The sequence below is a fragment of the Neorhizobium sp. SHOUNA12A genome (genome assembly GCF_023006505.1).
Lineage (GTDB): Bacteria > Pseudomonadota > Alphaproteobacteria > Rhizobiales > Rhizobiaceae > Neorhizobium.
In genome coordinates this window covers 1-53,056 of the sequence record NZ_JALBGV010000041.1, presented here as the reverse complement: position 1 = coordinate 53,056, position 53,056 = coordinate 1, and the positions used below count along the sequence as shown (strand labels likewise).

The 53,056-nt window shown below is 61.9% G+C and carries 57 protein-coding genes; 24 read left to right on the top strand and 33 right to left on the bottom strand.

Annotated features, from left to right (window positions below):
• Positions 1-160: 160 nt before the first annotated feature.
• Positions 161-1,384 (bottom strand): argininosuccinate synthase, encoded by a 1,224-nt coding sequence (locus MOV63_RS18720; RefSeq protein ID WP_247035604.1) that lies wholly within the window; start codon positions 1,382-1,384, stop codon positions 161-163.
• Between MOV63_RS18720 and MOV63_RS18715 the strand changes: the two genes are divergently transcribed.
• Positions 1,383-1,601 carry a hypothetical protein gene (locus tag MOV63_RS18715; protein WP_247035612.1) on the top strand — a complete coding sequence of 73 codons (219 nt, stop codon included), beginning with the start codon at positions 1,383-1,385 and terminating at the stop codon, positions 1,599-1,601. The two genes, MOV63_RS18720 and MOV63_RS18715, sit on opposite strands and share 2 nt — an antisense overlap.
• Here the strand turns inward: MOV63_RS18715 and MOV63_RS18710 are convergent.
• Positions 1,497-1,787, bottom strand: a complete 291-nt coding sequence (locus MOV63_RS18710; RefSeq protein WP_247035603.1) for a type II toxin-antitoxin system RelE/ParE family toxin — start codon at positions 1,785-1,787, stop codon at positions 1,497-1,499. The genes MOV63_RS18715 and MOV63_RS18710 overlap by 105 nt on opposite strands.
• Positions 1,784-2,032: a type II toxin-antitoxin system ParD family antitoxin gene (locus MOV63_RS18705; RefSeq protein WP_247035602.1), complete on the bottom strand. Its 249-nt coding sequence runs from the start codon at positions 2,030-2,032 to the stop codon at positions 1,784-1,786. The genes MOV63_RS18710 and MOV63_RS18705 overlap by 4 nt, the downstream gene beginning before the upstream one ends.
• Positions 2,033-2,149: 117 nt before the next feature.
• Between MOV63_RS18705 and MOV63_RS18700 the strand changes: the two genes are divergently transcribed.
• Both MOV63_RS18700 and MOV63_RS18695 read left to right on the top strand, forming a co-directional pair.
• The gene (locus MOV63_RS18700) at positions 2,150-3,007 is read left to right on the top strand and encodes an SDR family NAD(P)-dependent oxidoreductase (RefSeq protein ID WP_247035600.1); all 858 of its coding nucleotides are present in this window, start codon (positions 2,150-2,152) and stop codon (positions 3,005-3,007) included.
• A gap of 74 nt (positions 3,008-3,081) precedes the next feature.
• Positions 3,082-3,723 (top strand): LysE family translocator, encoded by a 642-nt coding sequence (locus MOV63_RS18695; RefSeq protein ID WP_247035605.1) that lies wholly within the window; start codon positions 3,082-3,084, stop codon positions 3,721-3,723.
• A 21-nt stretch (positions 3,724-3,744) separates the two neighbouring features.
• Here MOV63_RS18695 and rlmN read toward each other — a convergent pair whose 3' ends face one another.
• Both rlmN and MOV63_RS18685 read right to left on the bottom strand, forming a co-directional pair.
• On the bottom strand, positions 3,745-4,983 hold the full coding sequence (rlmN, locus tag MOV63_RS18690) for a 23S rRNA (adenine(2503)-C(2))-methyltransferase RlmN (RefSeq protein WP_258719237.1): 1,239 nt from the start codon (positions 4,981-4,983) through the stop codon (positions 3,745-3,747).
• A gap of 221 nt (positions 4,984-5,204) precedes the next feature.
• Positions 5,205-5,771: an invasion associated locus B family protein gene (locus MOV63_RS18685; RefSeq protein ID WP_038549779.1), complete on the bottom strand. Its 567-nt coding sequence runs from the start codon at positions 5,769-5,771 to the stop codon at positions 5,205-5,207.
• Positions 5,772-6,100: 329 nt separating this feature from the next.
• On the opposite strand from MOV63_RS18685, the gene MOV63_RS18680 reads away from it, so the two are divergent.
• Positions 6,101-6,664 (top strand): sigma-70 family RNA polymerase sigma factor, encoded by a 564-nt coding sequence (locus MOV63_RS18680; RefSeq protein ID WP_247035597.1) that lies wholly within the window; start codon positions 6,101-6,103, stop codon positions 6,662-6,664.
• Positions 6,665-6,676: 12 nt separating this feature from the next.
• Here the strand turns inward: MOV63_RS18680 and MOV63_RS18675 are convergent, their stop codons facing one another.
• The 4 genes from MOV63_RS18675 to MOV63_RS18660 all read right to left on the bottom strand — a co-directional run bounded on the left by MOV63_RS18675 (position 6,677) and on the right by MOV63_RS18660 (position 8,780).
• A complete protein-coding gene (locus MOV63_RS18675) occupies positions 6,677-7,075 on the bottom strand; it encodes a YkvA family protein (protein WP_038546611.1) in 399 nt (132 codons plus the stop codon).
• 56 nt (positions 7,076-7,131) lie between these two features.
• Positions 7,132-7,434: a 4a-hydroxytetrahydrobiopterin dehydratase gene (locus tag MOV63_RS18670; RefSeq protein WP_038546613.1), complete on the bottom strand. Its 303-nt coding sequence runs from the start codon at positions 7,432-7,434 to the stop codon at positions 7,132-7,134.
• A gap of 38 nt (positions 7,435-7,472) precedes the next feature.
• A complete protein-coding gene (gene thpR / locus MOV63_RS18665; RefSeq protein WP_038546616.1) occupies positions 7,473-8,063 on the bottom strand; it encodes an RNA 2',3'-cyclic phosphodiesterase in 591 nt (196 codons plus the stop codon).
• A 66-nt stretch (positions 8,064-8,129) separates the two neighbouring features.
• Positions 8,130-8,780 carry an arylesterase gene (locus MOV63_RS18660; protein WP_247035596.1) on the bottom strand — a complete coding sequence of 217 codons (651 nt, stop codon included), beginning with the start codon at positions 8,778-8,780 and terminating at the stop codon, positions 8,130-8,132.
• Positions 8,781-8,856: 76 nt separating this feature from the next.
• Between MOV63_RS18660 and MOV63_RS18655 the strand changes: the two genes are divergently transcribed.
• The 4 genes from MOV63_RS18655 (at position 8,857) to MOV63_RS18640 (ending at position 13,746) form a co-directional block, all read left to right on the top strand.
• Positions 8,857-9,570: an ABC transporter ATP-binding protein gene (locus MOV63_RS18655; RefSeq protein ID WP_247035595.1), complete on the top strand. Its 714-nt coding sequence runs from the start codon at positions 8,857-8,859 to the stop codon at positions 9,568-9,570.
• The gene (locus MOV63_RS18650; RefSeq protein ID WP_247035594.1) at positions 9,567-12,110 is read left to right on the top strand and encodes an ABC transporter permease; all 2,544 of its coding nucleotides are present in this window, start codon (positions 9,567-9,569) and stop codon (positions 12,108-12,110) included. Before MOV63_RS18655 ends, MOV63_RS18650 begins: the two co-directional genes overlap by 4 nt.
• A gap of 234 nt (positions 12,111-12,344) precedes the next feature.
• Positions 12,345-13,082, top strand: coding sequence for a Bax inhibitor-1/YccA family protein (locus MOV63_RS18645; RefSeq protein WP_247035593.1), 738 nt, complete (start codon positions 12,345-12,347; stop codon positions 13,080-13,082).
• 106 nt (positions 13,083-13,188) lie between these two features.
• Positions 13,189-13,746, top strand: coding sequence for a GNAT family N-acetyltransferase (locus MOV63_RS18640; protein ID WP_247035592.1), 558 nt, complete (start codon positions 13,189-13,191; stop codon positions 13,744-13,746).
• A gap of 9 nt (positions 13,747-13,755) precedes the next feature.
• Here the strand turns inward: MOV63_RS18640 and MOV63_RS18635 are convergent, their stop codons facing one another.
• The 4 genes from MOV63_RS18635 to acnA form a co-directional block, all read right to left on the bottom strand.
• Positions 13,756-14,145 (bottom strand): DUF2794 domain-containing protein, encoded by a 390-nt coding sequence (locus tag MOV63_RS18635; RefSeq protein ID WP_038549783.1) that lies wholly within the window; start codon positions 14,143-14,145, stop codon positions 13,756-13,758.
• A 290-nt stretch (positions 14,146-14,435) separates the two neighbouring features.
• Positions 14,436-15,185: a thioredoxin family protein gene (locus tag MOV63_RS18630; protein WP_247035591.1), complete on the bottom strand. Its 750-nt coding sequence runs from the start codon at positions 15,183-15,185 to the stop codon at positions 14,436-14,438.
• Between the two features lie 194 nt (positions 15,186-15,379).
• Positions 15,380-16,117, bottom strand: coding sequence for a sulfite exporter TauE/SafE family protein (locus MOV63_RS18625; RefSeq protein ID WP_038546634.1), 738 nt, complete (start codon positions 16,115-16,117; stop codon positions 15,380-15,382).
• 219 nt (positions 16,118-16,336) lie between these two features.
• Positions 16,337-19,030 (bottom strand): aconitate hydratase AcnA, encoded by a 2,694-nt coding sequence (gene acnA, locus MOV63_RS18620; protein WP_038546637.1) that lies wholly within the window; start codon positions 19,028-19,030, stop codon positions 16,337-16,339.
• Between the two features lie 270 nt (positions 19,031-19,300).
• Here acnA and ccmA point away from each other — a divergent pair, with 270 nt between their 5' ends.
• The 5 genes from ccmA (at position 19,301) to MOV63_RS18595 (ending at position 22,651) form a co-directional block, all read left to right on the top strand.
• Positions 19,301-19,945 (top strand): heme ABC exporter ATP-binding protein CcmA, encoded by a 645-nt coding sequence (ccmA, locus tag MOV63_RS18615; protein ID WP_247035590.1) that lies wholly within the window; start codon positions 19,301-19,303, stop codon positions 19,943-19,945.
• Positions 19,946-20,357: 412 nt separating this feature from the next.
• The gene (ccmB, locus tag MOV63_RS18610; protein ID WP_037081467.1) at positions 20,358-21,017 is read left to right on the top strand and encodes a heme exporter protein CcmB; all 660 of its coding nucleotides are present in this window, start codon (positions 20,358-20,360) and stop codon (positions 21,015-21,017) included.
• A gap of 89 nt (positions 21,018-21,106) precedes the next feature.
• Positions 21,107-21,877: a heme ABC transporter permease gene (locus tag MOV63_RS18605; RefSeq protein ID WP_247035589.1), complete on the top strand. Its 771-nt coding sequence runs from the start codon at positions 21,107-21,109 to the stop codon at positions 21,875-21,877.
• Positions 21,878-21,881: 4 nt separating this feature from the next.
• Positions 21,882-22,052, top strand: a complete 171-nt coding sequence (ccmD, locus tag MOV63_RS18600; protein WP_247035587.1) for a heme exporter protein CcmD — start codon at positions 21,882-21,884, stop codon at positions 22,050-22,052.
• Positions 22,049-22,651: a DsbE family thiol:disulfide interchange protein gene (locus MOV63_RS18595; RefSeq protein WP_247035585.1), complete on the top strand. Its 603-nt coding sequence runs from the start codon at positions 22,049-22,051 to the stop codon at positions 22,649-22,651. The genes ccmD and MOV63_RS18595 overlap by 4 nt, the downstream gene beginning before the upstream one ends.
• 598 nt (positions 22,652-23,249) lie before the next feature.
• On the opposite strand, the gene MOV63_RS18590 is transcribed toward MOV63_RS18595, so the two are convergent.
• The 12 genes from MOV63_RS18590 to MOV63_RS18535 form a co-directional block, all read right to left on the bottom strand.
• Positions 23,250-23,837, bottom strand: coding sequence for a DUF2585 domain-containing protein (locus MOV63_RS18590; protein ID WP_247035583.1), 588 nt, complete (start codon positions 23,835-23,837; stop codon positions 23,250-23,252).
• The gene (locus tag MOV63_RS18585) at positions 23,834-24,517 is read right to left on the bottom strand and encodes a septation protein A (RefSeq protein ID WP_247035582.1); all 684 of its coding nucleotides are present in this window, start codon (positions 24,515-24,517) and stop codon (positions 23,834-23,836) included. The genes MOV63_RS18590 and MOV63_RS18585 overlap by 4 nt, the downstream gene beginning before the upstream one ends.
• Before the next feature lie 64 nt (positions 24,518-24,581).
• Positions 24,582-26,183, bottom strand: a complete 1,602-nt coding sequence (gene ftsY, locus MOV63_RS18580; RefSeq protein WP_247035580.1) for a signal recognition particle-docking protein FtsY — start codon at positions 26,181-26,183, stop codon at positions 24,582-24,584.
• A gap of 15 nt (positions 26,184-26,198) precedes the next feature.
• Positions 26,199-27,485, bottom strand: coding sequence for a tRNA (N(6)-L-threonylcarbamoyladenosine(37)-C(2))-methylthiotransferase MtaB (mtaB, locus tag MOV63_RS18575; protein WP_247035571.1), 1,287 nt, complete (start codon positions 27,483-27,485; stop codon positions 26,199-26,201).
• Positions 27,482-28,414 (bottom strand): diaminopimelate epimerase, encoded by a 933-nt coding sequence (gene dapF / locus MOV63_RS18570; protein WP_247035563.1) that lies wholly within the window; start codon positions 28,412-28,414, stop codon positions 27,482-27,484. Before dapF ends, mtaB begins: the two co-directional genes overlap by 4 nt.
• Positions 28,415-28,527: 113 nt before the next feature.
• Positions 28,528-29,118 carry a biliverdin-producing heme oxygenase gene (locus tag MOV63_RS18565; RefSeq protein WP_038546663.1) on the bottom strand — a complete coding sequence of 197 codons (591 nt, stop codon included), beginning with the start codon at positions 29,116-29,118 and terminating at the stop codon, positions 28,528-28,530.
• Positions 29,119-29,146: 28 nt separating this feature from the next.
• A complete protein-coding gene (locus tag MOV63_RS18560) occupies positions 29,147-31,693 on the bottom strand; it encodes a TonB-dependent receptor (protein ID WP_247035560.1) in 2,547 nt (848 codons plus the stop codon).
• Between the two features lie 138 nt (positions 31,694-31,831).
• A complete protein-coding gene (locus MOV63_RS18555) occupies positions 31,832-32,761 on the bottom strand; it encodes a FecR family protein (RefSeq protein ID WP_247035559.1) in 930 nt (309 codons plus the stop codon).
• Entirely contained in the window at positions 32,754-33,359 is a 606-nt protein-coding gene (locus MOV63_RS18550) for an RNA polymerase sigma factor (protein WP_247035557.1), read from the bottom strand. The genes MOV63_RS18555 and MOV63_RS18550 overlap by 8 nt, the downstream gene beginning before the upstream one ends.
• A 165-nt stretch (positions 33,360-33,524) precedes the next feature.
• Complete coding sequence (locus MOV63_RS18545) at positions 33,525-34,619, bottom strand: MBL fold metallo-hydrolase (RefSeq protein ID WP_247035555.1); 1,095 nt, start codon at positions 34,617-34,619, stop codon at positions 33,525-33,527.
• A 62-nt stretch (positions 34,620-34,681) separates the two neighbouring features.
• Positions 34,682-35,119, bottom strand: coding sequence for a type II toxin-antitoxin system VapC family toxin (locus MOV63_RS18540; protein WP_247035553.1), 438 nt, complete (start codon positions 35,117-35,119; stop codon positions 34,682-34,684).
• Positions 35,119-35,361 carry a type II toxin-antitoxin system VapB family antitoxin gene (locus MOV63_RS18535; RefSeq protein WP_247035551.1) on the bottom strand — a complete coding sequence of 81 codons (243 nt, stop codon included), beginning with the start codon at positions 35,359-35,361 and terminating at the stop codon, positions 35,119-35,121. Before MOV63_RS18535 ends, MOV63_RS18540 begins: the two co-directional genes overlap by 1 nt.
• Before the next feature lie 300 nt (positions 35,362-35,661).
• On the opposite strand from MOV63_RS18535, the gene ffh reads away from it, so the two are divergent.
• The 5 genes from ffh (at position 35,662) to trmD (ending at position 39,390) form a co-directional block, all read left to right on the top strand.
• The gene (gene ffh, locus MOV63_RS18530; RefSeq protein WP_247035549.1) at positions 35,662-37,242 is read left to right on the top strand and encodes a signal recognition particle protein; all 1,581 of its coding nucleotides are present in this window, start codon (positions 35,662-35,664) and stop codon (positions 37,240-37,242) included.
• Positions 37,243-37,256: 14 nt separating this feature from the next.
• Complete coding sequence (locus MOV63_RS18525; protein ID WP_038546681.1) at positions 37,257-37,571, top strand: chorismate mutase; 315 nt, start codon at positions 37,257-37,259, stop codon at positions 37,569-37,571.
• A 76-nt stretch (positions 37,572-37,647) separates the two neighbouring features.
• Positions 37,648-38,013, top strand: coding sequence for a 30S ribosomal protein S16 (gene rpsP / locus MOV63_RS18520; protein ID WP_038546684.1), 366 nt, complete (start codon positions 37,648-37,650; stop codon positions 38,011-38,013).
• A gap of 118 nt (positions 38,014-38,131) precedes the next feature.
• Complete coding sequence (rimM, locus tag MOV63_RS18515; protein WP_038546686.1) at positions 38,132-38,698, top strand: ribosome maturation factor RimM; 567 nt, start codon at positions 38,132-38,134, stop codon at positions 38,696-38,698.
• A gap of 5 nt (positions 38,699-38,703) precedes the next feature.
• Positions 38,704-39,390, top strand: a complete 687-nt coding sequence (trmD, locus tag MOV63_RS18510) for a tRNA (guanosine(37)-N1)-methyltransferase TrmD (RefSeq protein ID WP_247035542.1) — start codon at positions 38,704-38,706, stop codon at positions 39,388-39,390.
• A gap of 144 nt (positions 39,391-39,534) precedes the next feature.
• Here the strand turns inward: trmD and MOV63_RS18505 are convergent, their stop codons facing one another.
• On the bottom strand, positions 39,535-40,281 hold the full coding sequence (locus tag MOV63_RS18505) for a sulfite exporter TauE/SafE family protein (RefSeq protein WP_247035540.1): 747 nt from the start codon (positions 40,279-40,281) through the stop codon (positions 39,535-39,537).
• A gap of 264 nt (positions 40,282-40,545) precedes the next feature.
• Here MOV63_RS18505 and rplS point away from each other — a divergent pair, with 264 nt between their 5' ends.
• Complete coding sequence (rplS, locus tag MOV63_RS18500; RefSeq protein ID WP_038594211.1) at positions 40,546-41,100, top strand: 50S ribosomal protein L19; 555 nt, start codon at positions 40,546-40,548, stop codon at positions 41,098-41,100.
• A gap of 65 nt (positions 41,101-41,165) precedes the next feature.
• On the opposite strand, the gene MOV63_RS18495 is transcribed toward rplS, so the two are convergent.
• On the bottom strand, positions 41,166-41,678 hold the full coding sequence (locus MOV63_RS18495) for a nuclear transport factor 2 family protein (protein WP_247035537.1): 513 nt from the start codon (positions 41,676-41,678) through the stop codon (positions 41,166-41,168).
• A gap of 123 nt (positions 41,679-41,801) precedes the next feature.
• The gene (locus MOV63_RS18490; protein ID WP_247035535.1) at positions 41,802-43,082 is read right to left on the bottom strand and encodes an MFS transporter; all 1,281 of its coding nucleotides are present in this window, start codon (positions 43,080-43,082) and stop codon (positions 41,802-41,804) included.
• A 186-nt stretch (positions 43,083-43,268) separates the two neighbouring features.
• Here MOV63_RS18490 and MOV63_RS18485 point away from each other — a divergent pair, with 186 nt between their 5' ends.
• Together MOV63_RS18485 and MOV63_RS18480 are read left to right on the top strand one after the other, a co-directional pair.
• A complete protein-coding gene (locus MOV63_RS18485; RefSeq protein ID WP_247035533.1) occupies positions 43,269-44,066 on the top strand; it encodes a transporter substrate-binding domain-containing protein in 798 nt (265 codons plus the stop codon).
• Between the two features lie 4 nt (positions 44,067-44,070).
• Positions 44,071-44,889 carry an amino acid ABC transporter permease gene (locus MOV63_RS18480; protein WP_247035530.1) on the top strand — a complete coding sequence of 273 codons (819 nt, stop codon included), beginning with the start codon at positions 44,071-44,073 and terminating at the stop codon, positions 44,887-44,889.
• Between the two features lie 89 nt (positions 44,890-44,978).
• Here the strand turns inward: MOV63_RS18480 and ppk2 are convergent, their stop codons facing one another.
• The gene (ppk2, locus tag MOV63_RS18475) at positions 44,979-45,893 is read right to left on the bottom strand and encodes a polyphosphate kinase 2 (RefSeq protein WP_247035528.1); all 915 of its coding nucleotides are present in this window, start codon (positions 45,891-45,893) and stop codon (positions 44,979-44,981) included.
• Positions 45,894-46,215: 322 nt separating this feature from the next.
• Here ppk2 and leuC point away from each other — a divergent pair, with 322 nt between their 5' ends.
• Positions 46,216-47,625 carry a 3-isopropylmalate dehydratase large subunit gene (gene leuC, locus MOV63_RS18470; RefSeq protein WP_247035527.1) on the top strand — a complete coding sequence of 470 codons (1,410 nt, stop codon included), beginning with the start codon at positions 46,216-46,218 and terminating at the stop codon, positions 47,623-47,625.
• A 63-nt stretch (positions 47,626-47,688) separates the two neighbouring features.
• Here leuC and MOV63_RS18465 read toward each other — a convergent pair whose 3' ends face one another.
• Positions 47,689-48,240: a L,D-transpeptidase gene (locus tag MOV63_RS18465; RefSeq protein ID WP_247035525.1), complete on the bottom strand. Its 552-nt coding sequence runs from the start codon at positions 48,238-48,240 to the stop codon at positions 47,689-47,691.
• A 213-nt stretch (positions 48,241-48,453) separates the two neighbouring features.
• Here MOV63_RS18465 and MOV63_RS18460 point away from each other — a divergent pair, with 213 nt between their 5' ends.
• Both MOV63_RS18460 and MOV63_RS18455 read left to right on the top strand, forming a co-directional pair.
• Complete coding sequence (locus MOV63_RS18460; RefSeq protein WP_046637381.1) at positions 48,454-49,137, top strand: response regulator transcription factor; 684 nt, start codon at positions 48,454-48,456, stop codon at positions 49,135-49,137.
• Positions 49,138-49,146: 9 nt separating this feature from the next.
• A complete protein-coding gene (locus MOV63_RS18455; RefSeq protein ID WP_247035524.1) occupies positions 49,147-49,602 on the top strand; it encodes a cyclic nucleotide-binding domain-containing protein in 456 nt (151 codons plus the stop codon).
• A gap of 174 nt (positions 49,603-49,776) precedes the next feature.
• Here MOV63_RS18455 and MOV63_RS18450 read toward each other — a convergent pair whose 3' ends face one another.
• The 3 genes from MOV63_RS18450 to MOV63_RS18440 all read right to left on the bottom strand — a co-directional run.
• Positions 49,777-50,580, bottom strand: coding sequence for an exodeoxyribonuclease III (locus MOV63_RS18450; protein WP_038546720.1), 804 nt, complete (start codon positions 50,578-50,580; stop codon positions 49,777-49,779).
• Positions 50,581-50,691: 111 nt separating this feature from the next.
• On the bottom strand, positions 50,692-51,348 hold the full coding sequence (locus MOV63_RS18445; RefSeq protein ID WP_247035523.1) for an outer membrane lipoprotein carrier protein LolA: 657 nt from the start codon (positions 51,346-51,348) through the stop codon (positions 50,692-50,694).
• 74 nt (positions 51,349-51,422) lie between these two features.
• A partial coding sequence (locus tag MOV63_RS18440) for a DNA translocase FtsK (RefSeq protein WP_258719236.1) occupies positions 51,423-53,056 on the bottom strand: 1,634 nt, incomplete at its 5' end.

Here is a 53,056-nt window from a genome sequence, read left to right as displayed (position 1 = left end):
GCATGAGCCAGCCCATCCTTCTGCGCCTCCCGCCAAGACCTCCCGGCGGAAAAACAAATCCACAAAAACAAAACCCGCCGAAAATATCGACGGGTTTGTCAGCAGTCTGACCCGCCTCCCTTTCGGGCAGGCGGGTTTTCATTGATCGGATTATCGGGAATTACTTGCCCAGATTACGCTTGGCGAGGGTGCGCAGGCGCAGCGCATTGAGCTTGATGAAGCCGGCAGCATCCTTCTGGTCGTAGGCGCCCTGGTCGTCCTCGAAGGTGACCAGCTTATCGGAATAGAGCGACTTTTCGCTCTCGCGGCCGATGACCATGACATTGCCCTTGTAGAGCTTAAGCGTTACTTCGCCTTCGACATGCTCCTGGCTCTTGTCGATCAGCGCCTGCAGCATTTCGCGCTCCGGCGAGAACCAGAAGCCGTAATAGATGAGCTCCGCGTAACGCGGCATGATGTCATCCTTGAGATGCGCGGCACCACGGTCGAGCGTGATACTCTCGATCGCACGGTGAGCGGCCAGCAGGATCGTGCCGCCGGGGGTCTCGTAGACGCCGCGCGACTTCATGCCAACATAGCGGTTCTCGACAAGGTCGAGACGGCCGATGCCGTTGTCGCGGCCGTAATTATTGAGCGCGGCAAGCAGGGTCGCCGGCGACATGGCGACGCCGTTGATGGAAACAGCATCACCCTTCTTAAAGCCGACCTTGATGACGGTCGCCTTGTCCGGAGCAGCTTCCGGCGAAATGGTGCGCATATGCACGTATTCGGGAGCCTCGATGGCCGGGTCTTCCAGAACCTTGCCCTCGGAAGAAGAGTGCAGCAGGTTGGCATCGACCGAGAACGGCGCCTCGCCCATCTTGTCCTTGGCGACCGGAATCTGGTTTTCCTCGGCGAATTTCAGAAGATCGGTACGGCTCTTGAAAGCCCAGTCACGCCACGGCGCGATGACCTTGATGTCCGGGTTCAGCGCATAGGCCGAGAGCTCGAAACGGACCTGGTCGTTGCCCTTGCCTGTGGCGCCATGGGCAATCGCATCGGCACCGGTCTTTTTGGCGATCTCGATCAGGTGCTTGGAGATCAGCGGGCGGGCGATCGAGGTGCCAAGCAGGTAGACGCCTTCATAGACGGCATTGGCGCGGAACATCGGGAAGACGAAATCGCGCACGAACTCTTCGCGCACGTCCTCGATATAGATCTCCTTGATGCCGAGCATCTCGGCCTTCTTGCGGGCCGGCTCCAGTTCCTCGCCCTGACCGAGATCGGCGGTGAAGGTCACCACCTCGGCGTTCAGTTCGGTCTGCAGCCATTTCAGGATGATCGAGGTGTCGAGGCCGCCGGAATAAGCGAGAACGACCTTCTTTACGTCTTTCGGGATTGCCATGTCGATTTACGTCCGTCTGCGGGTGGAAGCGGTTCTTGAAACTGCCAAGTCGGGATTTGCGGCACTTTTAGCGAGTTTCCTGAGGCACGCAAGAAAAACCCGGCAAAGCCGATCAGAGATGACGGTCGAGGTTCATTCGCTGATGCAGGACGCGGACGATGGAAATTTTCTTGGACGCTTCTCGATAAATGATGAAATGGGACTGGTACGCGAGTGATTGATACCCGCGCTTGATTTCGTCGATCTTCCGACCGCTTCTCTCGCCTGACGAAAGTGCTCTGCAAAAGTCCCGTATTCCAAACGTATATTCTTCAGCCTGGGTGACTCCCCAGGTTGCTTCCGTATGGTCGTAGATGCGATCAATGTCCGCGACAGCCTTGGGCGTGAAGATCAGAGTTTTCATCGCTCGGCACGTGCGGCTCGCTTTTTCTCGATAAATTCATCGAAGTCGAAAGGCTGCGGCTCGCCCGAGGCCTCGCCGTCTTCGATCGCCGCGCGAATGGCCTCGATACCGCCCTCGCTGTCACGCAGAAGCCGTAAGGCGGCCTCCACCACTTCGCTTGGCGAACTGTAGTTGCCGCCGCTCACCTGCCGGTCGATGAACTCAGTCAGTTCCTCATCCACTGTGATCGATGTCATCTTGCCCATGAAGCGGCTCCGGTGTGACGCCCTTACTTGTGACGCCCTTGTCATGTTGACAGGTTTTGATGAGGGTACCATATCCCGCCCGACCTTTGAACAGCAGCGCCCTAGAGGAGATCTGCCATGACCATCACTCATCCCGCTCTGAAAAAGGACAATGTCGCCGTGATTACCGGGGCCGCATCCGGTATCGGCCTTGCGGCGGCGAAGGAATTTGCCCGGATGGGCCTTTCCGTCGTCCTTGCCGATCTGGAGGGCGACAAGCTTGCGGAAGCAGCCCACGAAGTCGCGGCCCTTGCCGAAGACGGTGAGGCGGATGTCGCCGCCATCGGCACCGACGTTTCGAAGCCGGATGAGATCGAGGCGCTGGAACGCGCCGTCATCCAGCGTTTCGGCCGGGTGCATGTGCTGATGAACAATGCCGGCATCAGCCCGGGGAGCTCGATATTCGGGCCGCAGGTCAACTGGGACAGCATTTTCGCCGTCAATCTCCTCGGCGTCGTCAACGGCACGCGGACGTTCGGCCCGGCCATGATCGCCCATGGCGAGCCGTCGCTGATCATCAATACCGGCTCGAAACAGGGAATCACGACACCGCCCGGCAATCCCGCCTACAATGTCGCCAAAGCCGGCGTGAAGACGTTCACCGAGGCGTTGCAGCACGAGCTTCGCAACACGCCGAACTGCCAGGTGTCGGCGCATCTGCTCATCCCGGGCTTCGTGTTTACCGGCCTGACCAAAGGCGACCGCATCGAGAAACCCGCCGGCGCCTGGACGCCGGAAGAGACGGTCGGGTTCATGCTGGTGAGCCTGGAGCGCGGTGATTTCTATATCCTCTGCCCAGACAACGACGTGGATCGGGCGACAGACGAACGCCGCATGGCCTGGGCGATCGGCGACATCATCGAAAACCGCCCGCCGCTATCGCGCTGGCATCCGGACTTTGCGGATGCATCAAAGGAATTCATCTCCAAGCGCTGAGCGCCTGATTGGCATAGCTGCGAAAGCCGGGTAAATGGAGCACACCTTTACCCGGCTATTCGAGCGTGCGCCCCATGGATTTCCTGCCGAGCCTTGCCACCCTTCTCGCCTTCACGGCTGCTGGTCTGCTTCTGGCGCTGACGCCGGGGCCGGATATGACGCTGTCGATCAGCCGCGCGCTCGGCCAGGGCCGGCGACCCGCGCTGTTCGTGGTGCTCGGCACCAGCCTCGGCGTCGTCTGCCATACGCTGCTGGTCGCGTTCGGTATCTCGGCGCTGATCACCGCGTCGCCGACCGCCTTCTTCATCCTCAAGACCGGCGGCGCCGCCTATCTGCTCTGGCTGGCGATCCAGGCAATCCGCTTCGGCTCAAAACTGTCGGTGGAGAAGGTCGACCAGCCCAAGGCGAGCGCACTTTCCAACATTTCGACGGGCTTCTGGGTGAACCTCTTGAATCCCAAGGTCATCATCTTCTTCATGACCTTCCTGCCGCAATTCGTCACCGCCGGCGATCCGGACGTCACGAGCAAGCTGATTTTCTTAGGGGTCTATTTCATCGTCATCGGCATGCCGGTCAACGTGATCGTCGTCCTTGCCGCCGACCGCCTGGCCAACTGGCTGCAGGCCAACCCGAAGGTCCTGCGCGGCATCGACTGCACCTTTGCCGGCGTCTTCTCGATCTTCGCGGCCAAGATTTTCTTCACCCAGGCACGCTGACAGAAAAGCCGGCCTCGTTATTCAATCGTCCTCGCCGTGCCCGGCGATCATCATCGCCTCGAAGGCGAGGCGGTCGGTCTTGCGCATCCGCTCCGATTCCGATTTCAGCTGGCCGCAGGCGGCGAGGATGTCGCGGCCGCGGGGGGTGCGGATCGGCGAGGCGTAACCCGCCTGGTTGATGAAATCGGCGAATTTCTCGATCTGCGCCCATTCCGAACATTGATAGTTGGTGCCCGGCCAGGGATTGAACGGAATCAGGTTGATCTTGGCCGGAACGCCCTTCAAGAGCTGGATCAGCGCCTTGGCGTCCTCCAGGCTGTCGTTGACGTCCTTCAGCATCACATATTCGAAGGTGATGCGGCGGGCGTTCGAAAGACCGGGATAATTGCGGCAGGCTTCGATCAGTTCCTTCAGCGGATATTTCTTGTTGATCGGCACCAGCATGTCGCGCAGATCGTCGCGCACCGCATGCAGCGAGATCGCCAGCATGACACCGATCTCGTCGCCGGTCCGGAAAATTTCCGGCACGACGCCGGAAGTCGACAGCGTGACGCGGCGCTTCGACAGCGACAGCCCGTCGCCGTCGGTGGCGATCAGCAGCGCCGTCTTGACGCTTTCGAAATTGTAGAGCGGTTCGCCCATGCCCATCATCACGACATTGGTGACCTTGCGGTCGCCGGTCGGCACGAAGGCGCCGGGCGGCGTGTCGGTGCCCGGAAAATCACCCAACCGGTCACGGGCCAGCAGCAACTGCGACAGGATTTCCTCGGCGGTCAGGTTGCGCACAAGCTTCTGGGTGCCGGTGTGACAGAAGGAACAGGTCAGCGTGCAGCCGACCTGGCTCGAGATGCAGAGCGTGCCGCGGCCTTCTTCCGGAATGTAGACGGTCTCGACTTCGACCGGACGGCCGGCGCCGCGCGGCGGAAAGCGCAACAGCCATTTGCGGGTGCCGTCATTGGAAACCTGTTCCTCGACGATCTCAGGACGCGCGATGGTGAAATGCGCCTTCAGCATCTCGCGCATGTCCTTGGCGACATTGGTCATCGCGTCGAAATCGGAGACGCCGCGGATATAGAGCCAGTGCCAGAGCTGGCTGACGCGCATGCGCACCTGCTTTTCCGATACGCCCTTTTCCTTCAGCGCCTGCGCCATGTCCTCGCGCGAAAGCCCGATCAGCGACGGCTTGGTGCCGAACAGATCCGGATTGGCGACGAGCGGCTTCTTGATGGCGAGCGGCGCCAGAGCCTCTGAGACTGACATTCTTCTATCCCGTTCGAACACATGCAGCTTTCCCACGATCGATCAGCGGGAAAGTCAGGGCATGTTGAATGCGTGAAACCTGTATCGGCCCATCGGGCACATGTGCCGGACCTTCGTTGGGGCGGGCTTTATCATCAAATAGCCGCCGCGTCACTATTCTTCAAGAAATGCAAAAGGCCGGTCCTGCGACCGGCCTTCCAACTCTTGCCGCGCACGGGCGCCTACTTGCAGGTTTCGATCTGCTTCAGCGCCGCCGCGATGCCCTGCAGCGAATAGGCATAGGAGGTCTTGGTGCCGCGGCCGGAAACGGCGCTGACGCTCATGTTGTGACCTGTCTTCATCGCCGCGACGAGCGCCGGCTCCTCGGCGGCGTTCTCGACCCAGGCCGCCTTGTCCTTGGTGAACATCGTGAAGTTCTTCTTGTCGATGGTCACCGTTACCTTGGAATTCGGCTGCAGGACGTATCCGACCATCGCCTGCGGCTCATAGGAAATGTTCTGGCCGGGCCGCTGCGAGACGATAAAGAAGATATCGCCGTGATCGACGCTGGCCGGTTCCTTGGTGGTCGGCACCGAAAGCACATAACACACGTTGCTGGCGCCCGACTTGTAGGAATAGGCGCCCCACGCCTTGAATTGCTGGATGCGGGTGGGACCTGCGGCGGCCGGTGCCGGCGCCTGGGCCTGTTGGGGCTTGGCCGGGGCGGTAGCCTTCGACGACTGAGCCGATGCCAGGCCGGCGCTTGCAGCCAAGATTGCCAATGCGGTTGCGATTGTTCTTACAGACATGGTCTCCTGCCGGTTTTGTTCGTTCAACGGCCCGAGCGGGCAAGCCTTGCCAGGCATGATCCTGATTCGGTGCATTTTGACTTGATCCTGGTTACCAAACCGTCAACCAGACTATTAGAATCTGCTGAATCTCCTGCCTTGGCCCATAGGTGCGTGGAGATAGCACTCCCCGCCATGCCTCCAAAGAGCCAACCAGCAGAATTTCCATGCGTTTCGTCAATCAGTGACACAAGGATTGGGGCAAGAGTTTGTCCTTTTCCTAACTCTCACAATGACATTAGAATGGTCGAATATGACGCGAATCTCATCGGAAACTGTGCGCAGCGTAAATGGATGTAGACGAAAGAGACCACTTCGCCGGCTTGGTAAGGGCAGTGGCCGATGAGCGCGATCAGGCAGCTTTTACCGCGCTGTTCGATTATTACGCGCCGCGTCTGAAATCCTGGCTGTTGAAACGGTCGATGCGGCCCGACGATGCGGAGGAACTCGTCCAGGAGGTGATGGCCGTTCTCTGGCACCGCGCCGGCCTCTACGATCCGACGCGATCCTCCCTGTCCACCTGGCTTTTTCGCATCGCCCGCAACCGTCGCATCGATGCGGAACGGCGGGCGAGGCACAAGTATCTGGATGTCTACGAACCCCTGTTCTTCGTGACCGAGGCGCCAGGCGCCGATACGATTTTCGAAGGCGAGGAACGGGATGCGCAGGTGCGTGCAGCCCTTGCCGACATCCCTGGCGAACAGATGGAAATGGTGCGGGCGGCCTTCTTCCTCGGCCAGTCCCATTCGGAAATCGCCTCGTCCACGGGCCTGCCGCTCGGGACGGTGAAGTCACGAATCCGGCTTGCATTCGAGCGCTTGCGAAGAGTTCTCGACGATCCTTCGGGGGAATGACGCCCCGTGAGACTATTTGCCGCGCACGCCCTCGGCGATGTCCGGATTGTCCGCCAGCGCCAGATCGGCAGCCTCGTAATGGCGGTCGGCGATATGGCCCTGGATCATCCGGAAAGCTGCTGCGAGCACGGCGACATCGTCGGTGAAGCCGACAAGGACGAACATGTCCGGCACGAAATCGATCGGCATCACGAAATAGGCGAGCGCTGCAAGCAGCACGCCCCGGACGCGGGTCGGAGTCCGCCGGTCGATCGCGCAGTAATAGGCGGCGATCAGGTCGCGGCTGAACGGAACCTGCCGCACGGCCCGCTTCAGAGTCGGCCAGAACTTAGTCCGCACCTGCCGCTCGCGGCGGCCTTGTGTATCCTCGTCACCCGGCAGCAGAATTTCGCCGATCTTCACGTCGTCCATGGTCGCTCCGTTCGCTCAACGTGTGCCCACCCAATATGGGCTCTCGACCATGAAGTTCAATTGCGGCGCGAGGATGCCTTGTCCATCGCCCGGGCAAGCTTGAAGTCGATGTCGGTCAGCCCTTTTGTCGCGTGGGTGGTCAGCAGCACGTCGACCCGCGAATAGACGTTCGACCATTCCGGGTGATGGTTGAGCTTCTCGGCGGACAGCGCGCATTCGGCCATGAAACCGAAAGCCTCGATGAAGGTCTTGAACTTGAAGCTCCTGAAGATCGCGTCGCCTTCCGGCTTCAGCTCCCAGCCATCGAGCGTCGCGAGTTCACGCACGACGGCAGCCGCATCCAGCTTTTCGTAGTTCATCGTCCAACCTTCCTTCGGACTAAAGGGGCGCCTTCGGGTTAAAGGAGGCTCTTCGCCGGCTCCATGTCGCCGGCATAGGCAGTGCCGTAGCTTGCCTCCTGCAGCGGGAAGATTTCCTCCGTCAGATACGGTCCGCCTCCGACCGACTCTTTCGACGACAGCAGCACGAAACGGGGGACGGTGAAGGGTGCCGTGTGGAAATTGCCGCGGCCGGCAAGATAGTGAACCACGTCGTCCAGGCGGCAGTTCTTGAGCCGTGCGAGCGTCACATGCGGCGTGAACTTGCGGGGATCCGGCGGCAGACCGATACGCTGGCAGATCCGTTCGATCTCCGCCTGCAGCGCGTAGATTTCCGGCGAGGGTGAAACGCCGGCCCAGATGGAATGCGGTTTCTTCGATCCGAAAGAGCCGATCCCGGTCAGCGTCGCCTGGAATTCCGGTCGGTCGATGCGGTCCAGCCGGTCGACGATCTCGTCGGCGGTGCGGCCGTCGACATCGCCGATAAAGCGCAGAGTGATGTGATAATTCTCCACGTCGATCCACCGGGCACCGGGGATCCCGCCGCGCAGGAGAGACAGGCTCATCGCTACATTGCGCGGAACTTCGAGGGCGGTGAAAAGTCTCGGCATAGGGACCTCCTCGAATCTTTTGCAGATGCAAACAGCGAATCATGCAACGGAGTTCCGCGCAAGCTGTTATTTTCCCTTATCCTTAATAGCCCCCAGGAAGCTTTTGACAGGTTCCATGGTCTTTTCGACCATCACCGCGACCCCTTTGGTGTTCGGATGCATGCCGTCCGAGAGCTGCAGGGTGGAAATGGTCGCGACTCCATCCAGGAAGAATGGATAGAGCGGCACCGCGTATTTCTCCGCCAGCCGCTTATAGATCGGGTTGAACTTTTCGGCGTAATTGCCGCCCATGTTCGGCGGCGCCAGGATGCCGACCAGGAAGACCGGGATCTTCCGTTCCTTCAGCCGCGCCAGGATCGCATCGAGGTTCTTTTCCGACTGCTCGGGGGAGATACCGCGCAGCGCATCGTTGGCGCCGAGCTCGAGGATCACGCCGTCAGTGCCGTCGGGCACCGACCAGTCGATGCGCGAAAGCCCTCCCGCTGTCGTATCGCCCGAAACGCCCGCATTGGTGACCACGACATTCTGCCCATCGGCTTTCAGCGCCGCCTCGAGCTGGGCCGTATAGGATTCGGAAGGCGCAAGCTGGTAACCCGCCATCAGGCTGTCGCCGAAACCGACGAGCTGGATCGCCTTGTCCTGCGCGGCGGTCGGCAATGCAGCCAGCGCCAGCGAGGACATGACGATGAAGTGAAGCAGGCTTGCTTTAAAACTCACGATCCGTCTCCTAGATTGAGCGCTACCGCAACGCGGTGTTCGGGTTACGCTTCACGCCTATATAGGACGGTTCGATTTGACTAAAACCATCATCACGCTGAAGAAAGCCGATCTGACGCTCGGCAGCGCGGCGGCCTCGGTGCATGTGCTAAAGCAGATCGACCTCGAAATCCGTGCAGGCGAAGCCGTCGGCATCGTCGGGCCTTCGGGCTCGGGAAAATCGACGCTGCTGATGGTTCTGGCCGGTCTCGAACGGCTCGACAGCGGCGAGATCGTCATCAACGATGCACCCCTTCACGCCCTTTCCGAAGACAGGCTTGCCGATTTCCGCGGTCGCAATATCGGCATCGTTTTCCAGTCCTTCCACCTGATCGCCAACATGACGGCGCTCGAAAACGTCGCCGTGCCGCTCGAACTCGCCAATGTGAAGGACGCCTTCGAGATCGCCAAGCGGGAACTGACCGCCGTCGGCCTCGGCGAGCGACTGAGCCACTATCCCGGCCAGCTTTCCGGCGGTGAACAGCAGCGCGTGGCCATTGCCCGCGCCCTTGCCCCCTCGCCCTCCGTGCTGATCGCCGACGAACCGACCGGCAATCTCGACACCGAGACCGGCCGGCAGATCGCCGACCTCTTATTTTCGAAACAGGCCGAGCGCGGCATGACCATGCTGCTCGTCACCCATGACAACGCGCTTGCCGCCCGCTGCTCCCGCCAGATCCGCGTCCGCTCCGGCGAGATCGTCGGCGACAGCGCCACCGCCCACCTGTCCGTTCAGGCGGTCTCCGCATGAGGTCGGCCTTTCCGCGCCTTTCGATTTCCTTTCGCCTGGCGCTACGCGAAATGCGTGGCGGCCTGGCCGGCTTTTACATCTTCCTCGCCTGTATCGCGCTCGGCACCGGGGCGATCGCAGCCGTCAATTCGGTATCGCGCGCCATCACCGGCGCCATCGCCTCACAGGGACAGGAGATCCTTGCCGGCGACATCCGTTTCGAACTGAACAACCGCGAAACCACCGACCAGGAACGCGCTTTCCTGGCGAGCCTCGGCAAGGTTTCGGTGTCCACCAGCCTGCGCTCCATGGCCCGCAAGCCTGACGGTTCCGAACAGGCGCTGGTCGAGGTCAAGGCAGTCGACGACGCCTATCCGCTCTACGGCAGTTTTGGCGCCGAGCCCTCGGCGCCGCTGCCCGATCTTCTTGGCAAGCGGGGAGACACCTTTGACGCGTTGGCAGCCCCGCTGCTGTTGGAACGCCTTGGCCTCAAGGAGGGCGACCAGCTTCTGCTCGGCAATGCACGGCTGACATTGCGCGGCACGATCACCGCCGAGCCCGACGCGCTTTCCGACGGTTTCGGCTTTGCGCCGCGTCTGATCGTCAGCCGTGAGGCACTCGCGGCCTCCGGCCTGATCACCACCGGCAGCCTCGTCGAACATGCCTATAAGATCCGGCTCAACGATCCGGCGACCCGTTCGACGCTGACCACCCGCGCCAATCGCGAATTCCCGAGTGCCGGTTGGTCCATCCGCACCAGCGACCGCGCGGCTCCTTCGCTCACCGAAAACGTCGACCGCTTCTCGCAATTCCTGACACTGGTCGGCCTGACCGCCTTGATCGTCGGCGGCGTCGGCGTCGCCAATGCCGTGCGCGCCTTCCTCGACGCCAAGCGCACCACCATCGCCACCTTCAAGTGTTTGGGCGCGCCGGCCTCGGTGGTGACGATGATCTATCTCATCCAGATCATGCTGCTTGCAGTGGTCGGCATCCTGATCGGTCTCGTCATCGGCGCCATCTCGCCCTTCGTCGCGCTGCAATTCCTCGAAGGCGTGCTGCCGGTTCCGAAGGAAGTCACCTTCTACCCCTCAGCGCTGGCACTTGCCGCGCTGTTCGGCATCCTGATCACCTTCGCCTTCGCAGTCCTGCCGCTTGGTCATGCCCGCGAAGTGCCTGCGACCGCGCTTTTCCGGGAACAGAGCTTCGACAATACCCGCCTTCCCTCCTGGCCCTATCTTCTGGCCGCGGGCGTGGCGCTCGCCGCCCTGGCGGCACTTGCGATCGTCTCGGCGGAAGAACGCTTCATCGCCTCTGTCTTCCTTGCCGCAGTCGCCGGCGCTTTCGTGCTGCTGCGCCTCGTGGCAGCACTGATTGCAGCACTGGCGAGGAAAAGCCCGCGGGTCAATTCGCCGGCGCTGCGGCTGGCGATCGGCAACATCCACCGGCCGGGCGCACTGACGCCCTCGGTCGTGCTGTCGCTCGGCCTCGGCCTTGCCTTGCTTGTGACGCTCGCCCTGATCGACGGCAACATGCGCCGCCAGCTGACCGGCAGCATTGCGCAGCAGGCGCCGAACTTCTTCTTCGTCGATATCCAGGGATCGGAGCGCGAGGGCTTCGTCAACATCCTCAAACAGCAGGCGCCGGAGGGGGCGATCACCCAGGTGCCGATGCTGCGCGGAAGAATCCTCGCCTTCAACGGCCAGGACGTCACCCAGATGAGCGTGCCGCCGGCCGGCCGCTGGGTACTGCGCGGCGACCGCGGCATCACCTATGAGGAGAAGCTTCCTTCCAACTCGGCGCTCACCGCCGGGCAATGGTGGGGTGCCGACTACACCGGCGAGCCGCTGGTGTCCTTCTCGGCCGAAGAGGCCGGCGAACTTGGCCTGAAGATCGGCGATACCGTCACCGTCAACGTGCTCGGCCGCAATATCACCGCCCGCATCGCCAATTTCCGCAAGGTTCAGTGGGAATCGCTATCGATCAATTTCGTGATGATCTTCTCGCCCAATACCTTCCGCGGCGCGCCGCATGCCTGGCTCGCGACGTTGAGCGATCCCAAGGCCACCGCCCAGCAGGAAGCCTCGATCCTGCGCGCCGTCACCAACGCCTATCCGACCATCACCAGCGTCCGGGTAAAGGATGCGATCGACATCGTCGACCAGCTCGTCGGCCAGCTTGCCACCGCTATCCGGGCCGCTGCCGCCGTTGCGCTGATCGCCTCGGTGCTGGTGCTTGCCGGTGCGCTCGCCGCCGGCAACCGGGCCCGCACCCATGACGCCGTTATCCTGAAGACGCTCGGTGGCACGCGCGGCATGCTGATGCGCGCCTTCAGCTACGAATACATGATCCTCGGTGCTGCGACCGCGCTCTTCGCGCTCGTCGCCGGCGGCCTCTCCGCCTGGTTCGTTGTCAGCCGCATCATGCGGCTTCAATCGGTCTTCCTGCCCGATGTGGCGGTGCTGACGCTCGCCGTTTCGCTGGTTCTGACGGTCGGAATAGGGCTTGCCGGCACCTGGCGCATATTAGGGCAGAAGGCCGCACCTGTGCTGCGCGAGCTCTAATTCGTCCGGAGGTAGTATTTCGTGTTAACTCACGGATCAAATTCCCGTCAGAACGTCCCATAGGTTGCTAAATAGCGCCTGTGGCTTGCGTTTTTCACTTGGCGCACCTCTTGTATGTGAAGCGATCTCGCATCATATTTATGCGCAGGCTTGCTGGAGCTCCGCAGCGGCGCCTGGGTCCGTAAAAAAGGGGGCCCGACACCGTGAATAATTCCGGAGCTTAAAGAGGAAACAATGGCTGACTTTAACAACTACCAGACCCGGGCGGCGCAGGGTCGCGCCCAGTCCGGCGCGATGATCGATGAAGGCCTGCGCGCCTACATGCTCAAGGTCTACAACCTGATGGCGCTTGGTCTCGCGATTACCGGCTTGGCTGCCTACGGCACTTACACTCTGGCGGTTTCCAACCCAGCTTTCGCCCAGCTAATGTATGGCTCGCCGCTGAGGTGGGTCATCATGCTGGCACCGCTCGGGATGGTCTTCTTCCTGAGCTTCCGCATCAATTCAATGAGCGTCGCGGCCGCGCGGACGACCTTCTGGATCTATGCGGCTCTGATGGGATTGTCGCTGTCGTCGATCTTCCTGGTCTTTACCGGCCAGAGCATCGTTCAGACGTTCTTCATCACCGCTGCTTCCTTCGGCGCCCTGTCGCTTTACGGCTACACGACGAAGAGAAGCCTGTCGGGCATGGGCTCGTTCCTGATCATGGGTCTTTTCGGCCTGATCATCGCCTCGATCGTCAACATCTTCCTGCATTCCGCCCCTCTCGCTTGGGCGATCTCGGTCATCGGTGTTCTGATCTTCGCAGGCCTCACCGCCTACGATACGCAGAAGATCAAGGAAATGTACTTTGACGGCGACGACGTCGCGGTTGCTGGCCGCAAGGCCATCATGGGCGCTCTGACCCTTTACCTCGACTTCATCAACCTCTTCACGTTCCTCCTCCAGTTCCTGGGCAACCGGAACAACTAATCTCGAGGAATTCGAACAGGAAAAGGCGGCCTCCGGGTCGCCTTTTTTGTTGCCCGGCTTCGCGTTGCGGCATAGGCTTGGCCATTCCTTTCAACGGCCTGCCTCAATGACATTCCATCTCCGCGACGCCTCCCCCGCCGATCTTCCGACCATCACCGAGATCTATCGCGACAGCGTGCTGAACGGCACCGCGAGTTACGAGATTACTCCGCCGGACCAGAGCGAGATAGCGGCGCGCTTCGAGGCGATCCGTGCCAAGGGGTATCCCTATATCGCAGCTGAACGGGAAGACGGCACGCTCCTCGGCTACGCCTACGCATCGGCCTTCCGGACCCGCCCCGCCTATCGCTGGCTGGTCGAGGATTCGATTTACCTGGCACCGGAAGCGCGCGGCAAGGGCGTCGGCAAGGCGCTGCTCAAGGAATTGCTGGTGCGCTGCGAGGCGCTTGGTTTCCGCCAGATGGTCGCCGTCATCGGCGGTGCGAGCCCAGCGTCCGTGGCGCTGCATCGCGGCCTCGGTTTCGAACTCACCGGCACCCTGAAGGGCACCGGCTTCAAACACGGAAAATGGCAGGATACGGTGCTGATGCAGGCAGCCCTCGGCGAAGGCAACGAAACCGATCCGGATCCCAGCGTCTATCCGGGTTCGCTGTTTACCGAGTAGCGATCAGCGTCAGTCGATCAGTTTCAGCACCTTGTCGAACACCTTGAGCACCTGCGGCAGCTCATGGCCGCGCTTCATGATCAGCCCGTGGGTGTTCGTCACGGAATAGGCGCCCTGCTTGGCGGCAAGCTTCGGGTTCTTCTCGATTCGGAACAGCGGCGTCTCGCCCGAGCGCTTGAAAATGGAGAACACCGCCCGATCCTTGAGGTGATCGATAGCGTAGTCCTTCCACTCCCCCTCGCCGACCATGCGGCCATAAATCCTCAGGATCGCGTCGAGTTCGCGCCGGTGGAAGGTGACCGGTGCAGGATCGAGATTCTGCCTATATTCACTGAGATCGACGACGACGGCTGTGTCCCGGGATCTCTGGCCCCCCGGCAAATCCGGCTGATCTGTCATCAAGACTCCCAAATCGTCAAATGTCAGAGACATGACAGTTTGCCCGAGAGGCTGCAAAAATCAACCCCGGCAATTTCGCGGGGAGCGAACCGCACGATTTTATTGTTGCCCCATTTCGAACAAAAGAGTGCCCGATTTCGAAGCGAAATTGACGATGTTGGTTGGCGCCGTTTTCAGCGCCATATGGCCCGGTCTGGTGCATTGACCCTTACCCCCAGCCCCCCAATGTTATTGGATCGGGCCGCCAACAAGTTCTCATACAGTCAGCCAGCCCGGAACCGCGCCTGCGGTCAATAGTTCTTGCGACCCACCATCAATACCGTCGCGCCAAGAATGGCTGCCGGTTCGCCGCCCGGACCGGAGGTCTGCAGCAGGATCGCGCAACCGTCCTTCTTTGACTTGCCCATCAGCTTGCCCGGCAGGGTCAGCTTCATGCTCTGGCCGTTCCAGGTGCCGACCGACTGGACGTCATAGACGGCGTGCCAATATTCCATGTTCTTGCCGCTGTTTTCACCCTTGGTGACATCCACCTGCTGGCGTTTGGTGAAATAGGCGACGACAACGTCTGCCTGTCCCTTGCCGCCGCCGATCTCGATCTCGATCTCGTCGCCGCGCATCGCAGCGGTGACCGGAACGTCTAGCCCCTTGCCGTTCTGGCCGAGCATCTTCACCTTGTCATTGATGACGGTGAGGTCCGTGCCCTTGACATGATCGCGGCCGTTAATAACGGCCTGCGGAGTATAGACGCCGGTGCGTCCGAACGTCTTGGCATAACCATATTGCCGCTCGGTATTTTCCTTGGAGCTCAGTGTATCGGTCCAGCCGAGATAGTTCCAGTAATCGACGTGGTAGGAGAGCACGACCATGTCGCCCTGCGCCACCAGCTCGCCCAGCGCGGCGTCGGCCGGCGGGCAGGAAGAACACCCTTGAGAGGTGAAAAGCTCGATCACGCCCTTCGGCGCTCTCACCTCTCCCGCCAATGCAGCGCCCGCATAAAACAGGCCCGCAACAAGGAGTACGGAGCGAAAACGAAAGGGCATGGGTGGCGGACCTTTTTATCAGGGCAACTGTTATCCACGATTGCTCGCGGCGATCAAGGCCGAATGCACTGGATGGCGGAAAGTAACCACCGGGCACCTTCAAGAGAAAGTCACGAAGGGGTGAAGACCGGATAATTGATCGGTTCCCGAATGCGTTTCGTTGGGCGCCAAACTTGGCGAAAAATGCGCTGAGGTCAAATCAGTTTAAGCAAGCCCTGAGTAAAATAAACGGCACCCACGCCGGTGACGACCCAGCGCGTCCAGGCGCGGAAATTCTGGTCGGTCATCTTCTGCAGGATGCCATTGCCGACATGCGCGCCGAGGATGGCGATCGGCGCGGCGAGCAGGATCGAAATCCAGTCGGAGGCTGGCAGGCCGGAAGCCGCGTTCCAATAGAAGGCGACCTTCGTGAGATGCGAAAGCGTCTGGATCGACGCCTTGGTGGCGATGATCTTGCGGCGGTCCATCTGGGTGCGGATAAAGAAGATATCGACCGTCGGCCCCGCGACGCCGACGCTGATCGTCAGTGCGCCGGAAAACAGCCCGCAGATGAAAGCATGCAGCGGCTTTGACGCATCGAGCTGCAGTCGCTTGACGGGCAGCCAGACCAGGATCGGCATCAGCCCCACTCCGATCAGCACGACGACCAGGTCCGGCGCGTAATTGACCGAGAACAGCACCGCCGCCGAAACGGCGACGCCGAGGCAGAGGATGCCGAGGATACGGTAGTCGATATAGGCGCGGGAAAACCAGGCGCGCGATCCGTTCGACACCATCTGGATGATGCCGTGGAAGGCGATCGCAGTACCGACGGGATAAAGGAAAAGCAGCACCCAGAGCAGGATCAGCCCGCCCGCCATGCCAAAAATTCCCGAAAGCAACGATGTCAGGAAAACGGTGACGGCCATTCCGGTGAGGATGACGACGGTCAAGGGCGCGGGACCTTGGAACAGCTGGGATCGAGGGCCTCCACCTCCCTCATTTCTGTGCTTGTCACAGGAATCCAGTGACCCGATGTCTATCGGGGTCGGGAGACTCTTTCAGCCCAAGGACTTGGGCTGGCTGGATTCCTGTGACAAGCACGGGAATGAGGACCGATGGGGTTGTGCAGAAGACCACCCGCAGGCCCAGCCTGCGGGTGGCTTTGTCGCTTAGGCTGCGAGGTCGCGCAGAACCGTCTGCAGAATGCCGCCATTGTTCATGTAGATGACTTCGTCGAGCGTATCGATGCGGCAGAGGATGTTGATTTCCTTCACCGTGCCATCGCCGTAGGTGATCTTGGCGGTCTTCCATTCGCGCGGCTTGATGTCGCCTTCGAGACCGAGAATCTCAACGGTCTCGTCGCCCTTGAGGTCGAGGCTGGCCCAGGTCGTGCCCTCTTCGAAGACGAAGGGAACGACGCCCATGCCGACCAGGTTCGAGCGGTGGATACGCTCGAAGGACTGGGCGATGACCGCCTTGACGCCGAGCAGGTTGGTGCCCTTTGCGGCCCAGTCGCGCGACGAACCGTTGCCGTATTCGACGCCGGCGAAGATGACGAGCGGAACGCCCTCGGCCTTGTACTGCATGGCCGCGTCGTAGATCGACATCTCTTCCTTGGACGGATAGTGGAAAGTGTAGCCGCCTTCCTTGCCGTTCGGGCCGAGCATGTAGTTGCGGATGCGGATGTTGGCGAACGTGCCGCGCATCATCACTTCATGGTTGCCGCGGCGTGTGCCGTACTGGTTGAAGTCGGCAACGCCGACGCCATGGCCCGTAAGGTACGCACCGGCCGGTGAAGCAGCCTTGATCGAACCGGCAGGCGAGATGTGGTCGGTGGTGATCTTGTCGCCGAAGAGACCGAGGACGCGGGCGCCCTTGATGTTCTTGAGGCCCGAACCGGTCTTGCCCATGCCGACGAAATAGGGCGGGTTCTGCACATAGGTCGAATCGTCGTCCCAGGCATAGGTCTGACCCGGAGGAACCTTGACCGCCTGCCAGTTCTCGTCGCCCTTGAACACGTCCGCATACTTGGTTTCGTAGAGTTCGCGGGTGACGTATTTCAGGATGAATTCCTGGACTTCCTTCGAGGTCGGCCAGATGTCCTTGAGGAAGACCGGGTTGCCGTTCTGGTCTTCGCCGAGCGGCTCGGAGGTCAGGTCCTTCTGGACCGAACCGGCGAGCGCATAAGCAACGACGAGCGGCGGCGAAGCGAGGTAGTTCGCCTGGACGTCCGGCGAGATGCGGCCTTCGAAGTTGCGGTTGCCCGAGAGCACGCCGGCGGCGATCAGGCCCTTGTCGTTGATCGTCTTCGAGATCGGCGCCGGCAGCGGGCCGGAATTGCCGATGCAGGTGGTGCAGCCGAAACCGACAAGGTTGAAGCCGAGCTTGTCGAGATCGGCCTGCAGGCCGGACTTGGCAAGGTATTCGCCGACGACCTGGGATCCCGGTGCAAGCGAAGTCTTGACCCACGGCTTGGACTTCAGGCCCTTGGCAACCGCGTTGCGGGCGAGAAGGCCGGCAGCGATCAGCACCGACGGGTTGGAGGTGTTGGTGCAGGACGTGATCGCGGCAATCGCCACGTCGCCATGGCCGAGATCGAAATCCGTGCCCTCGACGGGGTAACGATTGTCGAGCTGGCCGGGCTTCTTGTATTCGGTATCGAGCGAGCCGGCGAAACCGGAAGCGATCTTGTCGAGCGAGATGCGGCCTTCCGGACGCTTCGGGCCGGCCATCGACGGCACGACGTCGTTGAGGTCGAGTTCCAGCGTGTCGGTGAAGACGAGGTCGGAACCGTCGCCTTCGCGCCACATGCCCTGGACCTTGGAATAGGCCTCGACCAGTGCGATCCGCTCATGCGTGCGGCCGGACATCGTCAGGTAGTTGATGGTTTCGCCATCGACGGGGAAGAAGCCGCAGGTCGCGCCGTATTCCGGACCCATGTTGCCGATCGTCGCGCGGTCGGCGAGCGGCATGTTATCCATGCCCGGACCGAAGAATTCGACGAACTTGGAAACAACGCCCTTCTTGCGCAGCATCTGCACGACGGTCAGCACGAGGTCGGTCGCGGTGACGCCTTCCTTGAGCTTGCCGGTGAGCTTGAAGCCGATGACTTCAGGCAAAAGCATCGAGACCGGCTGGCCGAGCATCGAGGCTTCCGCTTCGATACCGCCGACGCCCCAGCCGAGAACGCCGAGACCGTTGATCATCGTGGTGTGAGAGTCCGTGCCAACGCAGGTGTCCGGATAGGCGATCGTTTCGCCATCCTCTTCCTTGGTCCATACCGTCTGGCCGAGATATTCGAGATTGACCTGGTGACAGATGCCGGTGCCCGGGGGAACGACGCGGAAATTCTTGAACGCCTGCTGGCCCCACTTCAGGAAGCGGTAACGCTCGCCGTTGCGCTCGTATTCGAGCTCGACGTTCTTGGCGAACGCGGTCGGCGTGCCGAATTCGTCGACGATAACCGAGTGGTCGATGACGAGGTCGACGGGAACCAGCGGGTTGATCTTTTCCGGATCGCCGCCGAGCGACACCATCGCATCGCGCATCGCGGCAAGGTCGACGACGGCGGGAACGCCGGTGAAGTCCTGCATCAGCACGCGGGCCGGACGGTAGGCGATTTCCGCTTCCGTCAGACCCTTGTTGTTCAGCCATTCGGCAACGGTGAGGATCTGTTCCTTGGTGACGGACTGGCCGTCTTCAAAGCGGAGCAGGTTTTCGAGCAGCACCTTCATGGAGAAGGGCAGCTTCGAAACACCGGCCAGGCCGTTCTGTTCGGCCTTGGGAAGGCTGTAGTAAACGTAATCCTTACCGCCTACGGTAAGGACGGAGCGACAATTGAAACTGTCGAGAGACTTAGCCACGGAATAAACCCCGCTGATTAAAGAGCCAACACGCGCGTGCGGACGCCTATGCACTTCATGCACATCAGGATGCGGGTACGACCATTTCCGCTGTCCGCACGAGAAGATTTTTTGGGATCTTCAAGTTCGGCGGAAGATTGAAATCACGCCGGCCGCTGGCGTGGTTGCAGTGCTTATAGATAATTTCTAAGAAGGGTTCCAGACGCTTGGCGCCCATTCCGAATAAATTTTCGGATCGCGATGATTAAAATCTTAATGAAGGTCTCCAGCATGCGGCTTTTGGCCGAAAACTTGAGCGCAAGACGCGGCGAAGACCTGATTTTCACGGATATCTCCTTTGACCTCGGAGCCGGCGAAAGCCTCGTCCTGACCGGCCGCAACGGATCGGGAAAATCGACGCTGCTGCGCGTCGTGGCCGGATTGCTGCATCCGGAAACCGGCCGCGTCGTGTGGACATCCGAAAGTTCCGAATCAGGAATGCGCGCCGCCGAAGCCTGCCATTATCTTGGCCACCGCAACGCGATGAAGGCGGAGTTGACGGTTGCCGAGAACCTTGCCTTCTGGAAGAGCTTCTTTGGCGACGTGGATGGCGGCAAAGGTATCTCTCCGGCCGAGGCCGCCGAAACCGTCGGCCTCGGCGGCATCCTGCACCTGCCCTTCGGTTACCTCTCCGCCGGCCAGCAGCGCCGCATGGCGTTTGCAAAACTGCTCGTCGCTTATCGCCCGGTCTGGATCCTCGATGAACCGACGGCCGCGCTGGATGTGAATGCGGAGGGGGCGTTCACGGGGCTGATCAATGCGCATCTGGCGGCCGGCGGTATCGTGCTGGCGGCGACCCATCAGCCGCTGGGGCTGGAGAATGCAAGGGAACTGCAGATGACGGGGTTTGCGGGTGTGGGAGAGGAGAGATGGTGACCGTCCTGCCCTGCATTACCCCCCTCTGCCCTGCCGGCCCCCACCGCAAGGGAATGGCTATGGTGTATGGGGCCTGGAACGGTGCTGCACTCTTAACCCTCCCCCTTGTGGGGAGGGTGGCCGGCAGGCGGGAGGGGTCTTATGGAGACAGAAAACCCCTCCCCAACCCCTCCCCACAAGGGGGAGGGGCTCCTCGCACCCTTACACCCGCCGTCATCCGCCGCCCTCTCGCCGTCATCCTCGGGCTTGACCCGAGGATCCAGGCCTCCGAACTGTACCGGTCGGACCGGATCGACGCCTTCCGGCACAAAAAGGGGATCCTCGGGTCAAGCCCGAGGATGACGGGAACTGAGTTGGGGGAGATGCCCGGCAGGGCAGAGGGGGGTAAGCCCCAAACGCAAGGCCTCCCACTATGACCGCCCTCCTCCTCCGCGACCTCAAACTCTCGGTCCGTGCCGGCGGTGGAGCGCTGATCGGCGTCCTCTTCTTCATGACCGTCGTCGCCGTCATCCCCTTCGGCGTTGGCCCCGACCTCAACCTCCTCTCCCGCATCGGCCCCGCGATCGTCTGGATCGGGGCGCTGCTGTCGGCCCTGCTCGGCCTCGACCGCCTGTTCCAGACCGAGCGCGAGGATGGCTCGCTGGACCTGCTGCTGATGCAGGAACACCCGCTGGTGCTGACCGTGCTGGTCAAATGCCTCGCCCACTGGCTCGGCAACGGCCTGCCGCTGGTGATCGCATCGCCGCTGCTCGGCCTGTTCATGAACATGGACGAGGTGGCGATCGGCGCCACCATGCTGACGCTCCTGGTCGGCACGCCGGCACTGACCTTCATCGGTGCGGTCGGCGCGGCGGTCGCGGTCGCCCTGCCGCGCGGCGGGCTGCTGGTGTCGATCCTCGTCCTGCCGCTAGCGATCCCCGTGCTGATCTTCGGGGTCAGCGCTTCCTATGCGGCGGTCGAGGATCCCGCCCCGTTTATGCCGCCTTTCTTGATATTGGTGGCGATCACGATGTTTTTTGCCGTCCTCGGTCCGCTCGGCGCGGCACTGGCGTTGCGCAATGCCGGCGATTGACTAGAATCGGATTAAACGGGGTCGGATCGACGACCAGCGAATTGACCAGGATCAAGCTGATTTTTCCGCGCGCATATTAGAAAGTGCCCATGACCGAAAGCCTCGCCATCAGCAAGTTCAGCGACCTGGCCAACCCGACGCGATTTCTGGCGCTGGCGGCCCGCATCCTGCCGTGGATGGCGGCGGCGACTGTGATGCTCTTCGCGATCGGGCTCTATCTGAGCTTCACGACGGAAGGTGATTACCAGCAGGGCGCGACGGTGCGTATCATGTACGTGCATGTACCAGCCGCCTGGCTGTCGATGATGTGCTACACGGTGATGGCCGTTTCCGCGATCGGCACGCTGGTCTGGCGCCACACGCTCGCCGACGTCAGCCACAAGGCGGCAGCCCCGCTCGGCGCCGCCTTCACGCTGATCGCGCTCGCCACCGGCTCGCTCTGGGGCAAGCCGATGTGGGGCACGTGGTGGGTCTGGGATGCCCGGCTGACCTCGGTCTTCGTGCTATTCCTGATGTATCTCGGCCTGATCGCGCTCAACCGCGCCATGGACGATCCGTCGCGGGCGGCCCGCGTCTCCGCCGTGCTGATCCTCGTCGGTTTCGTCAACATCCCGATCATAAAATTCTCGGTCGACTGGTGGAACACGCTGCACCAGCCAGCCAGCGTCATCCGCATGGGCGGCCCGACAATCGACCAGGAATTCCTCTGGCCGCTGCTGATCATGGCGATCGCCTTCACCATGCTGTTCTTCACTCTGCACACAATGGCGATGCGCAACGAAATCTGGCGCCGCCGCGTCGCCGCCCAGCGGCGGATGGCCGCGCGGATGGCCGGCCATGTAACCGGCTCGGAAGCGTGAGACCATGAGCCATACCTTCTACATCGCCATGTCCTATGCCGTTTCGGCCATCGTCATCCTCTGTCTGATCGGCTGGACCTGGCTCGACGGCCGCGCCCGCAGGCAGGAACTGGCCGAGCTCGAAGCCTCCGGCATCCGCCGCCGCTCCGCCCAGGCAAAGGATGACGCGGCATGAGCATCGAGACCGAAAATCAGCCTCCCGCGCGCAAAAGCCTGGCGCGTTATGCGCTGCCGCTGATCCCGCTGGCGATTTTTCTCGGCTTTGCAGCGGTCGCCGGCAAGATGCTCTACGACCAGGACGTCAACGGCCGCGACGTCTCGGCCATCCCCTCCGCCCTGATCGGCAAAAAGGCGCCATCGCTGGCGTTGCCGCCGCTGGAAGGCTCAAACACCGCGGCGCTGACGACCGCGGCGATCGCCGGCAAGCTGACGCTGGTCAACGTCTTCGCCTCCTGGTGCGTGCCCTGCCGGCAGGAACACCCGATCCTGAAGGAACTGGCGAACGACAGCCGGCTCACCATCGTCGGGATCAACTACAAGGACCGCAACGACAACGCGCTGCGTTTCCTCGGCGAACTCGGCAACCCTTACAAGGCGATCGGTGTCGATCCGAACGGCAAGGCGGCGATCGACTGGGGCGTCTACGGCATTCCGGAAAGTTATCTGGTCGCGCCCGACGGCACGATCCTTTACAAGAAGGTCGGCCCCTTCGACGAGCGCAGCCTGACGCAGGACCTCATGCCTGCGATCGAAAAGGCGTCCGCGGGAAGTTAGCGCCCCCTGCGTTGTGGCCGATGGCGAATTTGGAAGAAGCACCTTTGGCCGCGCGGGACCTCTTGTCCGGCGCGGTTTTGGTTTGGGAACGGGGCAGGCGGTATCGGGTATGTGGGAAGTAGATATTCGTGCCTGCCCCGACTGTTTCGGTGGTCTTTCGAGGATTGCCAGGCCTCGCTACCCACCTTTGCAGCCATCACCGGAAACCGGGGTCCGAGAACCCTTGGATGAGGAGGCCGGTTCGCGAACCCGGTTTCCCATCCGATGACGGGGCGATTATCGGATGGGCTCGAGAGGCGGATGGAAGGGGAAGTGAATGTCCGCCAACGCATTGATGCGGTTGAAGTATTTTTCATGGCCGGTGGAAATGATCCCCGGCGAGAGCCCCTCCCGCCCTGCCGGGCACCCTCCCCACAAGGGGGAGGGAGATATGCCGCGTGCTCATCGCCCCATCAGTACGGACCTCTCAGATGAGGGAATAGTTACATTTCAAAAGGGATATCATAACCCGGCAGTGACTTAACGGCTTGGTCTCCCTCCCCCTTGTGGGGAGGGTGGCCGGCAGGCCGGGAGGGGTCTTCATCTTTCCCGTCCCGCGCTACAGCCCACCCTGCCACACCCGCACCGCATCGACCGGCCAGACGAGCATCAGCACGTTGAGCGTCAGGTTGTCGCGGATGATGTAGCCGGTCGCCAGCTCGAAGAAGATGGCGATGGCGACCGTCAGCCAGACCGGCAGGCGCGAGGCGGCGAAGAAGCCGAGCACCATGAACACCGTGTCCATCGCCGAATTGAGGATGCTGTCGCCGGTATAACCGAGCGCCATGGTCGCCGTGCGGTAGCGATCGATGATCAGCGGGGAATTTTCGGCAATCTCCCAGGCAGCCTCGATCAGGATGGCCAGCGAAAGCCGGGCCGCCAGCGGCGCACGGCGCAGGATCAGCCAGCAGAGACCATAGAACAGGAAGCCGTGGATGATATGCGACGGCGTGTACCAGTCGGAGAGGTGCTGAGAATTGCCGCTGGTATTCACCCCGCCTTCCCAAAACTTCACATAACCGCATTCGCAGATCGGGATGCGGCCGATCGCGTAGAGAATGGCGATCTGGAGCAGAAAGAGGATGAGCGCGGCGAGAAACCAGCGCTTGGAGGACGAACTCGATGGGGAGAATTCCGCCGCCGTCACTTTTCGGCCTCGGCGTTGCCGGCCGGCTCCTGGATCGTGTGGCGCATGATCAGCGGCATCTGCGTCATGGTGAAGATCAGCGTGATCGGCATCGTACCCCAGACCTTGAAGGCCACCCAGAAGTTATCCGCCGCCTTGGCGTCGGGCAGGTAATAGGCGTTCGCGCCGCGCCAGACGATTTCGTTGAGGACCGCGAGGAACAGGAAGAACACGCCCCAGCGGATGGTCAGCTTGCGCCAGCCGGCATCATCGAGCTGGAAGGCCGCATTGAACACATAGCCGAGAAGCGATTTGCCGAACAGCAGGCCGCCGAGCAGCACGACGCCGAACAGCGTGTTGATGATGGTCGGCTTCATCTTGAAGAACAGCTCGTCCTGCAGCCAGATGCCGAGCCCGCCGAAAACGAGGACAACGATGCCGGAAATGAAGGGCATCATGGGCAGATGCCCGAGAACGACCTTCGAGACGACGAGCGAAATGACCGTCGCGACCATGAACAGGCCGCTGGCGATGAACAGCGGACCACCGAGCACCGAAAGCCACGGGAAGGTCGCGGCAAGCCATTCCCCGCGCAGATTGGCGAAGAAGAAGACGAGCAGCGGCCCCAGCTCGAGCGAGAGCTTCAGCATCGGATGGTGCCGGTCGGCGGCGGTGGGCGTCGTATCGCTTTCGAATTTCATATATTGGTCAAACCTGCTTCGTCCTGCCTTGGCCCTGCGCGAGTGCCAAGGCAGATTTGTGGCATCAATGGGCAATCCCGGCAATGGCGCGGGCAAAATCCTGCGCCTCGAAGGGTTCGAGATCGTCGACACCCTCGCCAACGCCTATGAAATAGACCGGCAGCTTATGCTTGGCGGCGATCGCCACCAGAATGCCGCCGCGCGCCGTGCCGTCGAGCTTCGTCATGATAAGCCCGCTGACCCCCGCAACGTTCCGGAAAATCTCGACCTGGTTCATGGCGTTCTGGCCGGTCGTGGCATCCAACGTCTGCAGCACGGTGTGCGGAGCGTCGGGATCGAGCTTGCCAAGCACGCGGACGATCTTTTCGAGCTCGGCCATCAGCTCGGTGCGGTTCTGCAGCCGGCCGGCGGTATCGATGATCAGCACATCCGATTTGTTGGCGCGCGCCTGCTCGTAGGCGTCATAGGCAAGCCCTGCGGCATCGGCGCCGAGCCTGGTGCCGATGAAGGTCGAACCGGTGCGGTCCGCCCAGATCTTCAGCTGCTCGATGGCGGCCGCGCGAAACGTGTCGCCGGCGGCGAGCATGACCTTGAGGCCGGAGCCGGAGAGTTTTGCGGCAAGCTTGCCGATCGTCGTGGTCTTGCCAGTGCCGTTGACGCCGACGACGAGGATGACATGCGGCTTGTGATTGAGATCGAGCGCCAGCGGTTTGGCGACGGGGGCCAGAACCCTGGTGATCTCGGCGGCCATGATCCGTGACACGTCCTCGCCGGTCACGTCCTTGCCGTAACGCTCCGACGACAGCGCACCGGTGACCCGCATGGCGGTCTCGACGCCGAGATCGGCCTGGATCAGCAGGTCTTCGAGCTGTTCCAGCGTGTCCTCGTCCAGCTTGCGCTTGGTAAAGAGCGCACTGATCTGGCCGGTGAGCTGCGACGACGTGCGGGAAAGGCCGGCGCGCAGGCGCTGGAACCAGGTGAGTTTCGGCTGGGGGGCGATCGGTTCGGGCGCGGGGGCCGGGCGGGCGGTGGAGAAACCTTTGGGGAGGGTAGGTTCGGGGCGAGGCGCTTCACTTGGAGCGGGAACCTCTTCGTCTGAAGGAACACCCCCCTCTGTCCTGCCGGACATCTCCCCCTCAAGGGGGGAGATCGAATCGCGGGGGGCTTCCTGCTCCAAAGTGAATCCGGAACCCGTGGCAGCCGGACCAGCGTCCATATCGCCGATGTCAGACGCCGGAGCCGACGGCTCATCCGTGATCTCCCCCCTTGAGGGGGAGATGTCCGGCAGGACAGAGGGGGGTGCCTCCGGAGATGCAACGCCCTTTTCTTCTGCCTCTGCTTCCGCCTGCAGCAGCGAAAGCGGCACCATGCCGATATCCGGCACGCCCTCGACCCCGGGAAGCAGCGCCGGCTCATCCTCTTCGGCAGTCTCCGGCTCGGCCGGCTCGACATCCCCAGCCGCCACATCCGCAACTGGCCCACCGGCCGTCTCGATCTCAGCCGGAGCAACCGGATCGACGGACGAGACCGGTAGGTCTTCGTCGCGCGACTTCGGCTCCAGTTCCGCCTGGATGGCGGCGACGTCCGCCGGCTTTTCCGCATCGGGTGCCGGCTCCTCGGCGGGTTTGCCGAAGGTGAAGACGCGTTTGATGAAGCCCAATGCCATGAGAACCTGTTCCGGTTACGCCGCCCGAGACGGGACAAGGGCGGACGCGACCTGCATTTCCAGATGTTTGCCGTTATGGCCGGTAATCATAACGCGCTTGAACTCGCGAGGAACAAGGCGCGGCGCCGCCACCAGCGAAAAGTTTTCCGTATGCGCCATGCCGTTGTTCTCGACGATGATCGCCTGCTCGGTGCCGACCATGCGATCGAGGTGGAGACGATGCAGCACCTCGCCCCGTGCCCGCAGCCTTGCGGCGCGATCCTTGATGACAGCCCGATCGACCTGCGGCATGCGCGCCGCCGGCGTGCCCGGACGCGGGCTGTAGGGAAAGACGTGCAGGAACGAAATGCCGGCCTCTTCCGCCATCGTCGCTGCATTCTCGAACATTTCTTCCGTCTCGGTCGGGAAACCGGCGATCATATCCGCCCCGAAGGCGATCTCCGGGCGCAGGCGTCGCGCCCGTTCGGTAAAGGCGAGCGCTTCGGTGCGCGAGTGGCGGCGCTTCATCCGCTTCAGGATCATGTCGTCGCCATGCTGCAGCGACAGGTGCAGGTGTGGCATGAAGCGCGGCTCGTCGGCGATCAGGTCCCAGAGATGTTTGTCCGCCTCGATACTGTCGATCGAAGACAGCCGCAGGCGCAGGATTTCCGGCACCTGGCGGAGCAGCGTCTTGGCGAGATATCCGAGCGACGGCTGGCCCGGAAGATCGGCGCCATAGCTGGTGGCATCGACGCCGGTCAGCACGATCTCGCGATAACCGGTTTCCGTCAGCCGCCGGGCCTGGTCGACCACCGCGCCCATCGGCACAGAGCGGGAATTGCCGCGGCCATAAGGAATGATGCAGAAGGTGCAGCGATGATCGCAGCCGTTCTGCACCTGGATGAAGGCGCGTACGTGCCCATCGATATGCTTCACCATCTGCGGCGCGGTGGCGCGCACGCTCATGATGTCGTTGACGCGCAGCTTCTCTTCCGCCGAGACGCCGAAATCCGGCAGCGCCCGGTAGGATGAGCTTTTCAGCTTCTCCTCGTTGCCGAGCACGGCATCAACTTCCGCCATGCCCGCAAATGTCTCTTTTTCGGTCTGGGCGGCGCAGCCGGTGACGATGATCCGGGCATGCGGATTTTCACGCCGCGCCCGGCGGATCGCCTGGCGGGCCTGCCGCACGGCTTCGCCGGTCACGGCGCAGGTGTTGACGAGGATGGCATTGTTGAGCCCGGCCTTTTCGGCCTCGGCCCTCATCACTTCCGATTCATAGGTATTGAGCCGACAGCCGAAGGTGATGACCTCGACCCCGCTCAATTGACCCGGGCCTCCGGCTCGCCCCGTTGGATTGCATTGGCCTCTGGCTCGTCGTCACGGCTGAAATTGCCGTTCTGCGGATCGACCTTGCCGGACCATTCCCATTCGGCGGGACCGGTCATGACGACATGGTCGTCCGCGCGCCATTCGATGATGAGCGGCTGGCGGATCGGGCTGGAGGCAACGTCGATCGTCACCGTGCGCCCGGTGCGTCCGGTGCGGGCGGCGGAAACGGCGGCGGCACAGGCGGCCGAACCGCAGGCGAGCGTCAGGCCGGCGCCACGTTCCCAGGTGCGGGTGCGCAGCGACGACTTCGACGTGACCTGCGCCAGCGTGATATTGGCCTTTTCCGGAAACATCGGATGGTTTTCGAGCAGCGGTCCGAACCGTTCGAGGTCGAAGCTCATCGGATCACGGTCGACCCAGAAGATCGCATGCGGATTGCCCATCGACATGGCGGACGGCGAATGCAGGATTGGCGCATCGATCGGGCCGATCTGCAGCTCGATGCGGCTCGTATCGAAAAATTCCTCGGCAAGCGGAATGCGGTCCCACTCGAAGACCGGCTTGCCCATGTCGACCGAAATCGTACCATCCTCATGCTCGACGGCATTGAGGATGCCGGCGACGGTCTGGAAGGTAAAGGTCTTGCGGCCGGTCTCGGCGCTCAGCGCCTGCACCACGCAACGCGTGCCGTTGCCGCAGGCCTGCGCCATCGTACCGTCGGAATTGAGGATGTCGATCCAGGCATCAGTGCCTTGAGCCTTCGGATCGTGGATGGCCATGATCTGGTCGAACTGGGTTGCCGGATCGGCATTGAGCGCGATAGCGGCCTGGGGCGTCACCTTGTCGGTGCGTCCGCGCATGTCGACGACCAGGATCTTGTTGCCAAGCCCGTTCATCCGCGCGAATTCCACCAGTTCCGTCATGACGCCAATCCATTCCGGGCCGAATGCCCGCCTATTGGGCTGTATATGGCGGAAAAGGCAGGGAATTACCAGTGGGTGGCGCGGGGTCAAGCCCGGGGACCCAGGCCACGCCCTCAGACGAAAAACTTGTCCACCAGCGCATGCACCCTCCGAAACGCCGACTTGGCGCCTTCGGCCATTTCCGTTTCCTCCACCTCGGACATCTCGAACCCGTTGAAAGCAGCAACGAAAGTGCGCCAGTGCAGGCCGCGGCCGGCGGGGTGGCCGGCGAGGTGGCGGGCGCCGAATTCTTCCGACAGGCCGAGCCTTGCCGCCTGCTTCAGGAGGAAGGCGGCGCCGAGGTTCGAGCCTTCGGCAACGTACAGCCATCCGAGTGCGGCCGGGATACCAAGTCCGCCCGTGCCGGCAGTGAGGACCGGCGGCTCGCTTCCGGTCACGTCGGCAATATCCTGGCGCAGCGCTTCAAGCCGGACCCGGCTCGGAAGATCGGGGACGACGCGGTTGAGCCGCGGATCGAGATAGAGTGGGTCGACATCCGCATGGAAATGATGCTGCACGGCGAGGAAGAGCGCGTAACGCTCGCGGCTGGCGAAGGGATCGGCCGCCATGATGCGCTTGTCGAGGCGCTCATGGGTGGCATCGGTGAGAGCCTTCAGACGCTGGATCCGGGTCGGTGCGGTGGGTGTTTCGAGTTCGATCTGCATGCGTGCAATGTCCAGATGCTTATATGTTTTAGAATTTGGCTGTCAGGAACGCCCGGATTGTCCGTCCGGGAGCGGGAGTGAACCCGTCGAGCGCATCCACGTAAAATCGATCCGTCAGGTTCTCCGCCTGGAGATCGAACGTCAAGTGGTCGGTGATCTTGTAGGTGGCGAACGCATCGACGGTCGTGTAGGGAATCCACATGCCCGTATACATCCGGGCTTCCTGTGTGACCGGCGACAGGCGCGCACCGCCATGCGTGAAGCGGGTGCCTAAACTCAGCCTGTCGTCGAAGAGCCGCATGCCGAGCGTCAGGCTCGCCATGATCTCGGGCGGCATGTGGTTGGCGGCATAGTCCATCGACACGGTCGAGTCCGAGCAGGTGGAAAGAGTGCGGCAGAACTCGTAGCTCAGGTACTTGGTCAGCGATCCTTCGCTGAAGAACAGGCCGGCCTCGTAGGAGCCGGAGATTTCGATACCGGAGAACCGGGTGCTCCTGAGATTGTCGAAGGTGAAGACCGGCTGGCCCGGCCCCGCATTGGACGGTACGCGAGAAATATAGTCGGTGTAGTTGTTGTTGAAATAGGACAGCTTGAAGCGCAACGCGTCGTCGGCGAGCAACAGGCCATCCTTGCTGTAGTTGATGCCGACTTCCCAGTTCTTCGAGACCTCGGGCTTCAGATAGGGGTTCTGGATGACGTTACCGTCATTGCCCATCGTTTCGCGCATGGTCGGCGGGCGCATGCCTTCGGCATAAAGCGCGTAGAACTGCAGCCCTTCGATCGGCTCCACGATGACGCTGACGGACGGGTTGAACCGGCCACCTTCCTTGTGGCGGATACCGGTCCTGGATTCGATACCCTTGTCGTTCATCCAGTAACCGTCATAGCGCAGCCCGGCATTGAGGGTCAGCCAGTCTGTCGCCTCCCACTGGCCGTCGGTAAACACGCTGGCGATCGACCGGTTGCCCATACTGGGATCCATCTTGACCCCTGGGCTGTTTGACTGACTGCGGCTGTAATAGCGCCGGGAATCGATATCCTCGAGCAGGTAGGACACACCGTAATTGGCCTTGAAGGGCCCGTATTCCGTGTCCAACAGGCTCGTGTTCGAAATGTCGCCGCCCCAGGTATGAGTCATGGCGTAGCGGGGATCGTCACCCGGTTTGATGTTGAATTGCGGAAGATAAATACCGAAACCCGTCGACATGGAGTTCTGGTCGACGATGCTCAGCCAGGCATTGACCTTGAGATCGATCAGGTCGCTGGGATTGTAGCGATAACGGCTGGTGAACGTGTCGGTCGTGACATCGGATAGCGGCGCCTGCCGGAATGTGTTGTCGCCCGAGGTCAGAAGCGAGGTCATGATCTGGCCGAACTGGCTTTCATAGCGGATATAGCCCAGTTCCAGGCTCTGGTCGTCATCGAAGCGAAGCGTACCCTTGGCGAGAAACGAGGTGGATTCGTTGGACGAATTGAAGACCTCCTCACCCTGCTTGGTGAGCGAGAGGAATTGATTGCGGCCTTGGAACTCGTAGTAATTCTTGCCGTGCTTGCCGGCGAAATAGTTACCGCGATAGCGGCGGGCACCGGCGATGACGAAATCGAAATTGTCCTGCACCGTACCGAGCGCAAAGCTGCCCGAGCCATTGGTGAAATCGAAGAATTCAGCCGAATCCGTCTGCTGGTCGTAGGAATTGACCGTAAAATCCTTCGTCGTGTTGTCCTGGGCACCGATCTTGATGCGGCCGCCATATTGCCTGCCTTCCTCGACGATATCCTTGGCTTTCAGCGTGGTGATCTCCACCACGCCGCCATTGACGCCGGCGCCCACCGCGCCGCCCGTCGGTCCCTTGGAAATGCCGACGCCGCCGATCAGGTCCGGATCGATATAGGTGCGGTCATCGACGCCGCCGTAACCGCGCCAGGTGGTCGTCGTCTGCTGCGTACCGTCGATCGCAACCCGAACGCGGTTCTGGCCCTGCAGGCCGCGAATGTTCACGTTGACGGAACCGCTGCTGTGGTTGTTGGCGGAGATGATGCCCGGCGTGTTCTTGAACAGGTCGCCGGCCGACGAGCCGCGGAAGCGTTGGATCTGCTCGGACGAGATATAGCTCGTCGAACCCGGCGTCTCGTAAGGCGCGTCGACAGCGCGAGTATTGTCGCCATCGCGCAGAACAATTGGCTTGAGCGTCGTATCCGCATCGCCGCCGGTCGCTGCAACCGAAGGCGAACCCGCCTCCAGCGTCACCGTATTGCCGCCGCTTGACCGGAAGGAAACGCCGGTGCCGGAGAGTAGCCGCGACAGGGAGGCAGAGGGTGTCAGCGAACCGGTCACGCCACCTGTGGTCTTTCCGGCAGTGATTTCGCTGCGATAGACGAGACGCAGGTCGGTCTGGCGGCCAAGCGCGAGAAGTGCGCTTTCAAGCGGCCCGGCGGGAATGGAAACGGCGACCTGCTGCGACTGGACGCCTTGTGCCGGCTGCTGTGCGACTGCCGGAGCCATGCCGCCCAGCCAGGATGCGCAGCCAAGCGCGATCCGGACATGCCGCGAATAAAGCGGTCCCCTCAAATTCATTTAGACCCCCTGCACTCAACCTTCGTGACCGCTCTCATCGCGGTCCCTGGTGGTTATGAGTGAAAGAGGACTCCAACTCCTGACGTCGGTTTTCGAAAAAAGATGATTTTAATACTCAATTTTCCGATCGGCCTATCTTCAGCGCGAACGGACGAGCGTGACCCAGTCGGAAAGCCGGATGATGCGGATCGGCAGGCTCTCCTGCAGAGCCGTGAAAGTCTGATTGACATCGTTCACGGCAAAGACGCCGCTGACCCGCAGCTGCGAGGCCTGGTCGTCGAGCACCATGATGCGACCCCGCTGGTAACGGCCGATCCGGTCGAGCACCTCGCCGAGCGGTCGGCCGGAGAAGACCAGCTTGCCGCTGCGCCAGCTCGTCAGATCGGCGACATCGCCGGAGCCGGTTGCCAGGCGGCCATCGGCGCCGAGATGGGCGGTGCCACCGGTTTCGAGCACCGCGCGCTCGGAGCCGGCGGTCACCGCCACATGCCCCTCCTCGACCATCACCTCGTCGCGATCGCCGACCCGAACCGCATAGTGGGTGCCGAGCGCGATCGCCTGGGTTTCGTCGCCGCTGACGACGAAAGGCCGTGCCGGGTTCGGGGTGACGTCGAAAAATGCTTCGCCGCGCAGGACCACGATCCGGCGTTCGGTCTGGCCGTATCGCACCTTGATCGCGCTATCGGTGTTGAGCGTCACCACCGACCCGTCATCGAGGTCGATGCGCTGGATGACGCCGACCGGCGTGTAGAAATCCGAACGATACCGGGCGATGAGGCCGGTCTCGTTGGCGATGATGCCAAGACAGCCCATCAGAAGCAGGGCGGCAATTCCACCGCCGACCAACCGGCGCCGGCGTGGCACGACCGTTTTCGGCACCGCCGCGAGATCACCCCAGAGAGCGCTCATCTCTTCAAAGGCCGCCGCGTGAGCCGGATCCTGCATTTTCCAGAATTCGAAGCGGCGACGATCGGCATCGGTCGCGTCGCGGGAGCCGAGCCGCGCGACCCAGCCTGCCGCCTCCTCCGCAATGGCGTCCTCACGCGCCTTGTCTGAAACGTTAGTCATGCTCAATCCCCCCGGCGGGAGGCAATGCCGCAAGGCGGGCCTGACGGCAAGCCATGAGTGCACGGATGATGTGTTTTTCAACCATGTTTCGTGAGATCCCGAGCCTGGTCGCGATCTCTCCGTTGGAAAGCCCTTCGAGCCGGCTGAGCACGAACACGACCCGGCATTTCGGCGGCAGGGAGCAAATCGTCTCGATCAGAAGCCCGAGCTGCTGGCGCGCGGCGACCACGCGCTCCGGGCCTGGCGCCTCGTCGGCAACCTGCGTCTGGTCCAACTCATCGCTGAAAAGCGCGCTGTCGCGCATCAGCCGGGCGGTGATGCCATGGGCAACGGACCGGGCGACCTGGAAAAGATAGGCATGCGGATTGCGCAGATCCTCCTTCGGCGATGCCGTCAGCAGCCGCAGAAAGGTCTCCTGCGTCGCGTCCGCCGCATCCTCCCTGTTGCGCAGGCGCCGAAGAAAGAACCGCCGCAGCTTTCCCTCCTCGGTCTGCTGCAACTGCTCGATAAGGCTGATGTCCAAGTCCGTAACCCCAAGGCCGGAACCTGCCCGACCAACGGCTCCGCGTTTAGCGTCGCCCAAAAAGCGGCGCAACATCAATGATTTGGAATGGATCCAAAGATCATCGGATAAGATGACAAGTATACTCATGTTTTAATGTGAAATCAGCATGTTGGGCAGCCAGGCATTGGCGGCGGCAGAGACTGAAATTTCCGCCGCTTCGGGGCTGCCTGTCGCGTTTTCGCAACAGTTCCGGCGTGCTCAGACGGAAATTGTCGGCACTTCGAAGACTTCGCCCGGCCGCATCGGCCGGAAGCGCTCCCGGGAAACGCCGCGCGCATCGAGAGCGGCGTGAAGCGCCGCCAGCGGCTCTTCGATCCCTTCATCGGTCAGCTTGAACGTGCCCCAATGATGGCCGGCGACGAAAGCCGCATCGCAAAGGAGCATGCCCTCCACCGCCTCTTCCGGGTTCTGATGCTGCGCCTGCATGAACCAGCGCGGCTCGTAGGCGCCGAACGGCAGGTTGGCGAGCCGGAAAGCCCCGTGCTTTTCCCGCGCGGCGCGATAGCTGATGCCCTGATGGAAGCCCGTATCGCCGATATGGTAGATCTTGCCGGCCGGAGTTTCGAAAACGAAGGCGGCCCACAGCGCCATGCGCCGGTCGCCTACGCCGCGCGCCGACCAGTGATGGCAGGGCTCGCAATGCAGGACGATGCCGGGACCGATATCTGCGGCGATCTCCTCGCGGCCGCCCCAATCCATCACCGTGATCTTCGCATCCGCGATACGCGAGCGGATGAGCGCGTCATTGCCGAGCGGCGTGACGAAATGCGGCTTGTCGCGGCCCTGCAGCACCCACAGGGTCTCGAGGTCCATGTGGTCGTAATGGTTATGTGTGACGAGCACGACATCGATCGGCGGCAGGTCGCCGACGCGGATACCAGGCGGATTGACCCGCTTCGGACCGGCGAAACGCACCGGGCTGGCGCGATCGTCCCAGACCGGATCGGTCAGGATGTTGAGGCCGGCGACCTGAATCAGCATCGCCGCATGCCCGACCATGGTGACGGTCAGCCGGTCGCCCGAAACCCGCGTTTCCGGCACGGCCTGCGGAAACGGGCTCGGAAAACTGTCCGGCCAGGCAATGTTGTTGCCGCCGAGCTTCCAGCGCAGCAGGTCAAGCCCACCGCGCGGCTGCTCCCCACCGGGATTGAAGAAATACGTTCCGTCGAAATGATCGGAAGCCGGACCGGAGTAGTACTTGTTGGCAGCCATGGCTCCCCTTGCCGCGAACCCGCCCACAAGAGCAGCGATCGCACCGATTCCGGACCATTTCAGGAATTTTCGTCGGTTCATGGGAGATGTCTATCAGCGTCTGCTTTCACGTGGGAAGAGAGCTTGCATGGCGAAGAACACATTTACGCGACTTCGACATCCGTTTTGGAGAAATCCTTGCCCACGAAAAGGAGTGGCGACTGGAGTGTTTTCGCGGCGGCATAGGAGAAGCAATCGCCGAAGTTCAATTTGGCGGGATGGCCGATAAAGCGGCCATATGTTCTTGCGGCGCTTAAAGCCGCGTGGTGAGTGCCGGGCGCGATCGGCAGCTCGACTGCGCCGATATCGTTGAGAAAACCCTCGATAGCGAACGCCGCACGCTCGATCAGATAGGGCGGCGTCGGCGCATTTTCGCCATAAGCGGCGATCTTCTTCTTTCGCGCCAAAGCGATTGCCGCCTCAAATACGACCAGTGAGGAGTAGTAAATAGGGCTCTTGGCCCTCTCGATGCTTGCGAGCATGGAGGCGGCAGCCTCTTCTTCACCGAGAATGGCAACGATTGCAGAGGCATCGATGAACATCAGCTTTCCCACATTTCGTCCATGAAAGCCTTCTCATCGAAATCCGGGTCGTTTGGACCGAGATCTGCAATCATGCGCTGATATTTTTTTACACGCTCCACAAGGGGCGCGTCTTCCTTTGTCCGCTTCAGCTCATTCTCCAGCGCCACGCGCACAGCCTCGGTCTTGGTCTTCGTACCAAGCCGCCGCATGACCTCGTTTGCCAGTTCATCGACCTTGTCGTCACGGATATAAAGAGACATGTCCATCCACTCCCTTGCAGAGCTGCCGGGATATTCACTATAGTCGAAATGAATATCCCTGCAAGCGCGAGGCACAAGCCGACGCGCCAGCCTTGACTTTCCCGGCCGCTTGCTGTTTAAGCCCGCCCATCTGCTGACAAGTTACGACTTGGAGCCGCCGACCGGGGCCGATAGACTGAGCCCGGAGGTCAACACCCGACAGCGCGTTGCGCCCTCGGGTGCTTTTTGGCTTTGTCTCTTGTTTTTGGCGGATGAGAACCCGACGTTTCGGTGATCCCGAAACGCGAGAAGGAAGAAACGATGTTCGAAAGCCTCCAGGACCGTCTTGGCTCCATCTTGAGTGGACTGACCGGCCGTGGCGCATTGAGCGAAGCGGATGTGTCCGCCGCTCTGCGCGAGGTTCGCCGTGCCCTGCTGGAAGCAGACGTGGCGCTGGAAGTCGTGCGTTCGTTTACCGACAAGGTGCGCGAAAAGGCGGTCGGCGCCGAAGTCCTGAAGTCGATCAAGCCGGGCCAGATGGTCGTCAAGATCGTCCATGACGAGCTGATCGAGATGCTCGGCTCCGAAGGGGTCGGCATCGACCTGCATGCGGTCGCCCCTGTGGTGATCATGATGGTCGGCCTCCAGGGCTCCGGCAAGACGACCACGACGGGCAAGATCGCCAAGCGGCTGACCGAACGCGAGCGCAAGAAGGTGCTGATGGCATCGCTCGACACGCGCCGCCCGGCCGCCCAGGAACAGCTCCGCCAGCTGGGCGTTCAGACCGGCGTCGATACGCTGCCGATCATTGCCGGCCAGTCGCCCGTGGAGATCGCAGCCCGCGCCGTGCAGGCGGCCAAGCTCGGCGGCCATGACGTCGTCATCCTCGACACCGCCGGCCGCACCCATATCGACGAGCCGCTGATGGCGGAGATGGCCGAGATCAAGCGCCGCTCCAACCCGCATGAAATCCTGCTGGTCGCCGATAGTCTCACCGGCCAGGACGCCGTCAACCTCGCCCGCAATTTCGACGAGCGCGTCGGCATTACCGGCCTCGTGCTGACTCGCATGGACGGCGACGGCCGCGGTGGCGCGGCGCTTTCGATGCGCGCCGTCACCGGCAAGCCGATCAAGCTGATCGGCACCGGCGAAAAGATGACGGAGATGGAAGAATTCCATCCCCGCCGCATCGCCGACCGCATTCTCGGCATGGGCGACATCGTTTCGCTGGTCGAGAAGGCCGCGGAGAATATCGACGCCGACAAGGCGCGCGCCATGGCCGAGAAGATGGCCAAGGGCAAGTTCGACCTGAACGATCTCGCCGAACAGCTGAAGCAGATGCAGTCGCTGGGCGGCATGGGCGGCATCATGGGGCTGATGCCCGGCATGAGCGGCATGAAGGACAAGCTTTCGGCCGCCGGCATGAGCGACAAGACGTTCGCCCGCCATATCGCCATCATCCAGTCGATGACCAAAGCCGAGCGCGCCAATCCCGACGTGCTGAAGCACAGCCGCAAGAAGCGCATCGCCGCCGGCTCCGGCACCGATGCCGCCGAAATCAACAAGCTTCTGAAAATGCACCGCCAGATGGCCGACATGATGAAAATGATGGGCGGCAAGGGCAAGGGCGGCATGATGAAGCAGATGATGGGCGGCCTTGCCTCCAAGATGGGTCTTGGTGGCATGGGCGGAGGAATGGGTGGAATGGGCGGCATGCCCGACCTTTCCAAGCTCGATCCGAAACAGCTCGAAGCGCTGCAGAAGCAGGCAGAGGCGGCGGGGCTGAAGCCCGGCTCCATGCCTGGACTTCCGGGCGGCGGCATGCCGGGTCTCGGTGGCGCCAAGCTACCCGGCCTCGGCGGCGGTTTTCCCGGTCTACCGGGCCTGCCCAAGAAGAAGTGAGGGAGGACACGCCAATGGTTGACCCCGAGGTCAAAGCGAAACTTGCAAGCTATCGCCAGTCGATCGACAACATCGACGCGGCGCTCGTGCACATGCTGGCGGAGCGTTTTCGCTGCACCAAGGAAGTGGGCGTCCTCAAAGCCCAATACGATTTGCCGCCGGCCGACCCGGCGCGCGAAGAATTCCAGATCGAGCGTCTTCGCCGCCTGGCGAAAGAAGCGCATCTGGACCCGGATTTCGCCGAGAAGTTCCTGAACTTCGTCATCAAGGAAGTCATCCGGCATCATGAAGCCATCGCCGCCGAACACGTCGGCACGAAAACAGCCTGAACCAGCCCGCCTGATGGCGGCCTCAAGAAGAACCCGGCCCGCCTGACGGCGGCCAGAAAACCTAGGAGTAAATGAAATGGCCCTGAAAATTCGTCTCGCCCGCGGCGGCTCCAAGAAGCGTCCGTATTACACCGTCGTCGTTGCCGACGCCCGTTCGCCCCGCGACGGCCGCTTCCTCGAAAAGCTCGGTTCCTGGAACCCGATGCTCGCCAAGGACGATGCCAAGCGCGTTGAACTGAACGCCGAGCGCATCCAGCATTGGATCGACAACGGCGCCCAGCCGACCGACCGCGTTCTGCGCTTCCTCGCTGAAGCCGGCCTTGCCCAGCGCGCTGCCAAGAACAACCCGGAAAAGGCACTGCCGGGCAAGAAGGCCCAGGAACGCGTCAAGGAACGCGCCCAGAAGGCTGAAGACGCAGCGGCTGCCGCCGCCGAAGCATAAGCTTCGCAAAAATTCTTCGCAATCGACGGGTGGCGCGGCAACGCGCTGCCCGTTTTGCTGTTTGCTTTTAATCGCGCAGCGCTTAAATGAGCGCACGGCAACTGAGATCACGACCCGCATGACCAAGCTCGAGAACCCCATTCTGATGGCGACCATCGGCGCCGCCCAAGGCTTGAGAGGCGAGGTGCGGGTGCGCACGTATACGGCCGATGCGACGGCGCTCGGCGAATACGGCAACCTGCACAGCGAGGACGGCCGGATTTTCGAGATCCTCGAAATCCGCGAGGCGAAGAACATCGCGATCGTCCGCTTCCGCGGCATCAACGACCGCAATGCGGCCGAAGCGCTGGCCGGCCTCGAACTCTTCATCGAGCGCGACAACCTGCCCGACGACGAACTTGAGGAAGACGAATTCTATTATGCGGACCTCGAAGGCCTCGAAGCGGTCGATCAGGACGGCAAGAGCTACGGCACGGTGAGCGCGGTCTATGATTTCGGCGCCGGCGATCTGCTGGAGCTGAAAGGCCCCGGCCGCCGCCCTACCCTCATCCCCTTCTCCGAAGCTGCGGTACTGGAAATCGACCTCGAAGGCCGCAAGATCCTCATCGATCCGCAGGCGGCAGGCCTTGCCGAGAACCCGGAAGACGACGGCGCCGCGCCGGGTTTCCCCAAAAAAGGCAAGTAGGCGCGATGACGTTTCGCGCCACCATTCTGACGCTCTATCCGGAAATGTTTCCGGGTCATCTGGCCTTTTCGCTCGCCGGCAAGGCGCTGGAGCGCGGACAATGGTCGCTCGACACAGTGCAGATCCGCGATTTTGCCGAGGACCGGCACCGCACCGTCGACGACACGCCGGCCGGCGGCGGCGCCGGCATGGTGCTGAAGCCGGATATTCTGGCCAAGGCGATCGACAGCATCTCTGAAAATGGCGATTTGGCTCCGGTGCGCCCGCGCCTGCTGATGAGCCCGCGCGGAAAACCACTGACGCAGGAGAGGGTACGCGAGCTTGCAGCCGGCGATGGCGTGGTGATCATCTGCGGCCGGTTCGAAGGCGTCGACCAGCGGGTGATCGATGCCCGCGATCTCGAAGAGGTGTCGATCGGCGACTACGTTCTCTCCGGCGGCGAGCCGGCGGCGCTGACGCTGCTCGACGCGGTGGTGCGCATCCTGCCGGGCGTGATGGGCAATGCGCTGTCCGGCACCCATGAAAGCTTCGAGAACGGGCTGCTCGAACACCCGCAATATACCAGGCCGCAGGTGTTCGAAGGCCGCGAGATCCCGGCCGTGCTGACCTCCGGCAATCATGCGGCGATCGAAAAATGGCGGCTGGAAGAAGCAAAGAAGCTGACGGCGGAGCGGCGGCCGGATTTGTTATAAGCCGAAGAGCGCCCCCTCATCCGCCCTTCGGGCACCTTCTCCCCGAGGGGAGAAGATATTGGTGCCGCCACTTCGCTATTCCCTCCTCTCCCCTTGGGGAGAGGGTGGCCGAGCGGAGCGGAGGCCGGGTGAGGGGGCGGCCGCTCACCCCGTCACGAAATAATAGATCGTCAGCCCCACTCCGACGGCCACCACGCACCAGCGCAGCACTGCCTGCGGCACCCGCCGCGCCATCCACACCCCGGCATAACCGCCAAGCGCACCGGCGGGGATCATCACCAGCGCCTCCGGCCAGGCAATGACGCCGCCGCCGACGAAGACGACGATGGCGACGGCCGCGATCAGGATCGCCAGCATGTTCTTGAGTGCGTTGAGATGGTGATAGCTGCCGCCGGTGGTGACGCCGAGCACGGCGAGCATCATGATGCCCATGCCGGCGCCGAAGAACCCGCCATAGATAGCTGTCAGAAACTGGGCGATGACGGAACCGGGCGAACCCGCTGGGCGCTCCGCGGATGCTCTTGGCTTGAGCCAGGGACCTGCCGCAAACACAGCGGTCGCAGCCGCCAGCAGCCAGGGCACCAGCGCGCGGAAGGACGGATTGTCGAGCGACAGCAGCAGGAAGGCGCCGGCAACGGCGCCGACCACCGAAACCAGCGCAAGCACCAGCGCGCTGCGCCAGCGGCTGGAAATCTCGTCCCAATAGGCGATCGTCGAAGTAACGTAGCCCGGAAACTGGACGATCGAGGACGTCGCATTGGCCAGGATCGGCGGAACTCCGGCAAGCGTCATCGCCCCGAAGGTCAGAAAGGTTCCGCCGCCGGCGATCGCATTGACCGCGCCGGACAGGAAGCCCGCCGCGGCGAGCAGGGCTATCATTGTGATTGTCATTGATGTTTCCTCATCCCTGGCCATCAGATAGCCGCTTCGGCGAAACCCGGCAATAGCGGGCTTTTTCGTCATAAAATCGCAATCAACGGGATGACAAACCCATGTCTTTGGTGTATTGGCCCAGCCGGAAATGGGAAATATCCCGTCGACCAGCAACAAAGAATGGTGAATCCGCTCTGCCGAAAAGGCAAATCCCCGAGGCTTTGACCAAAGGGATATATCCGAGCGCTCTGGCTGTTTCAGAAGAACCAAAGGTTTGAGACGATGAATATCATCCAGGAATTGGAAGCCGAACAGGCCGCCAAGATTGCAGCCAAGCGCACGCTTCCGGAATTTTCCGCTGGCGACACCGTCCGCGTCAACGTGAAGGTCACGGAAGGCACCCGTACCCGCGTACAGGCTTATGAAGGCGTCTGCATCGCCCGTTCCGGCGGCGGCATCAACGAAAGCTTCACCGTTCGCAAGATCTCCTACGGCGAAGGCGTCGAGCGCGTATTCCCGGTCTACTCGCCGATGGTCGAGAGCGTCGAAATCGTTCGCCGCGGTAAGGTCCGTCGCGCCAAGCTCTATTACCTGCGCGATCGTCGCGGCAAGTCGGCTCGTATCGTTGAAGACACCGGCGTTCGCGCCCGGAAGTTGAACGACGCCGAGCGTCAGGCCGTTGCCGAAGAGAAGGCACGTATCGAAGCCGAGAAGGTTGCAGCAGCCCAGGCTCTCGCCGCCGAAAAGGCAGCAGCGGAAGCCGCTGAAGCAAAGGCCGCAGCAGAAGCTGCTGAAGCCGCAGAAGCCGCCAAGGCTGCTGAAGCGACTGCCGAATAAGCTTTTCATATCGAATACGGAAAAGGCGGCCTTCGAGCCGCCTTTTTTGTTGCGCGATACAGGTTCTAATTCCTGACGGCCGAATCCCAGTGTTCGTCGGCCTTGCCGTTGACGATGCGCCATGTGTCGTACCAGGTGCTGGTATAGCTCTTCGAAGGATCGCGAGGATCTTTCATTTCGCGCACCGTCCCCACGGTCACCAGATCGCCTTCCGCTGTGACAAAGGCGACCGGCGTTTTTATCTTGGTCGGAATGGGGCTCGGCTTCCGCTTCAGGACGTCGATGAAATAGCGTACCACCCCCTCGCGTCCTGACGCGGCATTCGGGTTGTGCTGGATGTAACGTTCCGTGAGATACGGATCGGCCTTGTCCCACTGATTGGCTTCCAGCAGGTCACGGACGATGCCGTAGACAACCTGCTTGTTTGCATGCAGCTTGGGGTCCGTGCTGGTGAAAAGCGCGTCTTTGTCCGGGGCGGCCAGCACCGGCTCCTGTGCCAGCGAGGGCGCGATAAGCGTGCCCATCGCGGCCCCGAACAGAGCCAAACCCAGAGCGGCATGTTTAAAGATTCGTATCATCGACATTCTCCAAGCGTTTTGATCTGGCGTGCCAAAAGACATAGGAGAAACGCCGATGAGGCGGAAGCAGGCAGTTTTGCCGCCATTGGTTCCGCGGAGGGAACCAATGGCAGTAATGTCCGGTCAGACGGAGATCGCCTGTCTCGCCGCCAACATTCGCCCCACGATGATGACGAGGACACCGGCGACGGCAAGGCAGACCGCCAGGAAGAACATCGGCAGGATATTGCTGCCGGTCTGATCCTTGATCCAGGGCACCACGTTCTGCGCGATGAAGCCACCGAGATTGCCGACGGAGTTGATGGCCGCGATGCCGGCCGCAGCACCCGCACCTTTCAGGAAGCGCGACGGCAGGCTCCAGAATACCGGCTGCCCGGCGAAGATGCCCGCGGCAGCAACGCAGAGGAAGACGAACTGCAGCGTCGGATTGGCGAAGATCGCCGACAGGGCAAGGCTGATTGCCCCGACGAAGGCCGGAATGACGATATAGGGCGTCTTCCTGGCCACCTTGTCAGCGGCTGCCGGTACCGCCCAGAGCGCGACGGCGACGATCACCCACGGAATGATATTGATAAAACCATTGGCGGTGTTTGAAACGCCAAAACCCTTGACGATGGTCGGCAGCCAATAGCTCAGGCCATAGGCGGCGAGCGGAAACCCGATATAGCACAGCGCCATGACGAGAACCCGAGGGTTCAGGAGCGCTTTGAAGCCGTTGTCGGAATGCTCGTCCATACCCGATTTCTCCCGGGCAAGCCGATCATGCAGCCACTTCTTTTCCTCGTCGTTCAGGAACTTCGCCTTTTCCGGCGTATCGTCGAGATAAAAGAGCGTGACGATGCCAGCGATGACGGCCGGCACCCCGGTCGCAAGGAAAACCCATTCCCAGCCGGCAAGACCGAGAAGCCCGTCGAGATCGAGCAGCGTGCCGCCGAGCGGAGCGCCGACCGCATTGGCAAGAGCGCTGAAGATCATGAACAGCCCGACCATGCGCCCGCGATAATCCTCCGGGAACCAGAGGGTCAGAAGATAGAGGACGCCCGGAAAGAACCCGGCTTCGCACACACCGAGCAGGAAACGCAGGATGTAGAACATCGTAGCGTTTTGGGTGTAGGCGAGCGCGATGGTGACGATGCCCCAGGAGATCATGATGCGGGCGAACCAGCGGCTGGCGCCGAACCGCGTGAGAAGCAGGTTGCTCGGCACTTCGAAGAGGAAATAGCCGATGAAGAACAGGGACGCGCCGAGCCCGTAGGCATATTCGCTCATGCCAAGTGCGGATACCATGTCGAGCTTGGCGAAGCTGACATTCTGGCGGTCGATATAGGCGATGAGATAAAGAACCCCGAGAAACGGCATCAGCCGCCAGGTGATCTTGGAGATCAGTTGCTGTTCGGAAACCATAGACATATCCTCCCGCGGCTTGATGCTCTTGAACGCACTGGAACCTTCGCTGCCTCGTAAAGGCCGCATGCGCCGCTTTGTTCCGGAGCACGGGAAAGTTGATGCCCCGCACCCGATTTCGCCGCTTGTCATCTGAGCCGGTTTCGTGAGAGTCGAATGCGGTTCTCATTTTACGGGAGTGTCCTGATGCCTTTCCGCCGCACCATTATTGCCGGCCTTGCCGCACTCTTTCTTGCCCCCTCCCCGAGCCTTGCCATCGATCTTCCCGATCTCGGCGGCCGAACCGTCGTGGTGGTGACGGAAAACGCCTATCCGCCGCTGCAATTCGTCGATCCGAAAAGCGGCAGGGCAATCGGCTGGGAATATGATGCGATGAACGAGATCGCCAGGCGGCTGAACGTCAAGCTCGAATACCAGAACACCAGCTGGGACGCGATGATCCAGGCCGTTTCCGACGGGCAATACGACATCGGCATGACCGGCATCACCATCAAGGATGATCGTAAACAGAAGGTCGACTTCTCCGATCCCTATATGCGCTCGCAACAGCTGATGCTGGTACGCGGCGATGAAAAACGCTTCGCCGACGCCAAGAGTTTTGGCGCCCTGACGACCGGCCTGATCGGCGCCCAGCCGGGAACGAGCCCGTTCTACACGGCGGTCTACGAAATCCTCGACGGCAACGAGCAGAACCCGCGGATCAAGCTGTTCGAAACCTTCGGTGCGACCGTGCAGGCGCTGAAGGCGGGAGATGTCGATCTGGTGCTGACCGACAGCACCGCCGGCGACGGTTACGTCAAGGCCTCCGGCAGTTCTTTAAAGCTGATAGGAGAGCCGCTCGGAACCGAGGATTTCGGCTTCATCTTCAAGAAGGGATCTGATCTTGTCTCGCCGGTCAACGCGGCGATCGCCGCGCTGAAGGCTGACGGCACGCTCGATGCGCTGAACAAGAAGTGGTTCCTCGATTACAAGATGGGCCAGTAAAGGCATGGCGCCTTCGCGTCGCAGAACGTCCCAGCCGCAGGATTTCCCCTGGTGGCTGGTCGCCTTCGCGATACTTTGCCTTGGCCTGGCGGCGGTCATCGCCCTCAACGATCTTTATTCCCAGGTCTTCAATGTCGTTGCCAGCGGCATCGGCATCACGGTCGGCGTGACGCTGGCAGCTTTTCTCCTGGCGACGCTGCTGGGGCTCGGCATCGCGCTTGCAGGGCTTTCCGGCAATGTCGTGCTGAGGCAGGCGGCGCGTTTCTATATCGAGCTCATCCGCGGCATCCCGATCCTCGTCCTGCTCTTCTACATCGCCTTCGTCGGCGCACCGGCCTTCGTGACGCTCTACAATTGGGCGCTGTCGCCGCTGATCGAGCGCGGCTGGGTCCAGGCGCTTCTGGTGCGCGACGTCTCGCTCTTGTGGCGGGCGATCATCGCCCTGACGATCGGTTATGCAGCCTTCATCGCCGAAATCTTTCGCGCCGGGTTCCAAGCCGTCGACATCGGCCAGATCGAGGCGGCGAAGGCGCTGGGCCTCAGTCGCTGGCAGCGTTTCCGGCTGATCGTCTTCCCCCAGGCGATGCGGGTGATCCTGCCGCCGCTTTCCAACGACTTCGTCTCGATGGTGAAGGATAGTTCGCTCGTCTCGGTCCTCGGCGTCGCCGACGTCACCCAGATGGCCAAGGTCTATGCGGCCGGCTCCTTCCGCTTCTTCGAGACCTATTCGATCGTCACCTATATCTACCTGCTGCTGACGATCGGCCTGTCGCTGGCCCTGCGCGGCATCGAAGGACGTTTGCGGAGGAGGACGGAGCGCTAACGCAAAAGGCGGCCCGAAGGCCGCCTCGCCGTTTCAGGCTCTGCCGAGCGCCCCGCAGCGTCAACGACGGCAGGGCGCAGCAGTTCTGTTCAGTACACTTCCGGGACGTACATGTCCGCCGGCACCGGATGGCGGATGTAATCGTCGTTTCGGACGCGGCCCGGCAGGTCGATCTGCTCCTTCGGCACGGTCTCGTAAGGCACCTGGGCGAGAAGATGGGAGATCATGTTGAGCCGCGCCTTCTTCTTGTCGACGGCCTGCACGACCCACCACGGCGCTTCCGGAATGTGGGTGCGCTGGAGCATCTCTTCCTTGGCCTTGGTATATTCTTCCCAATGGACGCGGCTTTCGAGGTCCATCGGCGACAGCTTCCACTGCTTCAGCGGATCGTGGATGCGCATCTTGAAGCGGAATTCCTGCTCCTCGTCGGTAATCGAGAACCAGTACTTGACAAGGATGATGCCGGAGCGGACCAGCATGCGTTCGAATTCCGGCACCGAGCGGAAGAACTCTTCCAGTTCGTCCTTGGTGCAGAAGCCCATGACGCGCTCGACGCCGGCACGGTTGTACCAGGAGCGATCGAACAGCACCATTTCGCCGGCGGTCGGCAGATGCGGCACGTAGCGCTGGAAATACCACTGGCTGCGCTCGCGCTCGGTCGGGGCCGGCAGGGCGACGGTGCGGCAGACGCGCGGATTGAGGCGCTGGGTGACGCGCTTGATGGCGCCGCCCTTGCCGGCCGAGTCGCGGCCTTCGAACAGCACCACCATCTTCAGCTTCTTGTACTGCACCCAGTCCTGCAGGCGGACGAGTTCGTGCTGGAGGCAGAACAGTTCGCGGAAATAGATCCGGCGGTCGATCGTCGCCTCGGCGGGCTCGGACATGCCCTCGGCGACCAGCTCGTCGAGCCGGTCCTCTTCCATCTGCATTTCCAGCTCTTCATCGAAGCTGTCGGCGATCTCTTCCTTGATGCGGCTGAGCTGGTCTTGCATGGGTTCGGACATCTTGGCATTCCTCCGTTATGGAAACTGAGATCAACCACGTTTCCGCGAAAGCTTTATGACAGAGATGCGACAGATTTCCCGCAACGCAATTCGATTGCCGATTTCTTCGGAAACTGGTATTCCAGCCGCCATGGGATCGAAATTCGGATGCCTCGCGAACCACATCGTCGTGCTGCAAGACCACAAGCGTCTGCCGGCACGCTTTTTCGCGCGGGTATCCGGGGCGCTTTGCGACCGACTTAGCTGACCTTCCTCAGCTTGAGGCAGCCCTGAGCTGCCGGATACCCATTTCCTGTTTCAGTCAGCTATACGGACAGCAGCCATGAGCGCACCTCGCACCCTTTATGACAAGATCTGGGACGACCACGTCGTTTCCGAGGATGAGAACCACACCTGTCTTCTCTACATCGACCGTCACCTCGTTCACGAAGTGACGTCGCCGCAGGCATTCGAAGGCCTGCGCATCGCCGGCCGCAAGGTCCGCGCTCCGGAAAAGACGCTCGCCGTCGTCGACCACAACGTGCCGACTACCGCCGATCGCCACGAAGGCATCAAGAATGAGGAAAGCCGCATCCAGGTGGAGGCGCTTGCCCAGAACGCCCGTGACTTCGGCGTCGAATATTATTCGGAAAAAGACGTTCGCCAGGGCATCGTCCACATCGTCGGCCCGGAGCAGGGTTTTACCCTGCCGGGCATGACCATCGTCTGCGGCGACAGCCACACGTCGACCCACGGCGCCTTCGGCGCGCTGGCGCACGGCATCGGCACGTCTGAGGTCGAGCACGTGCTCGCCACCCAGACGCTGGTGCAGAAGAAGGCGAAGAACATGCTGGTGCGCGTCGACGGCCAGCTGCCGCCGGGCGTCACCGCCAAGGACATCATCCTTGCCATCATCGGCGAGATCGGCACGGCCGGCGGCACCGGCCATGTCATCGAGTTCGCCGGTGAGGCGATCCGCGCGCTCTCCATGGAAGGCCGCATGACGGTCTGCAACATGACGATCGAAGGCGGCGCCCGCGCCGGCCTGATCGCGCCGGACGAAAAGACCTTCGAATACATCAAGGACAAGCCCCGCGCGCCGAAGGGCAAGGCCTGGGACATGGCGCTCGACTACTGGAAGACGCTGCAGACGGACGAAGGCGCGCATTTCGACAAGGTGGTCGTGCTCGACGCCGCCAACCTGCCGCCGATCGTCTCCTGGGGCTCCTCACCGGAAGACGTGATCTCGGTCGAAGGCTCCGTTCCGAACCCGGACGATATCCAGGACGAAACCAAGCGCACCTCGAAATGGCGCGCTCTGGACTATATGGGCCTGAAGCCCGGCACCAAGATCACCGATATCGCCATCGACCGCGTCTTCATCGGCTCCTGCACCAACGGCCGCATCGAAGACCTGCGTGCTGCAGCCAAGGTGGTCGAAGGCCGCGCCGTCGCATCGACCGTGTCCGCCATGGTCGTCCCGGGCTCGGGCATCGTCAAGGAACAGGCGGAAGCAGAAGGTCTCGACAAGATCTTCAAGGATGCCGGTTTCGAATGGCGCGAGCCCGGCTGTTCGATGTGCCTGGCGATGAACGACGACCGCCTGAAGCCGGGCGAGCGCTGCGCTTCCACCTCGAACCGCAATTTCGAGGGCCGCCAGGGTTATAAGGGCCGCACGCATCTCGTCTCGCCGGCCATGGCCGCCGCAGCCGCGATCGCCGGCCACTTCGTCGACATCCGCAAGTGGAAATGAGCGTTTTCCAGCTTTGATTTTGAGATGCCCGGCCCTCAGCGCCGGGCATTTTCGTTGCAGGCCTCAGCCAAGCACCCTCACCACCGTCCCCTTGCGTATGAAGCGGATGAGCCGTTTCATGTCGGGAAGGCTGACGGCGATGCAGCCGGCGGTCGGCTGGTAGCCGGGCTTGATCAGGTGGAAGAAGATCGCCGACCCGCGGTTGCGAGCTCGCGAGGTGACGTTCCAGTCGAGCACGAGGCAGATATCGTAGAGCCCGTCGGCTCGCATCATCCCTTCATGACTAGGCCCGAAGGGTGCCCTCACCGGGCGATTGTACGACGGGTGCTCCGGCTGGTCGCACCACAGCAGGTCTTTATCGATGCGCGCGATCGAAAGCGGCGTCGGGGGCAGCGTCACGCGGTCCCCACGGACATAGCCCTTGAGGAGGCGCATCGGCGCGATCGGCGTTGCACCATCCCCTTCCCGCTTGAAGGGAGAGGTGCCGGATCGCCCGAGCGCCGCCGGCACGGTGATACCGCCGAAGGAGACGATCGCCCGACGCCGGTCGCGCGGCGCGGTCCGAACGGTGACGACGGCAGTCTTTTTGTGATTTCCCCCGCGAAAACGCTGCATTTCTCTCACAAGGTTTTGCTTTGAATATGATTTCGTTTGAATTCATAGCACACTAAAGCGCTGCGCATATTGAATCGAAACATCGTACTTTCCGAAAATCGATTCCGATTTTTGGGTCGATGCTGTAGGGATTTAGATCGAGGAGCCCTAAATGCGCTTCGATTGGCTGCAACAGCAGTCTGGACGCAACGGCGAGACGAAAGGCAAGAACGCATGGCAGCGCGCACGATACTCCTGGTGGACGACGACGATGATCTGCGCGAGACGCTCGTCGAGCAGTTGTCGTTCTATGACGAGTTCGCAATCCTCCAGGAGGCGAATGCGGCCAAGGCGCTGCAGACCGCCAAGAATGCCCAGATCGACCTGCTGATCATGGACGTCGGCCTGCCGGACATGGACGGCCGCGAGGCGGTGAAACTGCTGCGCAAGAACGGCTTCAAGGCGCCGATCATCATGCTGACCGGCCACGACACCGATTCCGACACCATTCTCGGCCTCGAAGCCGGCGCCAACGACTATGTGACGAAGCCCTTCCGCTTCGCCGTGCTGCTCGCCCGCATCCGTGCCCAGCTTCGCCAGTACGAGCAGAGCGAGGACGCCACCTTCACGGTCGGCCCGTATCTCTTCAAGCCGAGCCAGAAGCTGCTGACCACCGAGGACGGCAAGAAGATCCGCCTGACCGAAAAGGAAGCGGCGATCATCCGCTACCTCTATCGGGCCGGCCAAAAGGTGGTGACCCGCGACGTGCTGCTGGAGGAAGTCTGGGGCTATAATTCCGGCGTCACTACGCATACGCTGGAAACTCATGTCTACCGTCTTCGTCAGAAGATCGAGCGCGATCCGTCGAGCGCCGAAATCCTGGTCACCGAAAACGGCGGCTACAAGATCGTACCGTAAAGGCCCCTCATGTCGCTGACCGAAGATATCCGCCTGCTTTCGCAGGTCCCGCTGTTCCGGGACATGAACGACGACCAGCTGCGCCTCGTCGCCTTCGGTGCCGAGCGGCGGCAGGTGACGACCGGCCAGCAGCTGTTTCGGGAGAAATCCCCGGCGGAATCGGCCTTCATCGTCGCAAGGGGTCGCTTCGAACTGCTGATGGCGGACCGCAGTGGCGAGATGAAGGTGGAAGCGACGGTCGGTCCCGGCACCCTTCTGTCGGAGCTGGCGCTCGTGACCATGGTGGAGCGCAAGTTCACCGCCGTGGCGATCGAGGACTCCGAGGCCCTGAAGATCAGCCGCTCGCTGTTCCACCGCCTGCTGGAGGAATATCCGCAGGTCGGCCGGGTGATCGAAAGCCGCATCCGCGACAATATCGCCAGCCTCGCCAAGGCGGCGGCGGCGATGCAGGATCGGTTTGCCTGAGGCTCCGAAGAAGCTTTGCCCTCGATCGTCGAGCCTCGTGTCTGGATCCTCGGGTCGAGCCCGAGGATGACGACCTTGATGCTCATCAGGCGGAACTGACAGCACGGCACGCCCTCTGTTTTCGTCATCCTCGGGCTCGACCCGAGGATCCAGATGCAACCTGCGACGTTTGCGTCAGAACTTGAACACCGCCGTCACCGGCACGTGGTCCGAAGGCTGGTTCCAGCCTCGGGCTTCCTTGAGCACGTCGATGCGGTCGAGGAACGGCCCGAGGTCGGGCGAGGACCAGATATGGTCGAGCCGGCGGCCCTTGTTTGCCGCTTCCCAGTCCTTGGCGCGGTAGCTCCACCACGTATAGATCTTCTCCGGCTCCGGTGTGTGCTGGCGCATCAGGTCGAGCCAGCCGCCCTTCGCGATGATCTCCTTCATGCCCTCGGTCTCGACAGGCGTGTGGCTGACGATCTTCAGGAGTTGCTTGTGTGACCAGACGTCGTGCTCCAGCGGCGCGATGTTGAGATCGCCGACGAGGATCGACGAGATGCCGGGCATGGCATCCGCCTTCAATGCCTTCATCTCCTCGACGAAATCGAGCTTGTGGCCGAATTTCGGGTTGATCGTCCGGTCCGGCTCGTCGCCGCCGGCGGGCACATAGAAATTATGCAGGCGGATCCGCCGCGAGCCGCGCTCGAAGATCGCCGAGATGTGCCGGGCATCGCCGACATTGCAGTAGTTCTGACGATGGTCTTCAAGGAGCGGCACCTTCGAGGCTATGGCAACGCCGTGATAACCCTTCTGGCCGTGGATGATGATGTGCTGGTAACCGAGGTCCTTCAGCGGCTGCAGCGGAAACTCCGGCTCCTGGCACTTGATTTCCTGCAGGCAGAGAATGTCCGGCTTGTAGCGGACGAGGAACTGCTGGACGATCGGCATGCGCAGCCGCACGGAGTTGATATTCCAGGTCGTGATCGAAAATGTCATGATATCCCTCGGGCTTCGCCCGCGAGCTTTAGGAAATTTTGCGACCCCTGAGAAGCGAAAAGGGCCGCGCAATGAAGCGCAGCCCCTTATTCAGTTCAGGCCCTGCCGAGGTCAGCCCTTGCGGACGTCCTCATAGGGGATGGTGAAGACCTTTTCGTCCAGGTTCACGCCGTTCTGGACGTTGTAGATCATCACCGACGTATCCTTGTTCTGGGCGTCGGTGATCGTCCATTGGCGCAGGTCGTAGGTCTTGGAATCGAACATCATGGTAATGGTCGAATCGCCGAAGACGGTCTTGTTGCCGAGTACGATGGTGGTCAGATCGGACTCTTCCTTGACGTCGCGGACCATCTGGTTGCCAAGGTCGATACGGCTCGCCAAAAGCAGGCTGAGCGGCGTCTTGGAAAGCGGATAGATATCCCAGGTCTTGAGCTTCATATTGCCGATGACAACGTTCTTGCCGTCGGCGATGACGCGGATCGGCGACGGATCCTCGAAGTTGAAGCGCAGCTTGCCGGGACGCTCGATAAAAAATTTGCCGCCGGTCTGCTCGCCGCGCGGGCCGAACTGCACGAATTCGCCCATCATGGTTTTGACCGACGAGAAGTGGTCGGCGATTTTCTGAGCCGCAGCACTGCCGGCGCTCTGGGCGAAGCCGACGTTCGGCGCAAAGGCAGCCGCTGCCAGGCCCGCAAGCCCCAGCGAAAACTGCCGGCGGCCGAGCGCGCTGGAATTGATGTTTGAAAGGATGGTCTTTTCGTTCTTCATTTTAGTCTCCTTTCGTTATTCCTCCGCACCAAAGGCGGCGGCTTGATGGCCGGCCCGTGGCGATCACGAAAGCCTTACCGTTCGAGGATGTCGCCTTCTGTCGGCACCAGGATTTCGCGTTTGCCGGCATGGTTGGCCGGCCCGATCAGCCCTTCCTGCTCCATCCGCTCGATGAGCGAGGCGGCACGGTTGTAGCCGATGCCGAGACGGCGCTGGACATAGGACGTCGACGCCTTGCCGTCCCGCAGCACGATCGCCACCGCTTGATCATAGGGATCGTCCGACTCCGCGAGGTTGGACATGCCGGCCGGGCCGGAACCGTCGCCGTCCTCGTCGTCATCGGCCGTGATCGCATCGAGATATTGGGGGTGCCCTTGAGTTTTCAAGTAGGCGACGATGTCTTCGACTTCCGTATCGGAGACGAAGGGCCCGTGGACGCGCTGGATGCGGCCGCCACCGGCCATGTAGAGCATGTCGCCCATGCCGAGCAACTGCTCGGCGCCCTGCTCGCCCAAAATGGTGCGGCTGTCGATCTTCGAGGTGACCTGGAAGGAAATGCGGGTCGGGAAGTTTGCCTTGATCGTGCCGGTGATGACGTCGACCGAAGGGCGCTGCGTCGCCATGATCACATGGATGCCGGCGGCACGCGCCATCTGCGCCAGGCGCTGCACGGCGCCTTCGATATCCTTGCCGGCGACCATCATCAGGTCGGCCATTTCGTCGATGATCACGACGATATAGGGGATCGGTGCGAGATCGAATTCTTCCGTCTCGTACATGGCCTCACCGGTATGGCGGTCGAAACCGGTCTGCACGGTGCGGGTCAGCACCTCGCCCTTTTCCATCGCCTGCTCGACGCGGCTGTTGAAGCCGTCGATGTTGCGCACACCGATCTTCGACATCTTCTTGTAACGCTCTTCCATCTCGCGGACGGTCCACTTGAGCGCGACGACGGCCTTCTTCGGGTCTGTGACGACGGGCGACAGGAGGTGCGGAATACCGTCATAGACGGAGAGTTCGAGCATCTTGGGGTCGATCATGATCAGGCGGCACTTCTCCGGCGTATAGCGATAGAGAAGCGACAGGATCATGGTGTTGATGGCAACCGATTTACCCGAACCGGTAGTGCCGGCGACGAGCAGGTGCGGCATCTTGGCGAGGTCGGCGACGACGGGCTCGCCGCCGATCGTCTTGCCGAGCGCCATGGCGAGCTTCGCCTTGCTGTTTTCGAAATCCTTGCTGCCGATCATTTCGCGCAGGTAGACCGTCTCGCGGGTGCGGTTCGGCAGTTCGATACCGATCGCGTTGCGGCCGGGAACGACGGCGACGCGGGCGGCGATCGCGCTCATTGAACGGGCAATATCGTCCGCAAGGCCGATGACGCGCGACGACTTGATGCCCGGTGCAGGCTCGAGTTCGTAAAGCGTGACGACCGGGCCGGGGCGGACATGGATGATCTCGCCCTTGACGCCGAAATCTTCGAGAACGCCTTCGAGCAATCGGGCATTCTGTTCCAACGCGTCGGCGGACAGCGAGGCGTCGCGGGCAACGGCCTTCGGTTCGCTAAGGAGGTGCACGGATGGAAGCTGGAACCCGTCAGGCGCGATGAACGAGCCTTGGGCCTCGCGGGCGACACGAGCGCTCGGTCTCGGCGGCGTGGCCGAGGGCGCGACGCGCTGCTGGACGCGGACGCCATTGACGGTCAGAT

Coding starts and splice junctions, on each gene's coding strand:
- MOV63_RS18635 (WP_038549783.1), bottom strand. CDS start 14,145: ATGACAGATCAGCCGGATTTGCCGGGGGGCCAGAGATCCCGGGACACA.
- MOV63_RS18700 (WP_247035600.1), top strand. CDS start 2,150: ATGACCATCACTCATCCCGCTCTGAAAAAGGACAATGTCGCCGTGATT.
- MOV63_RS18555 (WP_247035559.1), bottom strand. CDS start 32,761: ATGACTAACGTTTCAGACAAGGCGCGTGAGGACGCCATTGCGGAGGAG.
- MOV63_RS18495 (WP_247035537.1), bottom strand. CDS start 41,678: ATGATACGAATCTTTAAACATGCCGCTCTGGGTTTGGCTCTGTTCGGG.
- MOV63_RS18450 (WP_038546720.1), bottom strand. CDS start 50,580: ATGACATTTTCGATCACGACCTGGAATATCAACTCCGTGCGGCTGCGC.
- ccmD (WP_247035587.1), top strand. CDS start 21,882: ATGAGCCATACCTTCTACATCGCCATGTCCTATGCCGTTTCGGCCATC.
- MOV63_RS18460 (WP_046637381.1), top strand. CDS start 48,454: ATGGCAGCGCGCACGATACTCCTGGTGGACGACGACGATGATCTGCGC.
- MOV63_RS18535 (WP_247035551.1), bottom strand. CDS start 35,361: ATGTCTCTTTATATCCGTGACGACAAGGTCGATGAACTGGCAAACGAG.
- MOV63_RS18710 (WP_247035603.1), bottom strand. CDS start 1,787: ATGAAAACTCTGATCTTCACGCCCAAGGCTGTCGCGGACATTGATCGC.
- MOV63_RS18605 (WP_247035589.1), top strand. CDS start 21,107: ATGACCGAAAGCCTCGCCATCAGCAAGTTCAGCGACCTGGCCAACCCG.
- ftsY (WP_247035580.1), bottom strand. CDS start 26,183: ATGGCATTGGGCTTCATCAAACGCGTCTTCACCTTCGGCAAACCCGCC.
- MOV63_RS18545 (WP_247035555.1), bottom strand. CDS start 34,619: ATGAACCGACGAAAATTCCTGAAATGGTCCGGAATCGGTGCGATCGCT.
- MOV63_RS18560 (WP_247035560.1), bottom strand. CDS start 31,693: ATGAATTTGAGGGGACCGCTTTATTCGCGGCATGTCCGGATCGCGCTT.
- ccmA (WP_247035590.1), top strand. CDS start 19,301: ATGCGGCTTTTGGCCGAAAACTTGAGCGCAAGACGCGGCGAAGACCTG.
- ppk2 (WP_247035528.1), bottom strand. CDS start 45,893: ATGTCCGAACCCATGCAAGACCAGCTCAGCCGCATCAAGGAAGAGATC.
- MOV63_RS18585 (WP_247035582.1), bottom strand. CDS start 24,517: ATGAAATTCGAAAGCGATACGACGCCCACCGCCGCCGACCGGCACCAT.
- MOV63_RS18645 (WP_247035593.1), top strand. CDS start 12,345: ATGGCTGACTTTAACAACTACCAGACCCGGGCGGCGCAGGGTCGCGCC.
- MOV63_RS18715 (WP_247035612.1), top strand. CDS start 1,383: ATGTCGATTTACGTCCGTCTGCGGGTGGAAGCGGTTCTTGAAACTGCC.
- rimM (WP_038546686.1), top strand. CDS start 38,132: ATGACCAAGCTCGAGAACCCCATTCTGATGGCGACCATCGGCGCCGCC.
- rplS (WP_038594211.1), top strand. CDS start 40,546: ATGAATATCATCCAGGAATTGGAAGCCGAACAGGCCGCCAAGATTGCA.
- MOV63_RS18670 (WP_038546613.1), bottom strand. CDS start 7,434: ATGAACTACGAAAAGCTGGATGCGGCTGCCGTCGTGCGTGAACTCGCG.
- MOV63_RS18480 (WP_247035530.1), top strand. CDS start 44,071: ATGGCGCCTTCGCGTCGCAGAACGTCCCAGCCGCAGGATTTCCCCTGG.
- MOV63_RS18705 (WP_247035602.1), bottom strand. CDS start 2,032: ATGGGCAAGATGACATCGATCACAGTGGATGAGGAACTGACTGAGTTC.
- dapF (WP_247035563.1), bottom strand. CDS start 28,414: ATGACGGAACTGGTGGAATTCGCGCGGATGAACGGGCTTGGCAACAAG.
- MOV63_RS18640 (WP_247035592.1), top strand. CDS start 13,189: ATGACATTCCATCTCCGCGACGCCTCCCCCGCCGATCTTCCGACCATC.
- MOV63_RS18720 (WP_247035604.1), bottom strand. CDS start 1,384: ATGGCAATCCCGAAAGACGTAAAGAAGGTCGTTCTCGCTTATTCCGGC.
- MOV63_RS18595 (WP_247035585.1), top strand. CDS start 22,049: ATGAGCATCGAGACCGAAAATCAGCCTCCCGCGCGCAAAAGCCTGGCG.
- MOV63_RS18455 (WP_247035524.1), top strand. CDS start 49,147: ATGTCGCTGACCGAAGATATCCGCCTGCTTTCGCAGGTCCCGCTGTTC.
- MOV63_RS18485 (WP_247035533.1), top strand. CDS start 43,269: ATGCCTTTCCGCCGCACCATTATTGCCGGCCTTGCCGCACTCTTTCTT.
- MOV63_RS18685 (WP_038549779.1), bottom strand. CDS start 5,771: ATGTCTGTAAGAACAATCGCAACCGCATTGGCAATCTTGGCTGCAAGC.
- MOV63_RS18695 (WP_247035605.1), top strand. CDS start 3,082: ATGGATTTCCTGCCGAGCCTTGCCACCCTTCTCGCCTTCACGGCTGCT.
- MOV63_RS18525 (WP_038546681.1), top strand. CDS start 37,257: ATGGTTGACCCCGAGGTCAAAGCGAAACTTGCAAGCTATCGCCAGTCG.
- MOV63_RS18680 (WP_247035597.1), top strand. CDS start 6,101: ATGGATGTAGACGAAAGAGACCACTTCGCCGGCTTGGTAAGGGCAGTG.
- MOV63_RS18490 (WP_247035535.1), bottom strand. CDS start 43,082: ATGGTTTCCGAACAGCAACTGATCTCCAAGATCACCTGGCGGCTGATG.
- trmD (WP_247035542.1), top strand. CDS start 38,704: ATGACGTTTCGCGCCACCATTCTGACGCTCTATCCGGAAATGTTTCCG.
- MOV63_RS18550 (WP_247035557.1), bottom strand. CDS start 33,359: ATGTTGCGCCGCTTTTTGGGCGACGCTAAACGCGGAGCCGTTGGTCGG.
- MOV63_RS18650 (WP_247035594.1), top strand. CDS start 9,567: ATGAGGTCGGCCTTTCCGCGCCTTTCGATTTCCTTTCGCCTGGCGCTA.
- leuC (WP_247035527.1), top strand. CDS start 46,216: ATGAGCGCACCTCGCACCCTTTATGACAAGATCTGGGACGACCACGTC.
- MOV63_RS18675 (WP_038546611.1), bottom strand. CDS start 7,075: ATGGACGACGTGAAGATCGGCGAAATTCTGCTGCCGGGTGACGAGGAT.
- rpsP (WP_038546684.1), top strand. CDS start 37,648: ATGGCCCTGAAAATTCGTCTCGCCCGCGGCGGCTCCAAGAAGCGTCCG.
- rlmN (WP_258719237.1), bottom strand. CDS start 4,983: ATGTCAGTCTCAGAGGCTCTGGCGCCGCTCGCCATCAAGAAGCCGCTC.
- MOV63_RS18565 (WP_038546663.1), bottom strand. CDS start 29,118: ATGCAGATCGAACTCGAAACACCCACCGCACCGACCCGGATCCAGCGT.
- thpR (WP_038546616.1), bottom strand. CDS start 8,063: ATGCCGAGACTTTTCACCGCCCTCGAAGTTCCGCGCAATGTAGCGATG.
- MOV63_RS18540 (WP_247035553.1), bottom strand. CDS start 35,119: ATGTTCATCGATGCCTCTGCAATCGTTGCCATTCTCGGTGAAGAAGAG.
- MOV63_RS18505 (WP_247035540.1), bottom strand. CDS start 40,281: ATGACAATCACAATGATAGCCCTGCTCGCCGCGGCGGGCTTCCTGTCC.
- MOV63_RS18630 (WP_247035591.1), bottom strand. CDS start 15,185: ATGCCCTTTCGTTTTCGCTCCGTACTCCTTGTTGCGGGCCTGTTTTAT.
- ffh (WP_247035549.1), top strand. CDS start 35,662: ATGTTCGAAAGCCTCCAGGACCGTCTTGGCTCCATCTTGAGTGGACTG.
- MOV63_RS18465 (WP_247035525.1), bottom strand. CDS start 48,240: ATGCAGCGTTTTCGCGGGGGAAATCACAAAAAGACTGCCGTCGTCACC.
- MOV63_RS18445 (WP_247035523.1), bottom strand. CDS start 51,348: ATGAAGAACGAAAAGACCATCCTTTCAAACATCAATTCCAGCGCGCTC.
- ccmB (WP_037081467.1), top strand. CDS start 20,358: ATGACCGCCCTCCTCCTCCGCGACCTCAAACTCTCGGTCCGTGCCGGC.